Source organism: Halomonas sp. 3A7M (genome assembly GCF_014897875.1).
Lineage (GTDB): Bacteria > Pseudomonadota > Gammaproteobacteria > Pseudomonadales > Halomonadaceae > Vreelandella.
Map to the genome: position 1 here is coordinate 115343 of NZ_JABUZD010000169.1, position 57136 is coordinate 172478.

At 52.9% G+C, this 57136-nt stretch carries 52 protein-coding genes and 6 tRNA genes (2 of these 58 cut by a window edge); 36 read left to right on the plus strand and 22 right to left on the minus strand.

Annotated features, from left to right (window positions below):
* The 5 genes from INT19_RS17110 to INT19_RS17130 form a co-directional block, all read left to right on the plus strand.
* Positions 1–481 carry the 3' portion of a hemerythrin domain-containing protein gene (locus INT19_RS17110; RefSeq protein ID WP_089038720.1) on the plus strand. The gene continues 65 nt to the left of window position 1, outside the view, so 481 of the gene's 546 nt are visible here — the last part of the coding sequence; its start codon lies off the left edge, out of view; the stop codon is at positions 479–481.
* A gap of 113 nt (positions 482–594) precedes the next feature.
* Positions 595–1392, plus strand: a complete 798-nt coding sequence (murI, locus tag INT19_RS17115) for a glutamate racemase (protein WP_193061622.1) — start codon at positions 595–597, stop codon at positions 1390–1392.
* A gap of 57 nt (positions 1393–1449) precedes the next feature.
* Positions 1450–2562, plus strand: coding sequence for a tRNA (uridine(54)-C5)-methyltransferase TrmA (gene trmA / locus INT19_RS17120; RefSeq protein ID WP_193061623.1), 1113 nt, complete (start codon positions 1450–1452; stop codon positions 2560–2562).
* Between the two features lie 197 nt (positions 2563–2759).
* Complete coding sequence (locus INT19_RS17125; protein ID WP_193061624.1) at positions 2760–7583, plus strand: NAD-glutamate dehydrogenase; 4824 nt, start codon at positions 2760–2762, stop codon at positions 7581–7583.
* Positions 7584–7855: 272 nt separating this feature from the next.
* Entirely contained in the window at positions 7856–8869 is a 1014-nt protein-coding gene (locus INT19_RS17130; RefSeq protein ID WP_193061625.1) for a quinone-dependent dihydroorotate dehydrogenase, read from the plus strand.
* A gap of 70 nt (positions 8870–8939) precedes the next feature.
* On the opposite strand, the gene rmf is transcribed toward INT19_RS17130, so the two are convergent.
* Positions 8940–9149 (minus strand): ribosome modulation factor, encoded by a 210-nt coding sequence (gene rmf, locus INT19_RS17135; RefSeq protein ID WP_009722578.1) that lies wholly within the window; start codon positions 9147–9149, stop codon positions 8940–8942.
* Between the two features lie 341 nt (positions 9150–9490).
* On the opposite strand from rmf, the gene rlmKL reads away from it, so the two are divergent.
* The gene (rlmKL, locus tag INT19_RS17140) at positions 9491–11713 is read left to right on the plus strand and encodes a bifunctional 23S rRNA (guanine(2069)-N(7))-methyltransferase RlmK/23S rRNA (guanine(2445)-N(2))-methyltransferase RlmL (protein WP_193061626.1); all 2223 of its coding nucleotides are present in this window, start codon (positions 9491–9493) and stop codon (positions 11711–11713) included.
* 19 nt (positions 11714–11732) lie between these two features.
* On the plus strand, positions 11733–12068 hold the full coding sequence (locus INT19_RS17145) for a glutaredoxin family protein (protein ID WP_089038714.1): 336 nt from the start codon (positions 11733–11735) through the stop codon (positions 12066–12068).
* Between the two features lie 62 nt (positions 12069–12130).
* Here INT19_RS17145 and INT19_RS17150 read toward each other — a convergent pair whose 3' ends face one another.
* Entirely contained in the window at positions 12131–12412 is a 282-nt protein-coding gene (locus INT19_RS17150) for a hypothetical protein (protein ID WP_038486583.1), read from the minus strand.
* Positions 12413–12496: 84 nt separating this feature from the next.
* Between INT19_RS17150 and pdxB the strand changes: the two genes are divergently transcribed.
* Positions 12497–13672 carry a 4-phosphoerythronate dehydrogenase PdxB gene (gene pdxB / locus INT19_RS17155; RefSeq protein ID WP_193061627.1) on the plus strand — a complete coding sequence of 392 codons (1176 nt, stop codon included), beginning with the start codon at positions 12497–12499 and terminating at the stop codon, positions 13670–13672.
* A gap of 95 nt (positions 13673–13767) precedes the next feature.
* Here pdxB and htpX read toward each other — a convergent pair whose 3' ends face one another.
* The 4 genes from htpX to msrB form a co-directional block, all read right to left on the minus strand.
* Positions 13768–14673, minus strand: a complete 906-nt coding sequence (gene htpX / locus INT19_RS17160) for a protease HtpX (RefSeq protein WP_089038712.1) — start codon at positions 14671–14673, stop codon at positions 13768–13770.
* 107 nt (positions 14674–14780) lie between these two features.
* The gene (locus tag INT19_RS17165) at positions 14781–16028 is read right to left on the minus strand and encodes a pyridoxal phosphate-dependent aminotransferase (RefSeq protein ID WP_089038711.1); all 1248 of its coding nucleotides are present in this window, start codon (positions 16026–16028) and stop codon (positions 14781–14783) included.
* Positions 16029–16083: 55 nt separating this feature from the next.
* Positions 16084–17037 (minus strand): ribosome biogenesis GTPase YlqF, encoded by a 954-nt coding sequence (ylqF, locus tag INT19_RS17170; protein ID WP_193061628.1) that lies wholly within the window; start codon positions 17035–17037, stop codon positions 16084–16086.
* 120 nt (positions 17038–17157) lie between these two features.
* On the minus strand, positions 17158–17556 hold the full coding sequence (msrB, locus tag INT19_RS17175; protein WP_038482587.1) for a peptide-methionine (R)-S-oxide reductase MsrB: 399 nt from the start codon (positions 17554–17556) through the stop codon (positions 17158–17160).
* Between the two features lie 356 nt (positions 17557–17912).
* On the opposite strand from msrB, the gene INT19_RS17180 reads away from it, so the two are divergent.
* The 10 genes from INT19_RS17180 to INT19_RS19685 all read left to right on the plus strand — a co-directional run bounded on the left by INT19_RS17180 (position 17913) and on the right by INT19_RS19685 (position 23581).
* A tRNA-Glu gene (locus INT19_RS17180) sits at positions 17913–17988 on the plus strand.
* A 55-nt stretch (positions 17989–18043) separates the two neighbouring features.
* Positions 18044–18118: transfer RNA gene (locus INT19_RS17185), tRNA-Gly, on the plus strand.
* Between the two features lie 264 nt (positions 18119–18382).
* The gene (locus INT19_RS17190) at positions 18383–19345 is read left to right on the plus strand and encodes an ABC transporter ATP-binding protein (RefSeq protein ID WP_193061629.1); all 963 of its coding nucleotides are present in this window, start codon (positions 18383–18385) and stop codon (positions 19343–19345) included.
* Positions 19342–20115, plus strand: a complete 774-nt coding sequence (locus INT19_RS17195) for an ABC transporter permease (protein ID WP_193061630.1) — start codon at positions 19342–19344, stop codon at positions 20113–20115. Before INT19_RS17190 ends, INT19_RS17195 begins: the two co-directional genes overlap by 4 nt.
* Before the next feature lie 54 nt (positions 20116–20169).
* Positions 20170–21003, plus strand: a complete 834-nt coding sequence (gene queF, locus INT19_RS17200; RefSeq protein WP_193061631.1) for an NADPH-dependent 7-cyano-7-deazaguanine reductase QueF — start codon at positions 20170–20172, stop codon at positions 21001–21003.
* Positions 21004–21050: 47 nt separating this feature from the next.
* Positions 21051–21611: a nitroreductase family protein gene (locus INT19_RS17205; RefSeq protein ID WP_193061632.1), complete on the plus strand. Its 561-nt coding sequence runs from the start codon at positions 21051–21053 to the stop codon at positions 21609–21611.
* A 5-nt stretch (positions 21612–21616) separates the two neighbouring features.
* On the plus strand, positions 21617–22135 hold the full coding sequence (locus INT19_RS17210) for a YiiD C-terminal domain-containing protein (protein WP_193061633.1): 519 nt from the start codon (positions 21617–21619) through the stop codon (positions 22133–22135).
* A gap of 93 nt (positions 22136–22228) precedes the next feature.
* Positions 22229–22316, plus strand: a tRNA-Ser gene (locus INT19_RS17215).
* Positions 22317–22659: 343 nt separating this feature from the next.
* Positions 22660–23424 carry an SDR family oxidoreductase gene (locus INT19_RS17220; RefSeq protein ID WP_193061634.1) on the plus strand — a complete coding sequence of 255 codons (765 nt, stop codon included), beginning with the start codon at positions 22660–22662 and terminating at the stop codon, positions 23422–23424.
* 85 nt (positions 23425–23509) lie between these two features.
* On the plus strand, positions 23510–23581 hold the full coding sequence (locus tag INT19_RS19685; RefSeq protein WP_319022201.1) for a hypothetical protein: 72 nt from the start codon (positions 23510–23512) through the stop codon (positions 23579–23581).
* A 546-nt stretch (positions 23582–24127) separates the two neighbouring features.
* Here the strand turns inward: INT19_RS19685 and INT19_RS17230 are convergent.
* Positions 24128–24913, minus strand: coding sequence for a CLCA_X family protein (locus INT19_RS17230; protein WP_193061635.1), 786 nt, complete (start codon positions 24911–24913; stop codon positions 24128–24130).
* A gap of 158 nt (positions 24914–25071) precedes the next feature.
* On the opposite strand from INT19_RS17230, the gene INT19_RS17235 reads away from it, so the two are divergent.
* Together INT19_RS17235 and INT19_RS17240 are read left to right on the plus strand one after the other, a co-directional pair.
* The gene (locus INT19_RS17235; protein ID WP_089038701.1) at positions 25072–25809 is read left to right on the plus strand and encodes a MauE/DoxX family redox-associated membrane protein; all 738 of its coding nucleotides are present in this window, start codon (positions 25072–25074) and stop codon (positions 25807–25809) included.
* 108 nt (positions 25810–25917) lie between these two features.
* Entirely contained in the window at positions 25918–26607 is a 690-nt protein-coding gene (locus INT19_RS17240; RefSeq protein WP_193061636.1) for a type 1 glutamine amidotransferase domain-containing protein, read from the plus strand.
* Positions 26608–26722: 115 nt separating this feature from the next.
* On the opposite strand, the gene INT19_RS17245 is transcribed toward INT19_RS17240, so the two are convergent.
* A complete protein-coding gene (locus INT19_RS17245; protein ID WP_089038697.1) occupies positions 26723–27523 on the minus strand; it encodes a MipA/OmpV family protein in 801 nt (266 codons plus the stop codon).
* Between the two features lie 948 nt (positions 27524–28471).
* The gene (locus INT19_RS17250; RefSeq protein WP_193061637.1) at positions 28472–29755 is read right to left on the minus strand and encodes a M20/M25/M40 family metallo-hydrolase; all 1284 of its coding nucleotides are present in this window, start codon (positions 29753–29755) and stop codon (positions 28472–28474) included.
* Between the two features lie 157 nt (positions 29756–29912).
* Between INT19_RS17250 and INT19_RS17255 the strand changes: the two genes are divergently transcribed.
* Complete coding sequence (locus tag INT19_RS17255; RefSeq protein ID WP_193061638.1) at positions 29913–31376, plus strand: sodium-dependent transporter; 1464 nt, start codon at positions 29913–29915, stop codon at positions 31374–31376.
* On the opposite strand, the gene INT19_RS17260 is transcribed toward INT19_RS17255, so the two are convergent.
* A complete protein-coding gene (locus INT19_RS17260; protein WP_193061639.1) occupies positions 31338–32684 on the minus strand; it encodes a Y-family DNA polymerase in 1347 nt (448 codons plus the stop codon). The two genes, INT19_RS17255 and INT19_RS17260, sit on opposite strands and share 39 nt — an antisense overlap.
* Complete coding sequence (locus tag INT19_RS17265; protein ID WP_226924692.1) at positions 32681–33169, minus strand: LexA family protein; 489 nt, start codon at positions 33167–33169, stop codon at positions 32681–32683. The genes INT19_RS17260 and INT19_RS17265 overlap by 4 nt, the downstream gene beginning before the upstream one ends.
* Positions 33170–33574: 405 nt before the next feature.
* Here INT19_RS17265 and INT19_RS17270 point away from each other — a divergent pair, with 405 nt between their 5' ends.
* Both INT19_RS17270 and INT19_RS17275 read left to right on the plus strand, forming a co-directional pair.
* The gene (locus INT19_RS17270; protein ID WP_193061640.1) at positions 33575–34453 is read left to right on the plus strand and encodes an alpha/beta fold hydrolase; all 879 of its coding nucleotides are present in this window, start codon (positions 33575–33577) and stop codon (positions 34451–34453) included.
* 34 nt (positions 34454–34487) lie between these two features.
* Positions 34488–35531, plus strand: coding sequence for a patatin-like phospholipase family protein (locus INT19_RS17275; protein ID WP_193061641.1), 1044 nt, complete (start codon positions 34488–34490; stop codon positions 35529–35531).
* A gap of 9 nt (positions 35532–35540) precedes the next feature.
* Here the strand turns inward: INT19_RS17275 and INT19_RS17280 are convergent, their stop codons facing one another.
* Complete coding sequence (locus INT19_RS17280; RefSeq protein WP_089038690.1) at positions 35541–36107, minus strand: Smr/MutS family protein; 567 nt, start codon at positions 36105–36107, stop codon at positions 35541–35543.
* Between the two features lie 170 nt (positions 36108–36277).
* Between INT19_RS17280 and prmB the strand changes: the two genes are divergently transcribed.
* The 5 genes from prmB (at position 36278) to phaC (ending at position 41326) form a co-directional block, all read left to right on the plus strand.
* A complete protein-coding gene (gene prmB, locus INT19_RS17285; protein ID WP_089038689.1) occupies positions 36278–37237 on the plus strand; it encodes a 50S ribosomal protein L3 N(5)-glutamine methyltransferase in 960 nt (319 codons plus the stop codon).
* 13 nt (positions 37238–37250) lie between these two features.
* Positions 37251–38342, plus strand: a complete 1092-nt coding sequence (aroC, locus tag INT19_RS17290) for a chorismate synthase (protein ID WP_038482654.1) — start codon at positions 37251–37253, stop codon at positions 38340–38342.
* Between the two features lie 60 nt (positions 38343–38402).
* Positions 38403–38813 (plus strand): hypothetical protein, encoded by a 411-nt coding sequence (locus tag INT19_RS17295; RefSeq protein WP_193061642.1) that lies wholly within the window; start codon positions 38403–38405, stop codon positions 38811–38813.
* A 155-nt stretch (positions 38814–38968) separates the two neighbouring features.
* Positions 38969–39379, plus strand: a complete 411-nt coding sequence (locus tag INT19_RS17300; RefSeq protein WP_038482660.1) for a phasin family protein — start codon at positions 38969–38971, stop codon at positions 39377–39379.
* A 93-nt stretch (positions 39380–39472) separates the two neighbouring features.
* Positions 39473–41326, plus strand: coding sequence for a class I poly(R)-hydroxyalkanoic acid synthase (phaC, locus tag INT19_RS17305; protein ID WP_193061643.1), 1854 nt, complete (start codon positions 39473–39475; stop codon positions 41324–41326).
* Positions 41327–41495: 169 nt separating this feature from the next.
* Here the strand turns inward: phaC and INT19_RS17310 are convergent, their stop codons facing one another.
* From INT19_RS17310 to INT19_RS19815, 4 genes are read right to left on the minus strand one after another with little or no spacing between them, the layout of a single operon-like run.
* Positions 41496–42686: an ABC transporter permease gene (locus tag INT19_RS17310; protein WP_193061644.1), complete on the minus strand. Its 1191-nt coding sequence runs from the start codon at positions 42684–42686 to the stop codon at positions 41496–41498.
* Complete coding sequence (locus INT19_RS17315) at positions 42686–43831, minus strand: ABC transporter permease (protein WP_193061645.1); 1146 nt, start codon at positions 43829–43831, stop codon at positions 42686–42688. The genes INT19_RS17310 and INT19_RS17315 overlap by 1 nt, the downstream gene beginning before the upstream one ends.
* Positions 43818–44831, minus strand: a complete 1014-nt coding sequence (locus INT19_RS17320; RefSeq protein ID WP_193061646.1) for an HlyD family secretion protein — start codon at positions 44829–44831, stop codon at positions 43818–43820. Before INT19_RS17320 ends, INT19_RS17315 begins: the two co-directional genes overlap by 14 nt.
* Positions 44828–46261 carry a TolC family protein gene (locus INT19_RS19815; protein WP_193061647.1) on the minus strand — a complete coding sequence of 478 codons (1434 nt, stop codon included), beginning with the start codon at positions 46259–46261 and terminating at the stop codon, positions 44828–44830. Before INT19_RS19815 ends, INT19_RS17320 begins: the two co-directional genes overlap by 4 nt.
* 424 nt (positions 46262–46685) lie before the next feature.
* On the opposite strand from INT19_RS19815, the gene INT19_RS19700 reads away from it, so the two are divergent.
* Together INT19_RS19700 and INT19_RS17330 are read left to right on the plus strand one after the other, a co-directional pair.
* Positions 46686–47147, plus strand: a complete 462-nt coding sequence (locus tag INT19_RS19700) for an amidohydrolase family protein (RefSeq protein WP_264299270.1) — start codon at positions 46686–46688, stop codon at positions 47145–47147.
* On the plus strand, positions 47107–48051 hold the full coding sequence (locus INT19_RS17330) for a metal-dependent hydrolase family protein (RefSeq protein WP_264299273.1): 945 nt from the start codon (positions 47107–47109) through the stop codon (positions 48049–48051). The genes INT19_RS19700 and INT19_RS17330 overlap by 41 nt, the downstream gene beginning before the upstream one ends.
* 331 nt (positions 48052–48382) lie before the next feature.
* Here INT19_RS17330 and lnt read toward each other — a convergent pair whose 3' ends face one another.
* From lnt to miaB, 5 genes are all read right to left on the minus strand, one after another.
* Positions 48383–49840, minus strand: a complete 1458-nt coding sequence (gene lnt / locus INT19_RS17335; protein ID WP_193061648.1) for an apolipoprotein N-acyltransferase — start codon at positions 49838–49840, stop codon at positions 48383–48385.
* Positions 49841–49877: 37 nt separating this feature from the next.
* Positions 49878–50771 carry an HlyC/CorC family transporter gene (locus tag INT19_RS17340; protein ID WP_193061649.1) on the minus strand — a complete coding sequence of 298 codons (894 nt, stop codon included), beginning with the start codon at positions 50769–50771 and terminating at the stop codon, positions 49878–49880.
* A 352-nt stretch (positions 50772–51123) separates the two neighbouring features.
* Entirely contained in the window at positions 51124–51585 is a 462-nt protein-coding gene (ybeY, locus tag INT19_RS17345) for an rRNA maturation RNase YbeY (protein WP_193061650.1), read from the minus strand.
* On the minus strand, positions 51582–52661 hold the full coding sequence (locus INT19_RS17350; RefSeq protein WP_193061651.1) for a PhoH family protein: 1080 nt from the start codon (positions 52659–52661) through the stop codon (positions 51582–51584). The genes ybeY and INT19_RS17350 overlap by 4 nt, the downstream gene beginning before the upstream one ends.
* An 86-nt stretch (positions 52662–52747) precedes the next feature.
* Positions 52748–54091, minus strand: coding sequence for a tRNA (N6-isopentenyl adenosine(37)-C2)-methylthiotransferase MiaB (miaB, locus tag INT19_RS17355; protein ID WP_038482686.1), 1344 nt, complete (start codon positions 54089–54091; stop codon positions 52748–52750).
* 198 nt (positions 54092–54289) lie between these two features.
* Between miaB and INT19_RS17360 the strand changes: the two genes are divergently transcribed.
* The 4 genes from INT19_RS17360 to INT19_RS17375 all read left to right on the plus strand — a co-directional run bounded on the left by INT19_RS17360 (position 54290) and on the right by INT19_RS17375 (position 55200).
* Positions 54290–54365, plus strand: a tRNA-Asn gene (locus INT19_RS17360).
* 39 nt (positions 54366–54404) lie between these two features.
* A tRNA-Asn gene (locus INT19_RS17365) sits at positions 54405–54480 on the plus strand.
* 69 nt (positions 54481–54549) lie between these two features.
* A tRNA-Asn gene (locus INT19_RS17370) sits at positions 54550–54625 on the plus strand.
* A gap of 212 nt (positions 54626–54837) precedes the next feature.
* The gene (locus INT19_RS17375; RefSeq protein ID WP_193061652.1) at positions 54838–55200 is read left to right on the plus strand and encodes a metalloregulator ArsR/SmtB family transcription factor; all 363 of its coding nucleotides are present in this window, start codon (positions 54838–54840) and stop codon (positions 55198–55200) included.
* On the opposite strand, the gene INT19_RS17380 is transcribed toward INT19_RS17375, so the two are convergent.
* A complete protein-coding gene (locus tag INT19_RS17380) occupies positions 55146–56135 on the minus strand; it encodes a LysR family transcriptional regulator (RefSeq protein ID WP_226924694.1) in 990 nt (329 codons plus the stop codon). The two genes, INT19_RS17375 and INT19_RS17380, sit on opposite strands and share 55 nt — an antisense overlap.
* Positions 56136–56262: 127 nt before the next feature.
* On the opposite strand from INT19_RS17380, the gene INT19_RS17385 reads away from it, so the two are divergent.
* Both INT19_RS17385 and INT19_RS17390 read left to right on the plus strand, forming a co-directional pair.
* Positions 56263–57036 (plus strand): SDR family oxidoreductase, encoded by a 774-nt coding sequence (locus INT19_RS17385; RefSeq protein ID WP_193061653.1) that lies wholly within the window; start codon positions 56263–56265, stop codon positions 57034–57036.
* A gap of 63 nt (positions 57037–57099) precedes the next feature.
* Positions 57100–57136, plus strand: the start of a protein-coding gene (locus INT19_RS17390; RefSeq protein WP_125746690.1) for a hypothetical protein. It continues 215 nt past the right edge of the window; the window shows 37 of its 252 coding nt (coding positions 1–37); it begins with the start codon at positions 57100–57102; the stop codon falls past the right edge of the window.

Sequence of the window (57136 nt, forward strand, 5' to 3'; positions counted from 1 at the left end):
ACAAAAAACACTCGCGAGCGGTGAACGGCCCGACTTCCAGTTGATGCGTGAGGTGGTGGACTACATTTTGTCTTATATGGATGGTTTTGCTTCTCCGCTGGAAAAAATCTGCGTGGAACGTCTGCAGAAGCAGGCCCCTGAGCACCTTCCATTGATGGAGCAGATGGCCAGTGACTATCGTAAATTAAAGCCACGTCTGTCTCGTTTATCCAATGATATCGACATGATTCTAATGGATAACGTGCTGCCCATGGATATTTTTGCAGAGGCGTTGAAAGCGTACCTTGATGCCCACCGTGCCTATCTCCGTCATGAGAGAGAGGGCCTGTTCCCATTGATAGATGAGCATTTCAGCGAAGAGGATATGGAGGAGCTTCGTCAAGCGCTACCTGAAGGGGCTGAACAAGAACTAGAGCGCCTACAGCAAGCGTACCCCGAACTTTACGCTGAATTGCGTGGTGCCGAAGTGCCACCAATGTAGCGCGTAAGCTGATCACTCAAGGTGTAACGGGGCGTGTTAGACTAACGCCCCGTTTTTTATTGGCGGCTTGAGGAGGGTGGCATGTACAACGCGTATTGGATGGTTAAGCAGTGATGTCAGGGCCTGTACTACTGTTTGATTCAGGTGTGGGTGGCCTTTCTGTTGCCCATGCGCTTCGCCAGCATTACCCGCATCTGGCAATGTGTTATGCCTGTGATAATGCGTGGCTACCCTATGGTCTACGTGATGATGTGACGCTCTCCCAGCGTATTGTCTCGGTATGCAAAGCGGCCGTAGATGCCTGTCAGGCGAGTGTCTTGGTCGTTGCCTGTAATACCGCTAGCACTCTAGCGTTAGAGGGATTGCGTGCAGCGTTAGATATTCCGGTTGTTGGAACGGTGCCTGCTATCAAGCCTGCTGCGTTGAGTAGTCAGACACGTCACATTGGCTTGCTCGCCACAGCGGCGACCGTCAATAGGCCGTATACGCAGACGTTAATTAATAGTTTCGCGATTGACTGTGTGATCACCAGGGTGGCAGCAGGTGAGCTTGTTACAGAGGCAGAAGCGTGGCTATCCGGCATACCGATTAACCAGCAGCGCATAAACCTAGCGCTAACACCTTTATGGCAGGCTACCCAGACCAACCCAGCACTCGATACCGTTGTGCTGGGCTGTACCCATTTTCCACTGTTGAAAACTGAGCTAATCCGGCTATCGCCGGTACCTTTGGTGTGGGTAGATTCTGGCGATGCAATTGCCCGCCGGGTAGGGCAAGTGGCACCGACCATAGCCAATAGCGCCCAAGATGGGCGTTGCTTCACGACAGCATCAGCGTCGCAACTTACTAACGGGTTGGCACGCTTTGGTTTTCACGCGCCACAACGATTAACGATTCCTAACGCGGCGTAGTCCCTCTGTTAGGCTGTTTGTTTTTATTGATGTTATTTACTTAAATGAGGAACTACCTTGGCGATCCCCACTGTAGAACCAGAACGCTACGCCGAACAGCTCGCTGAAAAGCAAGCCTACGTGGAGAAAACCTTTGCAGCGTTCACCACGCCCACGCTTGAAGTCTACCCCTCACCGCCGAGTCACTATCGGCAACGCTGCGAATTTCGTATTTGGCATGAAGATGATGACCTCTTCTACGCCATGTTTGAGGTCGATTCGGATAATCCCAAAAACAAGCGTGTCGTGCGTTTGGATCAGTTCCCCGTCGCCAGTGAGCATATCAATGCGCTGATGCCGCGTCTGCGAGAAGCGTTCCTTGCCAGCGATGAACTTCGTCGGCGCTTATTTCAAGTTGAGTTTTTAACCACGTTGTCTGGTGAAGCCTTGGTGACGCTGATCTACCACCGCCCGTTAGGCGAGGCCTGGGAAGCCGAAGCGCGCGCACTGGAAGAGGCGCTTGGCATCATGATTATTGGCCGTTCGCGCAAGCAGCGCTTGGTGCTAACCCGAGATCATGTGTGGGAGCGCTTAACAGTTGATGGTCGTGAGCTGGTTTATCAGCAGGTCGAAAACAGCTTTACTCAGCCAAATGCGCATATCTGCCAGACCATGCTTAGCTGGGCCAGGGAGGCCACCGCTGGACGGCAGGATGAAGACTTGGTGGAGCTTTACTGTGGTAACGGTAACTTTACCATTGCGTTAGCGGATAACTTCCGCCGCGTTTTAGCGACGGAAATTTCGCGCACCTCGGTTGCCAGCGCTAACGTCAATCTGGACGCTAACGGTGTAACCAATGCTCAGGTCGTAAGAATGTCCGCTGAAGAGTTCGCCTTGGCGCTAAAGGGCGAGAAAACAGGTCGCCGAGTGACGGAGATGGCGTTGGATGCGTATGAGTTTTCCACCGTGCTAGTCGATCCACCAAGAGCGGGTCTGGACGCCGAAAGTTGTCATCAAATCAGCGAATACGCTCAAATCGTCTATATTTCATGCAATCCGGCAACGCTAGCTGAAAACTTAACCATACTGACTCAAACACACCATATTGAACGGTTCGCGCTTTTTGATCAGTTTCCGTTTACCGAGCATTGTGAATGCGGTGTATTACTCACACGAAAGAGCGCTGGGTAATTGAGAAATTGCCGATAATGCTTAAGAGCTCTTGTCAATAGTGCTTATGATGCATAAGCGGCATACACCATGAATAACCTGTCAGATGGTTAGGGGGATAAGCAACGGTAGCGTAAGCTAGTGGATAGTGTGGCCTAAAGGCCTATTGTCCTTCGTTTTTTGGCCTAAATTGTGGCCCCAGGCAGTCGAGGTGATGGATGCATTACGTTGCGATTGAAGAGAGTCGGCGGGATCTTTTGAAGCAGCTACAAGAGCGATTGGATGCGCGACTGGAGCCGGAGCGAGCGGCAGATGTCGAAGCCTTTGCTCGCCACTTCTACGCCACGGTACCCGTTGAAGACTTGGTTGACCGGCGTTTAGACGACTTGTATGGGGCCACACTGTCGATTTGGCAGTTTTTACAGCATCACGATCCCAAAAATCCCAAGGTGCGCATCTTCAATCCCGACTTTGAAGAGCATGGCTGGCAGTCAACCCACACCTTCGTTGCCGTTTTGCACGAAGATATGCCATTTTTGGTTGACTCGGTACGGATAGAGCTTAATCGTCGCGGACTGACGGTTCACGCTATTCAGAACGCTGTGCTTGCCGTGGCGCGTGATAGTCAGCATCAGCTCAAAGCACTTGCCTCGCCAAGAGATGAAGATGCGCCTGAGGCGCGTGAGTCGCTGATGGTCATTGAAGTGGATCGCCACTCGGATCCTGAATCGCTGACCAAAATTGAGAATAAGTTACATGAAGTGCTACGTGATGTTAGAACCGCCGTCAGCGATTTTGACGAGATGTGCGGTCAAATCACGTCGGCTATTCAAGAGTTAGAGAAAAACTGCCCCCCGCAAATTGATCCTGACGATCATGAAGAGGCCATCGCGTTTTTAGAGTGGCTGCTCAAAGACAACTTTACCTTCCTGGGTTACGACGAGTACCTGCTGGAAGGCAAAGAGCTGCAGCGCGACCCCAATAGTGTTCTGGGGGTTTTCCGCCTTGATCAGCCGCGTTACCGCGAGCGTATCCGCACTGAAGAGGGGGTTGATGAAAATGGCGACTACGTGCTGGTACCCCAGCTACTGTCGTTTGCTAAAAGCGCGCATCACTCCCGGGTGCATCGCCCCACATACCCAGACTATATTACCGTTGATCGCTACGACGACGATGGCAATGTGATCGGCGAGCGGCGCTTCTTTGGCTTGTTCACATCTACGGTTTATAATGAATCGCCACGCAATATTCCGCTGCTGCGTCGCAAGTTGAAAGCGGTGATGGATATTGCCGGGTTTAACCCCCAGGGGCATAACGGCAAACAGCTGTTGCAAGTGTTGGAAGTGTATCCGCGTGATGACTTATTCCAGATCAGCACCGAATCCCTGGCCAGTACCGCACTCGGTATTCTTAATATCCGCGAACGCCGCCAAGTGCGCTTGTTTATTCGCGCGGACGTCAGCGGTAAGTTCTACTCTTGCTTAGTCTTTGTTCCAAGAGATGTGTTCTCTACCGACCTGCGCCAGCGCATACAAACGATGCTATGCGATGAGCTAGACGCTCATTTTGGCGACTTTAACACCTATTTGTCAGAGTCGGTTTTAGCCCGTATTCAGCTTATTCTGCGCTTTAATGGTGAAGGACCAAGTCAATACGATCTTAAGCGCTTAGAAAGCAAAGTGGCACGTTTGGCACGTAGCTGGCGTGATGAGCTTCAAGAAGCAATGATCGAAGGGTTTGGTGAAGAGCGTGCCAATCACGAAATGGATCACTTCCATGATGCATTCTCGGCCAGCTACCGAGAAGATTTCAACGCGCGCACAGCGGTGTTTGATGTTCAGCATCTACTGACCCTGGATAGCGGTGACGATCTCTCTTTGTCACTTTATCGCCCCTTGGAAGAGCAAGCGGGTGGCATGAACTTAAAGCTTTTCCATCGTGAAACGCAGATCCCGCTGTCTGATGTGCTACCGATGATGGAAAACTTGGGATTGCGCGTTATCGGCGAGCGTCCTTATGACATTAATGCCCCGCAGCAGCGTTACTGGATTCATGACTTCGAACTGGAACATAGTCGCGAAGGCGTCAATTTAAGTGAAATGCGTGACACCTTCAGCGAAGCGTTTAAGCGTATATGGGCCGGTGAGGCGGATAACGACGCTTTTAACCGTCTGATAATTGGTGCTGGCCTTGATTGGCGTGAAGTCGCCATGCTGCGCGGTTATGCCCGTTACCTTAAGCAGATTCGCTTTGGTATGTCGCAGGACTACATCGCGGCTACTCTAGCTAATTACCCGGTAATCACCCAGGCGCTCGTTGAGCTATTCCGCTTGCGCTTTGATCCCAAGCATCAGCCAAGCAGCTTAGATGACTGTATTGCTCGTTTAAATGAGAACCTGGAAAGTGTCGCCAGCCTTAATGATGACCAGTTGCTGCGTCGCTTTATGGAGCTTATTCAAGCAACTCTGCGCACTAACTACTACCAAAAAGCGGATGATGGCCGTTTTAAAGACTATATCTCCTATAAACTGGAGCCCTCGAAAGTCACGGGCATGCCCAAGCCCCGTCCGGCGTTTGAGATTTTTGTCTGTTCACCCCGCGTAGAAGGTGTTCACCTGCGTGGCGGTAAAGTCGCTCGTGGTGGCTTGCGCTGGTCAGATCGCCACGAAGATTTCCGTACGGAAGTGTTGGGTCTGGTAAAAGCCCAGCAGGTAAAAAATGCGGTTATCGTGCCCGTGGGAGCTAAAGGCGGTTTCGTATGCAAACGCATGCCAGAAAATGCTGGTCGTGAAACCCAGCAGAAAGAAGGTATCGCCTGCTACAAAATTTTTATTCGCGCACTGCTGGATGTCACTGACAACCTAGTGGGTGGTGAGGTTGTGCCACCGCAAAATGTGGTTCGCCATGATGGCGACGACACCTACCTTGTCGTTGCAGCCGATAAAGGGACCGCAACTTTCTCGGATATCGCAAATGAGATATCCATAGAGTATGGCCATTGGCTCGGGGATGCCTTTGCTTCTGGCGGTGCTAACGGTTACGACCATAAGAAAATGGCGATTACCGCGCGTGGTGCCTGGGAATCCGTCAAGCGTCACTTCAAAAACCTTGACGTGAATACCCAACAAGATTTGTTCACGGTAGTGGGCGTTGGCGATATGGCCGGCGACGTGTTCGGCAACGGCATGCTGCTGTCGGATAAAATCCAGCTGGTAGGCGCATTTAACCACCTGCATATTTTTGTCGATCCAAACCCCGACGCGGAAGCTGCTTTCGCCGAGCGCAAGCGCATGTTCAACCTGCCGCGCTCCAGTTGGGAAGACTACAATGCTGAACTGATCTCACAGGGGGGAGGTGTCTTTAGCCGCAGCGCGAAATCGATCCCGATTAGCCCGGAAATGCAGCAGGTGTTTGGTATCGAAGAAACGCGCCTTTCACCCAATGATCTGATCCGCGCCATGCTGAAGGCCAAGATTGATCTGTTGTGGAACGGTGGTATCGGCACCTATGTGAAGAGCTCCGATGAAACCGACGCCGACGTGGGCGACAAAGCCAACGACGCGCTGCGTATTAACGGCGCTGAGTTGAATTGCCGCGTTGTTGGTGAGGGCGGAAACTTGGGCTTGACCCAGCGTGGCCGGATGGAAGCGGCCGCTAAAGGTGTGCGCGTTTATACAGACTTTATCGATAATGCGGGTGGGGTTAACTGCTCTGACCATGAGGTCAATATCAAGATATTGATTGATGAAGTGGTTAAGCGTGGTGACATGACCGACAAGCAGCGTAACCAGCTGCTATCCGATATGACCGAGGAAGTTGCTAACCTAGTCATTCTCGATAACTATCGTCAAACCCAAGCGCTGGATCTGTCCGGAATTCTGTCTCTCCAAGGCATGGGGCCATACCGTCGCTTTATCAGTGAACTTGAGTCAGCTGGTCAAATTGATCGTGAATTAGAGTTCTTGCCTGCCGATGATGTGCTTAAAGAGCGTGCCACTCATGACCAGGGCATGCGGTTACCTGAGCTGTCGGTGCTGATTTCTTACGCTAAGAGCACCCTGAAAGGCGATTTGATCAACTCTGATGTGCCGGATGATCCCTACATTCATCGTCATTTAGAGCGCTTGTTCCCTGACGTGTTGACGGAACGCTACCAGACCGAGATGTATGACCACCGTCTGAAGCGTGAAATTGTTGCCACCCAAGTGGCCAACGATCTAGTTGACCACATGGGCATCGTCTTCGTTCGTCGTCTAATGGACTCTACCGGCGCGGGTCGAGCTGATATTGCTCGTGCTTACGTGGTCGCTCGAGACGCGTTTAACCTGACGGCACTGTGGGAACAGATTGAGGCGCTGGACAACCAAGTGCCGAACCGTGTGCAGTACTCAATGATGCTCGACCTGATGCGCATGATTCGCCGCGCGACGCGCTGGTTCCTGCGTCAGCATTTGGGATTGTCGACCCAAGATACAATTGAGTACTTCGGACCTCGCCTTGCTCAACTGCAAGAAGGGATTGGTGAACTGCTCAGCGGGGAAGAGAAGGCTACATGGCGTAAGCGTTGCGACGAGCTGCTAGAAGCAGGTGTGCCAGAAGCGCTAGCCTCTACGGTGGCTGCATCGCCTAGTCTCTATGCAGGTTTGGGCATTATTCACGCAGCGCGGGTCACCAATGAGAAGCCTCAGCGTGTGGCCGAAGTGTTCTACGAAATTGGCAGCCGTCTAGAGCTACCCTGGATTATACAGCAGGTGACCCAGCTGGAAGTGCGTGATGCGTGGCAAGCACAAGCGCGAGAAACCTTCCGCGACGATATTGATCGCCAGCAACTGGCACTAACGACCAGTGTTCTGAAGCTGGAAGCGGGTAGTCGTGACACCCAAGAGCGTGTGGCTCAGTGGCTTGAGCAGCACGCCGAGCTACACCGCCGCTGGTGCCATCTGATTGACGAAGTGCGCGGTGGCAGTGAAGGTGGCTTTGCACTGTTTGCCGTCGCCGTACGTGAACTGGTCGACCTTGCTGAAAGTGATAGCGAAGCGTAAGTCGCAAGCTAGCTATCGACTTGCTCGATAAGTAACACTACCTAACCGCGTCCTGAGTCAGGGCGCGGTTTTTTTATGACCGTTCTTGAGACTGTTCTTGTGACCGCTCTTGTGAGCGCTTTTTCACGGCATCGCCTTTCTCGCCGCTCAGCGCTGCGAAGATAACTTGATTTACGCTATACTCTGCGCGCCGCGCGCTATGTCGTTTATTTGCCCACATGTAGCGTGTCCGTTCGTCTGCTTCATGCCCACTGCTCTGGAGAGCCTCGCTGATGTATAACTTCGCCCGTTCGCTGTTGTTTCGACTCGACCCAGAAACGTCTCATGGGTTGGCGCTGGGTGCGTTAGATACTCTGCATCGGGTGGGTGGTGTGCAGCGGGTATATGGTGAGCCTGTGAGCGACCCTGTCGAACTGATGGGGCTGCGTTTTAGTAATCGGGTAGGGCTTGCCGCTGGGCTGGATAAAAATGCCGATCACTTGGATGCGCTGGGCGCGCTGGGCTTTGGGTTTGTAGAAGTAGGCACCGTGACGCCCAAAGCGCAGCCAGGCAACCCGAAGCCACGTCTGTTTCGGCTTGCAGGCCACGAGGCGATCATTAACCGCTTTGGATTTAATAACAAAGGGGTTGAGCACCTTGTCGCCCAGGTGAAAAAGCGTCACTACAGAGGCGTTGTGGGCATCAATATTGGTAAAAACTTAACCACTTCTGTGGAAAACGCGCTCGATGATTACCTGCTTTGTTTAGAGGCGGTGCACAGCGTGGCTGATTATATTGCGGTCAATATTTCCTCGCCTAACACGCCTGGGCTGCGGACATTACAGTTCGGCGAGCAGCTGGATGCACTGCTTGGGCCTATTCGTTCGCGTAGCCAAGCACTGGACAGCACGTTAGGCCGCAAGGTGCCGCTACTGGTTAAAATCGCCCCAGATATGAGTGAAGAAGAGGTCGCCCTGGTGGCTGGCAGTATTGCTCGTAATGCGCTGGATGGTGTTATTGCGACAAATACTACGATAGCTCGCGATGCCGTTAAGAGTGACCCTCAATCAGAAGAAGCGGGTGGGCTTTCTGGAAAACCCGTTTTTGAAGCATCGAATAGGGTGATTCGCCTGTTACGCGCGCAACTGCCAACGCTACCTATTATAGGTGTGGGCGGGGTTGATAGCGGTGAAGCCGCTGCGGCTAAAATTGCCGCTGGCGCAGACTTGGTGCAGCTCTATTCAGGGTTGATCTACCAAGGGCCTGGGTTAGTGAAAGCGTGCGCCGAGGCATTGAAACAGCCATAATTGAGCAATAAAAAAGCCCGCTTGTCAGCGGGCTCCGTACTCCAAATGTCATGTTTGAAAAGGTAAAAAACTAGGTCATCACCATGGGATTTTTATGGATACCGGAGACGCCTGTCATCCCGTCCCACTGATCACCGCGACCTTCACGCCAACCACTCATCCAATATTCGCGTAAATTGACATCTTGACTGGGGCAGTCATCTCGGGAGCGACCCGTAATGCCCGCTTTATAGCCGTGAACATAAGCCCGTTGGAAGCGATCACGTTTTTGTCGTTTCATTGGCTAACCTCTTTTCACGAAAGCCTTTGATAAGAAAAGCACGCTGGGCAAAAATGCTATATTTGCATCAGTGCTATTTCGATAGATAACTTTGGCAAGCCGCCACTCAACGCTAGTGCCTAGCACTCACGTGCTGAACGGGCAAAGCGGCAGACTCGACAAATTAGGGTCTTGAAAGCAAGTTGCTAATAGAACCCTGACAAACAACGCATGCGTTTTTCAGTAGCTACACTCTTATTGTTAGCTCATTATGGGGTCACTTGTCGACCATCAAATTGTCATAAGACGTAAACTCATTTGCCATATATAGGAATATCGCGCTCTTACGCGCGGCGATAAACATGACCGAGTCGAGCCAAACTGCCCCTCTAAACCTCCTTGCTACCTGCCCAAAAGGCATTGAAGGCCTTTTAGCTGATGAGCTTTCAGCGCTAGGAGCCGAGCCAGGTAAAACGACCGTGGCGGGCGTTTATTTTTCCGCCAATCTAGCAACCGCCTATCGCATATGCCTATGGTCACGGCTAGCTAACCGCATTATTTTGCTGTTGGCTCGGGAGCCGATGATTGATACCGCTGAGCAAGTGCGTGACGTGGTTGCCCGGCTTCCCTGGACACAGCATTTAACGCCAGGCAAAACGCTGGCGGTAGATTTTCATGGTCGCAGCGACCACATTCGCCATACCCGGTTTGGTGCCCAGACGGTGAAAGATGGCGTTGTTGATTCTCTGCAGCTAGCAGGTCAGGAGCGTCCCAATGTTGATACCAAAACACCTGATCTGCGCATCTACGCCCATCTACACCGCGCTAACTTAAGTCTGGGAATTGATCTTTCAGGCGAAAGTTTGCACCGCCGTGGCTACCGCCGTGATGTTGGACATGCACCGCTGAAAGAGAACTTGGCAGCCGCATTGCTAGTGCGTGCTGGCTGGCCTGAACGAGCAAAAGCCGGTGAGCCGCTGTTAGATCCGCTATGCGGTGCAGGCACGTTGCTGATTGAAGCGGCGCTAATGGCTGCCGACCAAGCGCCCAATCTCAATCGGGAGCGCTTTGGCTTTCAGGGCTGGGCAGGCCACGACGAACCGCTGTGGAAAGAGTTAAAGCGCGAAGCTGAGGCACGGGCGTCGGTAGGCCGTAAACGCTGTAAAACGGCGCTGGTGGGCTTTGATCAGAGTCCGGCGGCATTGACAGCAGCGAAAGCTAACGCCATGCGTGCGGGCATTCCTGCGCTAATTACCTTGCATGGGCAGAGCCTAAGTCAGCTAACCAGGCCAGAGACTATTACTGCCGAACGTGGGCTATTGATAACTAACCCGCCTTATGGCGAGCGCTTAGGCGAATTACCTGAATTGGTGCGTTTGTATGCCCAGCTGGGAGAAAGGGCGAAAGCGCTGTTTCCTGGTTGGACACTGGCGCTGTTTACCGGTAACCCCGATTTGGGGCATCGCCTTGGGCTACGTGCTCACAAGCAGTATGCGCTGAAGAACGGTGCGCTGGATGCGAAGTTGCTGCTGATGGAAATTGCCACTCACACGGCCAGCACGCCAGACAGTGACAGCGTTTCTTCTGTCTCAGAAAATGCTGGAGAGGCGCAGCAAATAAGCACCAGTGCCAAGCCTGCTGTGTCCGAAAATGCCCAAATGTTTGCCAATCGACTGGCGAAAAACCAAAAACGTCTGAAAAAGTGGCTCAAGAAAAGCGCTGAGACTTGCTATCGCGTTTACGATGCTGATATGCCGGAGTATGCGCTGGCAGTCGATCGTTACGGTGACCGAGTGCACGTTCAAGAGTACGCCGCACCCAGCTCAATCAACCCCGCTCAGGCTCAAAAGCGCTTGTTTGATGCCTTGGAAGTGCTGCCAGATGCCCTCGGCGTCGACCCAGGCAAGGTGTATATAAAGCGTCGTGAGCGGCAAACGGGTAGTGCCCAGTACCAGAAGCGGGATGCCAGCGGTGAACGCTTTGAAGTGCAGGAAGGTGACGCTCGGTTGTGGGTTAACCTGCGTGACTACTTGGATACCGGCTTGTTTTTGGATCATCGGCCAGTGCGCCGCCTGCTTAACGAGATGGCTAGCGGGAAGCGCTTCTTAAACCTGTTTTGCTACACTGCCACGGCAACCGTGCAAGCAGCCTTGGGCGGTGCAAGTGACAGTGTCAGCGTCGATATGTCGAATACCTACCTTGAGTGGGCGAGAGACAACTTTGCGCTGAACAAGCTGGACCCAAGGCTACATCGTGTGGTGCGGGATGACTGTTTCCGCTGGCTTGAAACCGCAAACGCCGAGTTTGACCTGATCTTTATGGATCCGCCGACATTTTCTAACTCCAAGAAAATGCGCGATACCCTTGATGTTCAGCGTGACCATCCGCGGCTAGTGGAACTGGCCATGGCGCGTCTTGCGCCCGGCGGTACCCTGGTGTTCTCGAACAATCAGCGACGCTTCAAGCTAGACGAGGCGCTCAGCGAGCGCTACGCAGTAGAAGATATTACATCGCGTACGTTTGATCCGGATTTTCAACGCCGAACCAACCTGCATCATGTGTTTTTGCTACGGCATAAAGCGTAAGGGCACAAAGAGATCGGATATGATTCAGCTATCGATTTATACAACGTTAGGCTGCCACTTGTGCGCTCAATTAGAGGCGCTAGTGGTAACGTTGGCGAACCAAGAGGTATCGCTGCATCACATTGAAATCAGCGACGACGATACGTTAGCGGCGCGTTATGGTGTGCGCATTCCGGTTTTGATGGATGCTAATGGGGAAGAGCTGGATCGAGGCTTTGATCTTGATAAGCTGAGCGCTTGGTTACAAGCGCGCGGCTGGTTGGATGAGGCTGCGCTTACAGCACTTACCACACCGCCCGAAAATGCGCCGCCAATTGGCGCGCATCAGCGCAATGGACGGCGCTATTTGGGTTGAAACCGCTCTTGAAAAAGCCTTTAGGGTTTGAATTATTGTCGCTAACATGGAGTTCGATGCACCTAAAGTGCATCAAGTAGCGACAACTGCCGCATGGCTTCCTGTCCTTCGGGCGTATGATCGGCTGCTTCCAGTACCTTGCGAAACCCTCGCGAGGCCTGGATGGTGGCCTCATCTTCCATCCACATTTGTGCTTGCTCCAGGGTGTCTGCCAACTGATGCTTTAGCCCGCCAAACTGGGTGCCGATTTGCCCCCAGGCGCGGCTGAAAATCCAGTCGCCAAACATATCCTGGTGAATATGCACCAACACATAGTCATGGTCGGTTTCCCAGCGTACGATCACACCCATCTCCTTAACTGCTTCTTGATCATGCCTGCACAGCAAGCCGTTGCGGGCGTATTGTAAAGCCCGGATACGAAAACGCCTATGAAACTTGTTATCGACGCGAATATCCCCGCTGCAGACCTCTGTTTTGAGTCGTTTGGCACGCTGCATCGCTTGCCCGGGCGTGAGATTCGTCCTGCCGATGTGGCTGATGCCGACGCACTGATAGTGCGCTCGATTACTCAGGTCAACCACGCGCTATTGGCACAAAGCCCTATCCGTTTTGTGGGTACCTGCACCATTGGCACTGACCATATTGATCGCGCGTTATTAAGCGATCGCGGCATTGGCTTTGCTAGTGCGCCTGGCTGTAATGCCGACGCCGTGGTGGACTACGTGCTTAGCAGCTTGCTGCTGATGAGTGAGCGACAAGGTTGGTCGTTGCTGACGCGTAGGGTGGGTATTGTGGGGGCTGGCAACGTTGGCAGTCGTTTGCAGCAGCGTTTGCAAGCACTGGGTGTGGAAACCATGTTGTGTGATCCGCCTCGCGCAGAAAAAGAACACCCTGGAAAAGGGCCCGCAGCAGTAGAGGAGGCGGGCCTGTTTTGCTCGCTGGATAGCGTCATCGAACACTGCGACGTAGTGTGCCTGCATACTCCGCTGGTGAAAGAGGGCCCCCATGCCACGTATCAACTGCTTAATGCTGAGCGTATTAATGACCTAACCCCTGGAACTGTGTTGCTAAACGCCGGGCGGGGCGACTGTATTGACGGTCTGGCGCTACGTAGTCGTTTAGCGGGTAAAGGCGATATCACGGCGATTCTCGATGTTTGGGAAGATGAGCCGGAGATCGATGCCGGGTTGCGTGATTTGGTAGCGCTGGCGACACCACATATTGCCGGGCATAGCCTTGATGGTAAGTTGCGTGGTACGTGGATGATTCAGCAGGCGTTGGCTCAGCATATCGAGCGACCAAGTGGCGTTACGTTTAGCGAACTCTGCCCACGACCTGCGCTGTCGGCATTAACGCTGCAGCAAGCGATGCCGACAGAAGAAGCACTCCGGCTATGCACGCGCGCGGTTTACGATGTGCGCCGCGACCACGATGCGTTGCAGCGGCACGTGTTTCACCAGGGAATCAAAAAGGGCTTTGATTACTGCCGATCAAACTACCCACTGCGTCGAGAGTTTGCCACGCTGCGCGTGTTGTTAGAGAACGACGCAACGGTGTTGGAAGCGCCATTGCTGGCGGCTGGTTTTCAAGTGCGCTGCGTATAGTTGTGTGGTGACGGTGTGTTGGTTGTGAGGTGGTTTAGACAGCACAAGGCCCGCATTTGCGGGCCTTGTGTGTTATGCAGCTAGCGAATATGCGTTTACTGACGGTAAGCCGCTTCTTTTAAGGCGCGAATGCGATCGTCCAGCGGCGGGTGGCTGGCGAACAGCTGCTCTAGCAAAGAGCGGGTTTGGCCTTTAGTAATAGCCATCGCACGCAGGGTATCAGGCATCTGGTCAGGCATTTCAGTTTCCGCTTTCAGACGTGCCAGCGCGTTCACCATCGCGCCAGTGCCCGCTAGGCGTGCGCCTGCCTCATCAGCACGGTATTCACGATAGCGTGAGAACCAGGCAACGATTGCGGAGGCGACAAGACCAAAGACGATTTCTGCCACGATCACCACGGCAAAATAACCGATAAAGCCAAGGCCACCTTCGCCGTCGCTACGACTTCTTAAGAAGTTGTCGACTAACTGAGCCACGACCCGAGCAAAGAACATAACAAAGGTATTCACGACGCCTTGAATCAGCGCCAGCGTGACCATATCGCCGTTGGCCACGTGGCCGATTTCGTGGGCCAGCACCGCGCGCACTTCTTCAGGGCGCATACGGTTTAATAGGCCCGCTGAAACGGCGACTAATGCATCGTTCTTATTCCAGCCGGTGGCAAACGCGTTGGACTGCTGAGCAGGAAAAATGCCCACTTCTGGCGTTTTAATACCCGCTTCGCGGGAAAGTTCAGCCACCGTATCCAACAGCCACTGCTCTGTTGAATTAGAGGGTGCTTCGATAATTACGGTGCCAGTCGAACGCTTTGCCATCCACTTGGAAATAAACAGCGATATCAGCGAGCCGACCATGCCGAAGATAAAGCAGAAAATCAGTAGGCTAGTAAAGTTGATGCCCTGACTGCTTAGGTAGCTTTCCACCCCAAACAGTCGCAGCGTTAAGCTGGCAACCAGCAACACCGCTAAGTTGGTGGCTAAAAACAGCACAATTCGCATCATGATGCGGGTTCTCCCTCAAAGGTCATTAAAAAGCGTTAGTGGAATGACAGTTTAGATACGTGCTGTTAACGTCAGTTTCAAGTCACCGTTTTTATTGACCGCCGTTTTTATTGGCGATAGCGAGACAAGAAATTAGCAAAGCGATCAAGCGCATCACCCAGCTGATCGGCCCATGGCAGAGTAACAATGCGCACGTGATCCGGTTCTGGCCAGTTGAACGCAGTGCCTTGCACCAGCAGAATTTTTTCCTGGAGCAGTAAGTCCAGCACCAGCTGTTGATCATCCTGAATGTTAAACACCTTGGGATCTAAGCGGGGAAAGGCATACAGCGCACCTTTAGGCGTCACACAAGAGACCCCTGGGATGGCGTTAAGTTTTTCTATCGTGATATCTCGCTGAGCCAATAGTCGGCCGCCTGGCAGAATCAAATCATTGATTGACTGGTAGCCACCTAGTGCGGTTTGGATAGCGTGCTGGGCTGGTACGTTAGCGCACAGGCGCATTGAGGCCAGCATGGTTAAGCCCTGAATAAAATCACTGGCACGCTGTTTGGCTAACGTGCCGGAAATGGTCATCCAGCCGGAACGAAAGCCCGCGCAGCGGTAGCTTTTCGAGAGCCCATTCATGGTAATGACCAGTTGGTCATCATCCGCCAATGCACCCGTGGCAGTGTGCTCTACGCCGTCATAAAGAATCTTGTCGTAGATCTCATCGGAGAACACCACCAAATTGTGCTCTTGGGCAATATCCAGCACTTCCCGTACCACTTCGGGCGGGTAAACCGCGCCGGTAGGGTTGTTCGGGTTGATAATGACAATGGCTCGGGTGCGGCTGGTAACTTTGGCGCGAATGTCTGCTATGTCCGGTGCCCAATCGGCTTGTTCATCGCATAAGTAGTGCACGCCGTGACCGCCAGATAAATTCGCTGCGGCGGTCCATAGCGGGTAGTCAGGGGCGGGGATCAGTACTTCATCACCGTCGTTTAACAGCGCCTGCATCGACATCACGATCAGCTCAGAAACGCCGTTGCCGATGTAGATATCTTCAATGCCAACCCCAGGAATCCGTTTACGTTGGCACTCTTGCATAATTGCCTTACGCGCCGAGTAAAGGCCTTTAGAATCACAGTAGCCCTGGGCAGTGGGCAGGTTGCGCATCACGTCTTGAAGAATCTCTTCCGGAGCCTCAAAGCCAAATGGCGCCGGGTTGCCAATGTTAAGCTTTAAAACTCGCTGGCCTTCTTCTTCCAGGCGCTTGGCATGGTCGAGCACTGGGCCGCGAATGTCGTAACAGACGTTATGTAGTTTGTGCGATTTTTTCAGCGTGTGTGATTCTGTAGGCTGCGGGGTGTCCATGGGGTTTATTATCCAAAATGTCCTGTGGCCGAGGGTGCTGTTGATGATCAGCTCATTATGCGTCGGATTGTAGGTGGCTGTCTTCGTCGTTTTGTATCGGTGGCGGTGGAATATCACCTGGGGTTTCTAAAGTAAGCCTACCGAGCTTGCCATCGCGTAGCTCGTGAAGCAGTACTTCGGCACCGCGGTGTATGTCGACCTCGCCACCGGGGCGTAAGCCGCCGCGCTTACTCGCAATTTCTTTCAAAATGGCGTGGCCGTCAAAACCGGCAAGGGCTAAGAAGTCCGGCTTTTGCGGGCCATCAGCATCCACCTCTTGTGCTACGGGCGCTTCATAAGTTGGCAGCGCCTTTAACTTATAGCGGGCGGTCAACTCTGCAGGATAGCGCTTGGCAAGCTCGGCGCTGGTGATGATGGCTACATCGGTATACTCAATCGCGGTATCACGAATTGCACCGCTAGCAGCCAAACGATAGGCGCTAGCCTGGTCTTCGATTTTTGGCCATAGCACCCCCGGGGTGTCGATCAGCGCGACGCGGCCGTCGATACGCACCTTTTGTTGGCGCTTGGTGACCGCGGGCTCATTGCCAGTTTTAGCAATTTTTCGACCCGCGAGTCCGTTGATCAGCGTCGATTTTCCGACGTTGGGAATGCCCATTACCATCACGCGGACATCTCTATCAGCGCGTACCGCGCCTGCCAGCTCGTGGCATAGCTTAGGGATTTTTTTAAGCTCGCGAATATTGGTAGTGGTAATTGCCAGGGCGCGGGTATCTTCTTGGGCATCGAAAAAAGCCACCCACTCCGCAGTACGCTCAGGGTCGGCAAGATCCGCCCGCGACAAAATCTTCAATACCGGCTTATGGTGAGTCAGCTCGGCCAGCATCGGGTTGGCGCTGGAGTAGGGCAGGCGCGCATCAAGTACTTCAATTACGACATCAATTTCGGGCAGCGCGTCCTTAATCTGGCGGCGGGCCTTGTTCATATGTCCGGGGAACCAGCCGAGCATGAGTTTCTCCTAATTAGCGCAAAGCAAATACAAGCACGAAAAACGGGCACAAAAAAAGCGGGCTGCCATTCTAGCAGATGGCGCCCGCCTTTCTGACGTTGAACGAGGATTTAGTGACGATTACTCGTCAGGATGAAACTCTAGTGACACCGAATTGATGCAGTAGCGCAACCCCGTCGTGTCTGGCGGACCATCAGGAAATACGTGACCCAGATGGGCATCGCAGTGGGAGCAAACGACTTCAGTGCGCCGCATGCCGTGGGAGGTGTCGCTATGCTCTTCAATGCAGCGTGTTCCCAGTGGGCGATCAAAGCTTGGCCAGCCGCAACCCGCATCAAACTTATGTTCGTTTTCAAACAGCGGCGCATGGCAGCACACACAGTGGTAAATACCTTGAGCATCACTGACCTGATAATCTCCGGTGAAGGGGCGTTCAGTGCCTTTCTCACGTGCCACATGGTACTGCTCCGGGGTGAGTTGCTTGCGCCATTCATCAGGGGATTTTTCTATTTTCGCCATGGGGATCTCCTCTCCCTCTGGTTACCGTTAAACAGAGGCTTACTAAGCAGGCTAGCGTATCACTACGCAGAGTGACAGTAGATAGCCTGTCCAGGTTCAGCATGTGTGAAAGGTAAGAAAACCGCCAGTGTGGCGTTTACACGCAAGCGACATTACCGTGACGGTATAGTAAGTGTATGAGAAATAAGTAGGTGCGCTTATATAGTAGGTGCGCTTATATAAAGTGCTGGGGGTGATCAAAGCGCCCCATTTTGAAGGCGCGACTCATGGCAGGATAAAACGTTTCGATTTCAGAGTGCTTGACAGCACATTAAGGGCTGAGTAATATACGCGCCACCTCGACGAGGCAATGAAACGTCCCATTCGTCTAGTGGTCTAGGACACCGCCCTTTCACGGCGGTAACAGGGGTTCGAACCCCCTATGGGACGCCACTTACTCTTATAGAGTTAGTGGTATAGAGTAAGAGGTCGTCAAGGTATCGGATGTGCGGGAATAGCTCAGTGGTAGAGCATCGCCTTGCCAAGGCGAGGGTCGAGAGTTCGAATCTCTTTTCCCGCTCCATACAACGGTTTTACATCGGTGCCAAGGGTCGAGAGCTGGAGCGCCAGCCCGGTCGAATCTCTTTTCCCGCTCCAAACAAACACTCCCTTTCTCCTCCTTTATTGCTTGTTTTCCCTGTGTTTTTTGAACACTGTATCGCACATCAATTGGCGATATTTTCGCGTGGCCGTCTTTCGAGCGACTTGAAAAAACATACGGATGCCCCGATATCCTCTCGTCTAACTTGTTTTTCTTGTGCTCCCCATTTGCTGACAGGACATATTCATGGCCGAACCGGCATTGTCTATCCGTGGCCTCACAAAAGTGTATGGCAACGGCTTTCAAGCGTTAAAAGGTATTGATTTAGATGTCCAGCAGGGCGATTTTTTTGCTTTGTTAGGACCCAACGGCGCGGGTAAGTCGACCACCCTGGGGGTGGTCTGCTCGCTGGTGCAGAAATCCGCCGGTAGGGTGTCGATTTTTGGCATCGACATCGACAAAGACTTCGCGAAAGCCAAATACCAGCTTGGCGTGGTGCCCCAGGAATTCAATTTTAATCAGTTTGAAAAGGTCATTGATATCATTTTGGCCCAGGCGGGGTATTACGGAATGACCCGTAATGAGGCGTTGCCCCGTGCTAAGCAACTGCTCACTGACCTTGGGTTATGGGACAAACGCAACGGCAGTGCGCGTATGCTTTCGGGCGGTATGAAGCGTCGTTTGATGATTGCCCGTGCGCTGATGCATCGCCCAAAGCTACTGATTCTTGATGAGCCAACAGCGGGTGTCGACATCGAGCTGCGCCGCAGTATGTGGGAATACATGCGGCGTATTAATCGCGATGAGGGCACTACCATTATTCTCACAACACACTACCTCGAAGAAGCCGAGAGCCTGTGCCGCAATATCGCCATTATCAATCAAGGCGAAATCGTGCGTAACACCAGTGTGCGTGAACTGTTGACTGAGCTGAACACTGAAACCTTCCTGCTCGACTTGTCCGCCCCAGTTGAGCAAGCGCCCGTCGTTGAAGGGTTTGAAATTCAGCAGATCGAGCCTTCCCAGCTAGCGTTGGTGATTCATCGTGGTCAGCAGCTTAACGATGTGTTCAGTGCCTTAAGCGAACAGGGGCTAAACGTGGTTTCCATGCGCAACCGCGCCAACCGCTTAGAGGAGATGTTTGTTTCCATGGTGGAAAGTAGCCAGCAAGCGATTGATCAACGCAAGCAGCAGGAGGCGCGAGCATGAATGCAACGCAGACCCTCATTGCGCTGTGGACCTTAGTGCTTAAAGAGATCAAACGCTTTACGCGGATTTGGCCGCAAACCTTGCTGCCGCCATCAATCACCATGGCGATGTACTTCATCATCTTCGGTAACTTGATTGGTTCGCGCATTGGCGATATGGATGGCTTCAGCTACATGGACTTCATTGTGCCAGGGCTGATTATGATGTCGGTGATCACCAACAGCTACTCCAACGTGGCCTCTAGCTTTTTTTCCAATAAGTTTCAGCGCTCTGTTGAAGAGATGATGGTCTCTCCCATGCCTAACTGGGTGATCTTATCCGGCTTTATTTTGGGTGGTATGGCCCGCGGCTTGGGGGTGGGGTTAATTGTTACGTTGGTGTCGCTGTTCTTTACCCGTTTAACTGTCGAGCATCCACTGCTCACGGTACTGGTCGTTGTGCTGACCTCGGCGCTGTTTTCCATCGGCGGTTTTATTAACGCGCTGTTGGCTAATAAATTCGATGATATCTCCATCGTGCCGACGTTTATTTTGACCCCGCTGACGTATTTAGGCGGTGTGTTTTACTCGATTTCGATGCTGCCCGATTTCTGGCAGGGCGTCTCCATGCTCAACCCAATACTGTATATGGTGAACGTTTTCCGCTACGGCTTTTTAGGCGTTTCTGACATTCCGGTCGTCTGGGCGCTGGCCGCTATCTTTGCCTTTATCGTTGTGCTGTTTATGGTGGCACTCACCATGCTAGAGCGCGGCAAAGGTATTCGCAGTTAAACGTGTGATAACGCCCAGTAGAAAGCACGCTACTAATCAAGAGAGCAACCCGTCATGGCACACCGCCCCGATACCTTAGAACACGCGCCTTTAGGGCGCGATTCCGCCTACCCAGAGCATTATGACGCTGGGCTGTTGTATCCGATTCCCCGTGCTGCTAACCGTGCCCCATTGGGCATTGAAGACAGTAAGCTACCGTTTGTGGGGGAAGATGAGTGGCACGCGTTTGAAGTTTCCTGGTTGAATAACCGTGGTAAGCCCATCGTGGCGGTTGCCCGTTTCCGCCTGCCTGCGGATTCACCGAATCTGATCGAGTCCAAATCCTGGAAGCTCTATCTCAATAGCCTAAACCAAACGCGCTTTGAAAGCCGAGAAGCGGTGCAACACGTGCTTGTTCGCGACCTGGCCGCGGCGGCGGGTGCTGCCGTTAGCGTAGAGCTATTAGCGGTAGACGACGCTGAGCTTGCCCCCCAGCGCTTGCCGGGCGAATGCTTGGATGACCTGGATATCGACATCAGCGATTACACGCCCAGTGCAGCGCATTTAGCAGTCAGCGAAGAGATCGTTGAAGAGACGCTGCATTCCCATCTACTTAAATCTAACTGCCCTGTGACTGGCCAACCCGATTGGGGTAGCGTATTAATTCGCTATAAAGGCCCTAAAATCGACCGTGAAGGGCTGCTACGCTATCTAATCGGTTATCGTCAGCACCAGGACTTTCACGAGCACTGTGTCGAGCATATTTTTACTGACCTGATGCAGCTGGCTAAGCCTGATGAGCTACTGGTGTTGGCCCGCTATGTTCGCCGCGGCGGGCTTGATATCAGCCCATGGCGAGCAACCCCAGGATTAACGCCGCCCAGCCCATTGCGCCTAGCAAGGCAGTAACAACGGCGCTAACCTAGCGCTCAACGATCAATAAAAGGGGAGTCATCATGGACGCACTCACGCTGCTTCACGAACGTAGCTCTATGGGGAAACTTACCGAGCCTGCGCCCAGTGCCGACCAGCTCAGCGCCATCTATCAAGCTGCGCTGCGCGCCCCAGACCATAAAGAGCTGCGCCCCTGGCGGTTTATCGAATTTATCGGTGAAGGGCGCGAGCGCCTGGGTGAGCTGTTTGCAGAAGCAGAGTTTCAAGAAGACCCCAGTGCCAGCGATGACACGCTAAATTCCGCACGTAAAAAACCGCTGCGTGCACCGATGATCATTGCCGTGATTGCCAAGGTCACCCCGGATATTCCTGGTGTGCCGAAAATGGAGCAGGTGATTTCCGCGGGATGCGCCGCCCACGGCATTCTGCTGGCCGCCCACGCGCTAGGCTTAGGTGGCATGTGGCGCAGCGGTAAGTACGCCTTTGACCCCGTGGTGCGTAAAGGTCTATCGCTAGACGAAAATGACGAAGTGGTCGCGTTTATCTATCTGGGTAGCCTGGCAGGTCGCCATAAACCGCTACCTCAGCACAATGTGGAAGACTTTGTAGAGCGTTGGGATTAACGGTCATGAGCCAGCCACGTCAACCAGGAGTGCCTTACCCCCGTTTGCCACTCCCTGAAACCCAGGAAGACCTTGCCGCCTTTCAGCGGTGGCTAGGGGAAGCAATTCCCATGGTGGGCACGCTGGGAATTCAAGGCATGACCCAAAGCACCGCCCGAGAGGGCGGGGCGTTGATGTGGCAGCTAGCGCTTAGCCTCAACCTAAACGACAAAGGTACAGGCTTCGGTGGTGCGTTAACGGCGCAAACCACGCTGCAGGGCTGGTGTTGGGTAACGCTATGGCTGCGTGCCCAAGGGCGGGCGCAAGATGTGGTAGTGGCCGAAGCCAGCCAGCGCTTTCTTGCGCCAGTCACTAGCGACTACCGCATCATTTGCACTCCCAGCGACTCCCAAGGCCCTGAGCAGCTAGCGGAAAAGCTTAACGCGCGGGGCAGGGGCAGCATTGCGCTCACTCAGCAGCTCTACTGTGGCGACACGCTCTGCCTGGAAGCCAGCGGGCGTTACGCTGTGCTGCCTGTTGCTTAAATCTTTAAAAGGCTTGCTATTTTAGGTCTTAGACCATAGAATATGCGCCGTTCTGTTGGGAAAGGCAACGCCTTAACAACCGAGCAAAAAAGTGGAGAGGTGTCCGAGTGGTCGAAGGAGCACGCCTGGAAAGTGTGTAAGTCGAAAGGCTTCGAGGGTTCGAATCCCTCCCTCTCCGCCACAGAATATAGAAAAAGCCCGCTGAGCAATCAGCGGGCTTTTTCGTGCCTGCCATTTAAGTTATCCACATGCAGTTTGCGCTACGCTAGTCCTGTTTTTGCCCATGAAAGGTGACAAAGTTTCTAATAAGTATAAATAAAACAATGGTTTATGAGTGGTGTGTTTGTTTTTATACGCAATTTTCAAAGGCTGACGATAATGTTAACGCGCATGCACACTAATAAACTGTTATAGCGCCTTGAAGTACAGCAAGATTCGGGTCGGCAGTAGTCGTTTGGTCTCCTAATATGGCATCTGTTCGGGCATATGCCCTTTTATAGTAAGCAGATCCTAGAGGAATAACGATGACTATACTTTCCAATAAAGTAGCTATTGTTACCGGTGCCAGCACCGGAATTGGTTACGCAGCCGCGAAGCTTTTTGCGAAAGAAGGAGCTGCCGTCGTGGTGGCCGCAAGGCGACAAAAAGAGCTTGATGACCTTGCGGACGCAATCAACGCGGAAGGCGGGCAGGTACTTGCCGTAGCGGGCGACGTTGGTGAGGAAGCTTTTGCCAAGGCGTTGGTAGATAAGGCGGTAAGTCACTTTGGCGGATTGGATATCGCTTTCAACAATGCGGCTATCCTGGGGGCTATGGGCCCTGTCCCGGAGATGTCGCATACGGACTGGAATCAGGTTATTGCGACCAACTTAACCAGCGCATTTTTGGGCGCAAAGTACCAACTGCCCGCCATGGCTGCCCGAAAAGGAGGTTCATTAATTTTCACCTCTACCTTCGTTGGTTACACCGCAGGTATGCCTGGCATGGCTGCCTACGCAGCCAGTAAGGCGGGCCTTATTGGGTTGACTCAAGTGCTGGCGTCAGAGCATGGGCCACAGAATATCCGGGTCAATGCCCTTCTGCCCGGTGGTACTGATACACCAGCGGGACGTGAATTTGCCAATACGCCGGAAGCATTGGCGTTTGTGCATAACCTGCATGCTCTCAAGCGTATGGCGACACCAGATGAGATTGCTCAATCCGCATTGTACTTAGCATCTGATGCCTCCAGTTTCACAACGGGTTCTGCGATGCTGGTAGATGGCGGTGTATCCATAAATCGTGTCTGAGAGGCTGCGCCATGTCAGGCTATGACCGAATCATTTGACTGATCGGGCAATTGATCAGCTCAGGCTTGAAGAGATAGCCGCCCACGTGAATTTGAGTTCGTATCACTTTCAAAGACTGTTTTGTCGGTGGGCGGGTGCTACTCCGAAGCGCTTTTGACAGGTCCTGACATTGGAGCGGGGCAAAGTGTTGCTGGAGAATTCTCGTTCCTTGCTCGAGGTATCACATGAGCTTGGGTTAAGCGGCAGTTCAAGGTTACATGACCACTTGAGCAGTCACCCCAGGCGAGTATAAAAGTCGAGGTAAGCCGATTCATATCGAGTGCGGTGTACACGCTACTCCGCTGGGACCTATGTTTGTTGTGGTAACCCGGTATGGCGTTTGCCGGGCAGGCACCCTGGCCTATAGCGCGCCACTGATCTAAACCCCGAGAGGTGCCGCGTCGGAATTGATGGCTGCAAGATGTCCTCGCTCACCAACCGCAGCCTCTCAATCACCCCGCACTCGGCGATGAGGTGGCCAGGGTGAGGCTGGTATCACTTCCCTCTAAAAGGGAAATATGCCGCTGAAGCCTATCCCTGCGACGGCGACGATTACAACAACGATAACGACAATGGTGGTGGTAGATGGCATTTTTCTCTTCCTTTGAGAAATGAGTGTCATTGAAGCGTAGCCGTCATTGGCGTGTTTCGCACAACTCACGTTTTATGAACGGCTCTCTTTGCTGAGTGCTTTCCCCAAACTGGCAAAATAGGCGCTGAACAGCGCGTTGATGCGTTCGCGCTGTTCGCCTTGTGGGTATAGGCCGCGTTCTGCCTCGGGAGAGGTTTTGGTACCTTTCACCAGGAAGTGGTTTTTGATGCTGGCATCTTGCACGAAGGCTTCAAAGGCTCGGGCGCATAGCTCTTCTGGTTTGCTGTAATAGAGCTGGCCGTGTGCTTTGTCCATGGCGGCGGAGTGGTTGAAAAGCGCGCTGGGCTGTTGGCCGTCGGGGTGAAGCAGAATGGCGTGGAAGCAGGCGAGTAGGCGCTGGTTGAGCGGGTGGTTAATCGGGACTGCATCTGCTAGCCATGCCGCCGAAGCGAAGGTGCTAGTCGGCACGTTGTTAAAACACTTCTGGGCAATGTAGTGATCGAAGGCGTGAAACCATTCGTGGGCAATGCTGCCAGGCCCTGCATTCTTGGCGAGCGAAAAGCTGCGCTGGCTGGGGGCGTAATGGGCAGAAACGCCGGGCCTACCACCGCAGCCGTACTGTAGGGCTAACGAGCCACGCAGCGAAATCAGTGCTTCATTGCCGTGCAGTATCAGCATTAAATCGCACAGCGCATCGTGGAAAAGCTCGGCGGCGCGGTCGCGCTCGGCGGTGGTCACCCAGCGGCCTATTTCAATTGAGCGAAAATCGAACTGGCGACGGATCAGCGCAAAGCTGCTGGCACGCTCTGGGCGGTGCATTGGCCCTTGGCGATAAAACTCTCGCGCTTCAATGCTCACGGCGTGCTCGCTAACCTAAAAAAGAAGTTCACCGCGTTATCTTATCGAAGGTAACGAGTCAGCGCCAAAGTCTGTTCGGCAAGACTGGTTAAGGTGTCTACCCTTATACCTAGGCAGCGAATGATAGGCTGCACTTTGTTGCACAACAGGGAGGGCGTATGGCAACGGCACATGTTTATCGCATGAAAACGGATGCGCACCAGTGCCCCTTTGGTTTGAAAACCGTTTCATTGCTGCAGCGTAAGGGCTACGAGGTACATGACCACCCGTTAACATCCCGCGACGAAACCGATGCATTTAAAGCGAAAGAGCAGGTCGATACGACGCCGCAAACCTATATTGATGATAAGCGCATCGGTGGCTATGAAGAGGTGCGCGAGTATTTGGGCTTAAACGTGCCGGGTGCTCAAGAAACATCCTATCGGCCAGTGATCGCTATTTTTGCCACGGCGCTGTTGATTGGTTTGGCGATTAGCTGGCTGGCCCATGGGGCGCTATTGACGGCGCGATTACCTGAATATGCAGTGGCTAGCGCCATGGTGTTGCTTGGGTTGCAGAAGCTACAAGACGTGGAAAGTTTCAGCACCATGTTTCTGAATTACGATTTGCTGGCTAAGCGCTATGTGCCCTATGGATATGTTTACCCTTATGCGGAAACCTTGGCGGGTGTCTTGATGCTGGCGGGGGCATTGATATGGCTGGCAGCACCGCTGGCACTGTTCATTGGTACGGTGGGTGCTGTGTCGGTGATTAAAGCGGTGTATATCGATAAGCGAGAACTGAAATGTGCCTGTGCGGGCGGTAATAGCAATGTGCCGCTGGGCTTTATTTCGTTGACGGAAAACCTTGTCATGATCGCCATGGGGCTTTGGATGCCGCTGAAGAGTCTGCTGTAACGCAAGTGAGTAGAAAAGGTTATGCGCCTTGCAACCCAGAAAACACGCCCCAAGGTAGAGTAAGTAACGCAAGACGCTATCGCACGCTTCACACTTAGGAGTCATTAGATGAGCAAGCGTATTTTGGTGGTGCTGACATCACATGATCAGTTAGGAGACACCGGCGAAAAAACTGGCTTTTGGTTAGAAGAGCTAGCAGCGCCGTACTATGTCTTTAAAGATGCAGGTGCAGACGTAACGCTGGCCTCGCCAAACGGAGGGCAGCCGCCACTTGACCCGAAAAGTGATGCAGACGATAGCCAAACCGATGAAACTCGGCGCTTTAAGCAAGATGATGAAGCGAATGCGGCGCTAGCGGCAACGCATCGCCTAAGCGATATGTACGCGGGCGATTTCGATGCAGTGTTTTATCCCGGTGGTCATGGCCCGCTGTGGGACCTAGTGAACGATCAAGATTCTATCAAGCTGATCGAAAATTTTATTGCCCAGGGCAAACCAGTGGCGTCGGTATGCCATGCGCCTATCGTGTTGATTAATGCAAAAAATAGTCTTGGTGAACCACTGGTAAAAGGGCGCCAAGTCACAGGCTTTACTAATGGTGAAGAAGATGCGGTTGGCCTGACGGATATCGTCCCGCATTTGGTAGAAGATGCGTTGCAACAGTGCGGTGGCATCTACAGCAAAGCAGACGACTTTACGCCGTATGTGCGTGAAGACGGCCAGCTAATTACTGGCCAAAATCCGCCTTCTTCTGCGGCTACCGCCGAAGCACTAATGGCATGGCTGGCGGCCCGTTAAGCAGTACGTTTTTTAGCGTTAGAAAGCATGACGGCGGGCAGTGTGCCCGCCGTTTTTTATCTATTCAGCTACGCGTGGGAAACGCAAAAACCCCCGACTCTAAAAACGACCGATTTTAAAAACGATAGCTTAGCGATACTCCGGTGAGGGCTTGCCAATCGCTACCTAGCTCATCAACTATTGGGCTGTCGGCCGCGCTGCCAGTCAGGTGAGTTGCGCCGACGAAACCGGTAGCAGTCCATTCAGGCGTTAGGAAATAGCTAAGGCTAGCATTCACCCCCATTCGCCAGTAACCGCTATCTGGGTTATAAGCAGCCACGCCGCTACGTACGCTGTCTTGCATTGATACGCCAAACAGCGACTCGGTCCACTTCTCGTTTGAATAGGTAACGCTGGGCGATAGCGTGAAGAATGTCCGTTCGCTAACCGGCATACGCATAACAGCATTGGCTGAAAATTTCGCGCCTTCAACGTCGCCGCTTACCGGCGTGCTGCCTGCAACGCTATAGCGCCAGAACCCTTGCTGATAGCTAATCCGCAAGCCTAACGTGGCTCCGTCATCGACTTTTTCAAACCGGCTGATATCGCCCTTATTGTCTCGCCCAAAGGTGTAGCCAATGAACGGAGAGGCGGTCCAGTTTCCGCTACGGATAGCGTGCCACTCAATACCGTCGCGCACATTGATTGAGAGCTGGTCGCCGTACGTCAGGTTAAGGACAGGCCACGCTTGTGTTTCATAGTCGTCGCTGCCCAGGTAGTCAGGTGAGTAGGTTACGCCTGCGCCTATACTGCCTTCCCAGCTGTCCCCCAATGCGGGGGCAGCGAATGCGATGCTAATGAAAGCCGCTGCTAGCCAGGGGGTGAAGTACTTATAGTTAGAAGTGCTTTGGGTCGCGCGAGAAACGAGAGTCGTCACGGGGTGTCCTTTAAATTGTTCAAACCTGCGTGATTGTATGTTTTTGTTTCAAACTACTGCAAGCGCCCTAGAGACCTGCGTGGTCCATGAATTGGAACTATTTTCTGTTTCATAGCTTAGGTTAGATAACTCAACGGCTATAGGGCGCACTGTGCACACATAGCGCAGGGATAGCGCTACAAGGAAGTGCAAGCAGGGAGTGCTTGTGGTGCACAAGGACGCATGAACAGGAGGTTCGTGAAGAAAAATCAAGGAGGACCTGATAAAACCCCGGCCAGTGCGATGGTCGGGGTTTTTTTATGGGCAAACGGCACTGCTGACTAACAAGCGTGATGATAAAACAGTGCGCTGAGTTTGCTCATTGGTGTGGATACCGCCGTTTGGCAATTCATGCAGCGTAGTGTAGCGCTGTCTTTGCCGGTGCCCTCAAGGCGAAATCGTTTTAGGTACGACGTTTTCGAGGATTCCGCGTTGCCGCAATGACGGCAAATAATATCCACACCGTAGACTGTCGGGCTAATCATGATATGTCTCACGCTGACCTCCTAACGTAAGGGAGTTAATGGGTTCAGTCGTGGTAACGTTCCGTGTAGAGGTGCATCCGTGACGATGCTTAAAAAGTATAAACAGCAAACGGCTAGTTCGCCATTTATATAAGCAGCTATCTGTTTATAAACGGGTAGTATAAAAATTTAAAAAAACTTATGTTTTGATATCCCAGGTTAATGTTTTTGACATATATGAGGTTCAAGGTAGGTAAACACAGGGAAAGGTGTTAGGGACGACCAAGCAGGAAGGCTTGTTAAACCAAGGATGCACGAACAGGACGTTCGTGAAGAAGGATTACGGAGGAAATACTACTACCCCGGCCAGGAATGGCCGGGGTTTTTTTACGCTAGTACTTGGCTACACTCGTTCTTCGCTAACTCTTCACTAACTTTCTTTTCACTACTTCTTTGCTTTTTTGGGCTTTGAGGCTTTTTTGTCTTCATCAGTATCAGGCTTGTCGCTACCCTGATGGCTAAGTGGGCTGGCCTGGTCAAGCCGTGGATGGTTGTCCAGGAATTCCCGCTGCAGGTCGGGTAGGGCATCCAGTGCTTTTAAGGTGTGGGTCAGCGCGTGAACTGCCGCGAGTACATCCTGGGTGTTGCCGGTTTCGGAAATAGTGTGCATGTTGCGAATCGGGAAGCCTATTGAGGTAGCTGCGCTATCAATAGAGGCCAGCACGCCTGCCATGCCGTCAGTGCCCGTATCCACGCCAACGATGTCCCGCTGTAGGGGAATATCCTGCTCTTTGGCGGCACTGGCGATAATGCGGTTGAGCTGTTCGCTGGCAATGGAGCCTACGGATATCGTGAAGCCTTTGCCCATTTCCAGCGGCTGCATGCGCTTGTCGCCAATACCAGGAGCAGCTACGTAGTCGTGGTTAACGTCTACGCCAATCAGTGCGTCTGGCTTTAGTTCGCCAGCCAATACGCGGCTGCCGAAACGGCCAATTTCTTCGTAGCTGGCAATGGCAAACAGCACGCGTACGTTTTCGGTGCCGCCGGCTTCTGCGATTAACTTCGCTACTTCTGCGGTAACAAAGCAGCCCAAGCCATTATCCAGGTAAGCGCCGTAGAAGGTGTTCGGGCTAAAACCAGGGCGAATGGGGCGGTCGAAAATAATGGAGTCACCCGGGCGAACGCCTAAATTCAGCACTTGCTGCTTTTTATTTTCGCCATGGATTTGCAGGTCCAGGTAGATCTGCTCTTTTTTGATACCTTTGCTGCCATCGCGTTGTGCAGGATCAGAAAAGTGAATCGCGCCCAGGGCTTCTACTGTACCGCCTTGGATGCAGCGATAGCTGCCGGGGGCGTCAGGATCTTCGCTGAATAGCTTCACTTCATGGCCGATAAGTACGCTAGGCAAGAAGGAGTCAGTGTTGATCCAGATCTTGCCGTCTTCGCCAATCGAGCGAACCTGCATGCGGATTTTGTCTGCATGGCCGATGATCATCACTTTGAACATGTCATCGCGGCCAGGGTGGGTGTCCAGCACTACGCCAGCATTGCCTTTAAACTGATGCAGATGCCAGCCGCTGGGCGCGAAGCTTTCAAAGTAGGGCTTCAGTACGCCGTAGGTCATGGCGCCTTCCAGGCCTACCGGGCTGGGGGCAGCAAGAATGTCGCGCATGATGTTGAACTGCGCGTCGGGCATGGGTTGCGTCCAGGGTTTGGCGCTGTCGCTCATGTTAAGCACTCTCCGTTGGGTGGTGTTCATCGCTCACTAGTCTGCCAGATTCTTGCTTCAGATGCGCATGGCTGGTTCGCCTAGAGAGACAAGAATTTTGGGCTTTGGTTATAAAATCCTCTAGGATAGGCGCTTTTTTCTGACAAGGTGGAAGGTCATGGCGTCTTCTGGGCAACCTCGCACTCAGTGGCTGGGCCGCTGGGGCTTTATGCTGGCAGCCACCGGTTCGGCGGTGGGGCTGGGCAATATTTGGAAATTCCCCTATATCACAGGGGAGTATGGTGGTGGGGCCTTTGTGCTGGTGTATCTGGCGTGCATTTTAGCCGTTGGCGTTCCAGTGATGATGACCGAAATTGCCTTTGGTCGGCGTGGGCGCGGCAGCCCGATTGATGCGATACGGCGCGTTGTCAATGAGTCTGGCCGCTCTTCTGCCTGGTCGCTGATTGGTTGGATGGCGATGCTTTGCGGCTTTATGATTCTGTCGTTTTATGTCGTGGTCGCAGGTTGGTCGTTCTCCTATTTATGGAAAATGCTCACCGGTGGCCTTGCAGGCAGTAGCGTTGATGACATGGCGGCGGTCTTTGGAGCCAATAATGCCAACCCGTTCATTCTGGGCGGTTGGAGCACCCTGGTGGCAGTGCTGACCATGGTGATTGTGGGCAAAGGCGTTCAGGAAGGTATTGAGAAAAATGTCAGTTGGATGATGCCCGGGCTGGTGCTCATGCTCATTCTGCTGATTATTTTTGGAGTGTTTTCCGGTGGGTTTGGCGAGGCAGTGAGTTTCTTGTTCTCGTTCAACGCGGGCAGCCTCTCCAGTGAAGGCATGCTGGCGGCGTTGGGTCACGCCTTTTTCACCTTGTCGTTGGCATCCGGTGCGATTCTGACCTACGGTAGCTACTTGCCCAAAGGAGCTTCGATTGGGCGTACCACGGTAAGCGTGGCCATTGCTGATACCGTCGTTGCACTAATGGCGGGGTTGGCGATCTTCCCGGTCATTTTTGCTAACGGTATGAATCCTGGTGAAGGGCCGGGGCTTATCTTTATGAGCTTGCCGCTGGCCTTCCAGGCGATGCCAATGGGCACGCTATTTGGCATTCTGTTTTTCTTGATGCTCTCGATGGCGGCGCTGACCTCGTCTATTTCGATGGTGGAAGCCACGGTGTCGTGGTTATGCGATAACAAAGGCATGACCCGTAAGTCTGCCTCTTGGGCGACGGGCATCGTGCTATGGCTGATCAGCACACTGGCGATGCTGTCGTTTAACCTGGGTGCTGACTGGACCCTGGCGGGCAAAACCTTCTTTGATTGGCTGGACTATTTAACCTCGCGCTGGATGATGCCGCTGGGTGGACTGGGCTCTGTGGTACTGGCGGGCTTTGTGCTCAAGAGTGAAACATTCCGTGACGAGCTGGGACTTGCACCACTACCTTATACGCTGTGGTTAATCATGGTGCGCTACGTTAGTCCGTTGGGTATTTTGGTTATCTTTGCTGATGCCTTGGGGCTTTACCAAGTTTCGTTCGCGGTGCATTGGCCGTGGCTGCTAGCGGTTTTGGTGGTCATGGTCGCAGTGGGGGAGACCCTAAGCCCGCGGTTGCGCCAAGCGCTGCGCTCGCGCTAGCCGCTGTTGTTCACGCTTCACCCTGGCAGCTGCAATGGCGCCAGGGTGAGTGCCTGCCTCCATGAGTTCGTCCCAGCAGGTGGTATAACGGTTAGAGCGGTGTGCACAGCGCAACTGCCACGGTGCTTCCGCCTCTGTCATTCCAAAGCGAATCGTGCCTTGCCCCATGCGCTGATTAATGGCGTCAACGGCGTTCATCAAGTGCGGGTGCGCTTTATGTGAAGGCTGCAACAGCGAAAGCTGATACTGCTGTGCATCGACTAAGTCCAATAGCATGACACCGGCTTTCATAAACTGAAAACCCGGCCGATACATCTGTTCCAACCCTTCGCGCACGGCTTCTAAAATGATGCGGGTATCGTCGCTTGGCGATGCCAGGGGAATCATCGCGCTAGGTGAAAGCTGAGGCTGGTCTTTACGATGGCGGTTGGTGTTTAGAAATAGCAATACGGCGCGGGTAAGGCTTTTCTGCTGGCGCAGTTTTTCGGCACTGCGCTGAGCATGGCGGCGCAGCGCTGCGTGCAATTCCGCTTTTACGCCGGTTGCTTGGCCAAAAGAGCGTGACGTCATAATACGCTGACGCGGCTCTTCTAATGCGTTCATTTCCAAGCATGAGGTGCCACGTAGCTCTAGCGCTGTACGCGCAAGCACCACTGAAAATCGTTTGCGAAGTTGCTTTGGGTCGCACTCCCGCAACTGCCACGCCGTGCGAATACCACTCACCGCAAGCCGTTCTGCTAGGCGTCTGCCGACGCCCCATACGTCATTCACCGGCAGCTGTTTAAGCAGCGCCGTAGTGGTCGGGCTGTTGGCAGTGAGTAGGCAGACGCCTTGGTAGTGAGGCTGCTGTTTGGCAACGTGGTTAGCGAGCTTGGCTAGCGTATGGGTAGGTGCCAGCCCTACGCATACAGGTAGCCCTAAATAGCGGCGAACACGGCGGCGGACAACTTCCCCGAGCGCTTGGCATTGAGTGTCGCTGAAGCCATCCAGGTAGATAAACATTTCATCAATAGAGTAAGGCGCGACGTCTGGACAGGCATCCCGCAGTAGCTGGGCGAGTCGTGCGGACATGTCGCCATACAGCTCGTAGTTTGATGACAGTAAGTGAATCTCTCCCCGTCGGCGCAAACCTTCCAGTTGGAAAGCGGGAGTGCCCATGGGGATTTCCAAGGCTTTCATTTCGGCCGAGCGGGCGATCACACAGCCATCGTTATTCGACATCACGCCCACGGGTTTGCCTTCAAGCGCGGGCTTAAAAACACGCTCGCAGGAAACATAAAAATTATTGGCATCAACAAGGCCAATCATGGCAAATACTCATGCACCACGGCGCGCACCACCCCCCATAGCTGGCAGTTTGCCTCTTCTAACGGCAGCGGTGGATAGTGGGGATGTGCCGAGCAGAGGTGTGGTGTGCCTTGATAGAGCGCATAACGCTTTATCAGTACTTCCTCTTCAAACATGGCGACCAGGATATGCCCTAAGCGGGGCGGTATGCTGCGATCTACCACCAGCAAATCACCTTCGAATATCCCCCAGCCTTCCATGCTGTCGCCCGCGGCGGTGAGGTAAAACGTGTGGTTGGGATGTTTAATCAGTCGCTCATTGAGATCTAACGTGCGTGGTTCGTAATCTTGAGCAGGTGAAGGGAAGCCGCTAAACCCAGCGCGGCCGTATAACGTTGGAAATGGCAACGGCTGAGAGGTTAACGGCAGGGCTGTCGCGACCATCGTTGTTGGAAATGTGCTCGTTGTAAACGTGGCTGTTTTTAAAGCGGCGGGTTGGGACGGCATCGTCGACATCCTCATGAATAAGTAGTGTGTTTATATACAGTATTTATAAGCAGTATTTATTCATGAAGGAGAAATTGCAAGCGATGCTCAACGCTGGGAGTCTGGGGGCTACTGGCTCAGCGGGTGCTATTGGCTTAGCGAGCAAGCCACAGGCCAACCACCAACGCACTGATCACGGTAATCAAGAACACAAGGTTGCGAGCACGGGTGTCACGACGTGGTTTCATAGTCATTTTCCTGTTGGTCATCATCGTTAAGAGCATTTCGCAGTAGTTGCAGCACGCAAGCGTTATCTGCATAAAAGCGGCAGATGCGCTGCGCTTAGCATGGTAACGTTTACGCCTTAGAGCGTCATCTGACGTATATGACATTGCTTGGTTATCCGGCTTTTAAGAGATCCTGCTTATGAATGAATCGACCCACGTCGGTACCGCTGCGCAGCCGCTTTCCCTGGCGAATGGTCGGCTGGCGGCGCTTAGCTGGGGGCGTAGCACTGCGCCTACTTGGGTGGCACTGCATGGTTGGCTAGACAACGCGGCGAGCTTCAGTCGGCTGGCGCCGCTATTGGTGAAAGCACTGGATATTCGCATTGTGGCGATCGACTTCCGCGGTCACGGGCATTCGGCTCATGCGCCTGCAGGAAGCGACTATGCACTATGGGACTATACCCAGGACGTGCTGGATACCATGGAGTCATTAGAGATCGAAAAGGCGACGCTACTTGCTCACTCGATGGGGGCAGCCGTGGCTTGCCTAGTCTCGGCAGCGCTGCCTGAGCGGGTAGATAAGCTAATTCTGTTAGATGGCTTAGGAGCGCTAAACACACCTGCCGAAGAGACTGCCAGCCAACTACGCAAAGGGCTAGTGGCCTATCGGCGGCCGCTTTCCCGTCCTCCTCGTTATCCCGATGTTGAGAGTGCAGTTGCCGCGCGGGTAGCCGGAGGTGTCACGCCGCTGGACAGCATCACCGCCACGCCACTTGTCGAGCGTAACACCCAGGCCACTGCCGATGGGCATGTGCAAATGCGCACGGATAGCCGTTTACTAAAGCCTTCTTTGGTGCGCTTTACGCCCCAGCAGGTGTTGGCGCTACTGGCGGAGATTCAAGCCCCGGTGCTATTGATAGAGGGGGAGCGAGGTATTTTAGGCGAACGGGATTGGGCAGCAAAAGCGCGCCAAGCAGTACCACAGTTAACGCGCCATGTACTCGCGGGTGGCCATCATCTGCACCTTGAGCCACAATCGGTTCATCGCGTGGCCAGCACAATCAGTCAGCAAGCGTAGCGGGTACCTGATTGCTCGCGTTAGGAAGATGACGATGAAGAAAAAAGTAGCGCATGTTGTTAAAGCACCTGTGGCAAGCAGCGGCTTGAATGGCGGTAATAAGGTTGCGCTGGTATTAGGGAGTGGAGGGGCAAGGGGCTATGCCCATATCGGTGTTATCGAAGCATTAGAAGCGCGCGGCTTCGAGATAATTTCGATTGCCGGTTGCTCTATGGGCGCGCTAATTGCTGGTATCTATGCCGCTGGAAAGCTGCCTGAATACCGGGAGTGGGTGTGTAACCTGGATTATTTAGATGTGCTCAAGCTGGTCGATGTGACCTGGAGTCCGATGGGCGCCATGCGAGCGAATAAGGTCATGAGCAAACTTGAAGAGCTGGTCGGTGATAGATTGATTGAAGACCTGCCTATTCCGGTGACGACCGTCGCGACGGATCTGATTCGTCAACGTGAAGTGTGGTTTCAAAATGGCCCCTTACTCCAGGCAATCCGTGCCTCTATTGCCGTGCCGGGTGTCATTACCCCAGTACATGTGGGTGGCCAGGTACTCGTTGATGGCGGCTTGCTGAACCCACTGCCGATAATGCCAATATTAGCCACCCATGAAGCGGATTTTGTGGTGGCGGTTAACGTGACGGCGCACAGCCCACAACCGATCACCTTAGAGGAGTTGTTACCCAGCGAAGATGCAAGCGACAGCCGCACCGCGTTAGAGCGCGACCGTGATGCTAATATTGGCGGTTGGATGGACGATGTGCGTGCCACCACGCGCCGTCTGTGGGATGGGCTGGGGGGCAGCAATGGTGAAGAGAGCGACGTTGATGAAACCGTTGACCTGCGTGGTCGGCGTGAATGGGGCAAGCTCGATATGATTCTAGAGTCGTTTGATATCACCCAAGCGGCGCTGGCGAAGTATAAAATCGCAGGCTATCCGCCGGATGTATTGATCGAAATTCCCAAAACTGTTTGCAGCACTTACGAGTTTCACCGCGCCAACGAATTAATTCGGCTGGGTCGGCATCTTGCTGATGAAGCGTTAGAGCGCCGCATGCCTAGCATTGCTTCGGATGCGACCGAGTGACATAGCCGCCTACTGCCCGCGCTTGCGCAGCAGAATATACACCGCGCCTGTTCCGCCATCGATATCGGTGGCGGAACAGAACGCCAAGACGCCGGGCCACTCTCTTAACCACGCATTGGTATGGCTTTTAAGCACCGGAAAGTCAGAGGTGGTGCCCCAGGCCTTACCATGCACGACTAGAACACAGCGCATGCCTTGTGCAGCGGCGTCGCGCAAAAAACTTTCAAGCTCAATCCTCGCTTCTTCTAGGGTATAACCGTGTAAATCCAACCCCGCTTGCCACGCGGTTTGGCCACGTTTTAACTGGCTTAAGGTGCGCCAGGGCAGGTCGGGCACGCTGAATTCCAGATACTCTGAGGGGCGTACCGCCTCTACTCGACCGTCGGTCGTGCGACCGCTGGTTTGCAGCGTGTTGCTCTCTACCGCCGCTTGTCGACGTGCTTGCTGGGCAGCTTCGTCGTTGCGCTTAGGCTTGCCGGGATCAGCTTGGTTACTGGCAATACGGCGCACGCCTGCTGCCTGCAGCGCTTGGCGAAAGACACTGATATCGTCGTCGTTGGGCAGGTGTCGCGTCATGGTCGGCTCAAATAGAGAAATGAAGTGTTAACAAATAAGCATAATTGAGAAGCGCACAGTATAGCGAGCTTGTCGTTGCTGTGAACCGTTCACCGTGAACCACGCGCTGTGAACCAGACGGCGTCAAAGGTACAATCCTTCCATGAACTTTTTACACGCCAGGAGCCGCTGTGACTACGCATCTCAATGATGAGACCTCCCACTCAATGCTTTCGTTGCCGGAATCGGCATTGGTGAGCGAGCTTTTTACACTGCGCGATTACTTACGCTGGGTGTCCAGCGAGTTTTATCTGGCGGGGCTGCACTATGGGCATGGCACGGAATCGCCCTGGGACGAAGCCGTTGCGCTTTGCTTAGGCGCACTGCATCTGCCATGGAACGTCGACCCAGCTGTGCTGGATGCCCGCTTGTTGCCAATAGAGCGCGAGCGCATTATCCGGTTAGCGCGAGAGCGGGTGACGACTCGCCGCCCGCTGCCTTACTTACTGGGCGAAGCTTTTTTTGCAGGATTCCCGTTCAGCGTTGACGAACGCGTGTTAATTCCGCGCTCGCCCATTGCCGAGCTGATTGAAGACGGCTTTGCTGCATGGTTCCCGGAAGAGCCGCCTGCCCGAGTATTGGACTTATGTACCGGTTCTGGCTGTATCGGTATTGCCACTGCATTGGTGTTGCCTACCTGCGAGGTGGCGTTGGCGGATATTAGCCAGGATGCCTTAGCAGTTGCTCGTCAAAACATTACGCGTCACGACGTTGGTGATCGCGTGCGGGCTGTCGAATCCGATGTGTTTGACGGCCTGGAAGGCCAGCGTTTTGACCTGATCGTATCTAACCCACCTTATGTTGATGCGCGTGATCTGGCCACTATGCCTGCCGAGTTCCGCCATGAGCCTGCTCTGGCGTTAGGCGCTGGTAACGACGGGCTGGATATCGTGCGACGCATTCTGCGTGAAGCACACCAGCACTTAACCGACGAGGGCTGGCTGATTGTTGAAGTTGGCAATTCCGACCGCCATGTGGAGGCTGCTTTCCCTGAAGTGCCCTTTATCTGGCTTGAATTCGAGCGTGGCGGCCAGGGTGTTTTTGCCTTGAGCGCCGCTGAACTCGACGCCCATGCGGCGTCTTTTGCGTGAGGAACTAACGCCCATGTCTGGCAATACCTTTGGCAAGCTATTTACCGTTACCACGTTTGGTGAGAGCCACGGCCCTGCTTTAGGCGCTATTGTTGACGGTTGCCCGCCTGGCATACCGATCAGTGAAGCAGACTTGCAGCTTGATCTAGATCGCCGCCGTCCAGGTAGCTCTCGACACACCACTCAGCGTAAAGAGCCGGATCAGGTGCGGATTCTTTCTGGCGTGTTTGAAGGCAAAACCACGGGGACGTCGATTGGTTTATTGATCGAGAACACCGACCAGCGCTCCAAAGACTACTCTAAAATCAAAGACCAATTCCGTCCTGCCCACGCTGACTACACTTACCATCATAAGTATGGCCACCGCGATTACCGGGGCGGCGGTCGTTCTAGCGCGCGAGAAACAGCCATGCGTGTTGCTGCTGGCGCTATTGCCAAGCAGGTACTGGCCGCGCAAGGAATTCAGATTCGCGGTTATATGAGCCAGTTGGGGCCAATTAAAATCGAATTCAAAACCTGGGACGCGGTAGGCGAAAATGCCTTTTTCTGCCCTGACCCGGACAAAGTGGCCGAACTTGAAGCCTATATGGATCAGCTGCGTCGGGATCAAGATTCCGTAGGCGCTGAAATTACCGTGATTGCTGATGGTGTGCCGGTCGGGTTAGGCGAGCCGGTCTTCGACCGTTTAGATGCTGATCTGGCGCATGGTTTGATGAGCATCAATGCGGTAAAAGGGATAGAAATCGGGGCTGGATTTGGTTGCATTGCCCAGCGTGGCAGCGAGCACCGTGACGAGATGACGCCCGAAGGGTTTCTTTCTAATCACGCGGGCGGGGTGTTGGGCGGAATCTCCAGTGGCCAACCGATCGTCGCTCGATTAGCGTTGAAGCCAACGTCAAGTATTACCACGCCTGGGCGATCAATTGATATACATGGTCAGCCAGTTGAGGTAATAACGAAAGGCCGCCATGACCCTTGTGTCGGTATCCGTGCGACGCCTATCGCTGAGGCGATGATGGCAATCACACTGCTAGATCATTGGCTACGTCATCGTGGACAAAATGGAGATGTTAGCGTTGACACGCCACGTTTAGAACAACAATAACAGCACGGTGCGCTTGGCGTAACGCTGCTACACTCTAGGAAGATGGTTAAGGAGTCGCCTATGAAGATCAACGTTGAATTTGACCTGACACCGGATGAGTTTCGCCAATCACTAGGGCTGCCGGATGTTGAGGCGTTTCAGCAAAGCCTGCTGGAAAATATTCAGCGGCAAATGGAGTCAGGGGAAGATGGCTATGACCCTATGAATCTAATGCGTCCTTTCCTGCAGCAGCCGATGATGCAACAAGGTCTCTCCCAAGGGTTAGCTAACTTTGGCACGTATCAACAGATGATGTTGGACATGTTACGCAAAGCGGGTTCCTCCAGCAGCGGTGCCGAACAGGATGACGGCACAGATCAAGGCGAGTCTCAAGAGGCTGCTAAGTCAGCAGCGTCAGGTGGAAGTGCATCAAGTGCGAGAAGCTCCAAAGCGAAAGCGACGGCTTCTTCGCGTTCTCGCACTAAAGGGTAGAACTGTCATGTGAAATGTGTAGCGTTGTTGAGCGAGCTGCTAAGAATGTTGCAAAGCAGCATTGCAGCGTTTACTCTTTTTGCAGTGCAGCAATTTTGCCATGTGATGAGCCACTCCAGGCTCATGCCAAGGAACGAGAGACAGGAGCAGACACTATGCAAGATAAAATGATGGACGCCTTTAGTACCCAAACCCGCCAAATGTTTGAGCCAATGCGTAAGATGAACTCGCTGATGCTCAACAACATGGAAAAAATGACCCAGTATCAGCTGGAAGCAATGAAACGCTACAGCCAGATGGGCACCGAGCGCATTCGTAGCGCGACGGAAATTGACGATGCAGAGAGCCTGCGTGATTTTGGCACCAAACAAGCCGAAATGATGAACGAGCTTTCTCAGCAAATGCAGGAAGATGCCCGTGTCATGGGTGAGATGAGCTTGCAATTCAAATCCGAAATGGAAAAGCTGTTCAGCGAAGCTGGGCAGAAAATGAGCGAGCAAGCCACCTCTGCCACGAAAAGTGAACAGCCTGCGAAAGCGACTAGCCAGTCTTCACGTAAAAGCTAAACGCAACTATGTTCGCGGCGCCTTCAAGGCGCCGCGTTCTTTTGGATGATGTGCCTGGGCAGAAAATGCCAAGCAGGTGAGGGGAGAGTGAGTATGCTGTCAGGGTGGAAAATGCCGTCTCAAGGTGTTTCTCAAGAAGAGCTTGAAGCATGGAAAGTGCAGCTAAGCGATGTCGGTGAACAGTACAAAGGACTGCTTGAGGATTTACTGTCACGGATAGCCCCCAGCGAAGCTGCTGACTCCGTCTACAGTGATATGCGCGAAAGCTTTGAAGCCGCCGCACAATCGCTTATGAGTAACCCTAACCTGTTGTGGCAAACCCAATCGCGCCTTATGCAAGATCAGTGGCTGCTTTGGCAACAGGGTGTGCGCGCTATGTCTGGTGAGCAGGTGACGCCATTGATCACACCTGCTAAAGGCGATCGCCGCTTTAAAGATGAAGCCTGGACGCAAGAGCCTTACTACTTGGCGATTATGCAGCAGTATCTGCTGTTTTCGCAGATGGTAGAAGAACTCATAGAAGACCTGGATGGCCTAGACCCGACGCAAAAGCGCAATCTGGCGTTTTATGCTCGGCAGTTGGTAAACGCCATGTCGCCGACTAACTTCGTATCGACTAATCCGGAAGTGATGCGCTGTACGTTGGAAACTCGCGGGCAGAACTTGGTGGATGGTTTGACGCGTCTGCGAGAAGACCTGGCGAACTCAGCCGAAGGTATCAATGTACGCATGACCGATCGAAGTGCCTTTGGTATTGGCGATAACATTGCGGTTACCCCGGGTGCCGTGGTGTATGAAAATGAGCTGATTCAGCTGATTCAATACACCCCCACTACGGAAAAAACCTTTAAAACGCCACTGTTGATCGTGCCCCCATGGATCAATAAGTATTACATTCTCGACCTGCGAGAAGACAATTCGCTGGTCAAGTGGATGGTGAATCAAGGGCATACGGTATTTCTGATTTCCTGGCGTAACCCAGGCCCAGAGCAGCGTGACATCACCTGGGCTGATTACATGCAAATGGGCCCCATTAGCGCGATGGAGGCCATTGAGCAAGCCTGTGGCGAGAAGTCAGTCAACCTGTTGAGCTACTGTGTGGGCGGCACACTAACCGCCTCTACAGTCGCTTATCTGACAAGCACGCGGCGTGGTCGCAAGGTGAAGTCCGTTACCTACATGGCGACGCTGCAAGATTTCCGCGATCCCGGTGATATTGGCGTATTCCTTAACGAGCGCGTGGTTGAGGGAATCGAAAACACGCTAGCAGTGAAGGGGTATTTGGATGGCCGTTCAATGGCCTATACCTTTAATTTATTGCGTGAGAATGATCTCTTCTGGTCGTTCTACATCAATAATTATCTGAAAGGCGAAACGCCCGCAGCGTTTGACCTGTTGTATTGGAATACCGATGGCACAAACCTGGCAGCAGGTACGCATGCGTGGTATCTGCGCCATATGTACTTGGAAAATCGCTTGGTCGAGCCGGGTGGCATTGAGTTAGACGAGGTGAAGATTGACCTTCGTAAAATATCGGCCCCCTGCTATTTCGTATCGACGAAAGAAGATCACATCGCGAAGTGGAACAGTACGTATTATGGCGCGCTGTTGCCCAAAGGGCCGGTGACGTTTGTGTTGGGTGGTTCTGGCCATATCGCGGGCATTGTGAACCCTCCTCATAAGAATAAATACGGCTATTGGACCAACGATGCGCTGCCCGAAACGCATGATGCATGGCAAGAAGGCTCGACCTTTAATGAAGGCTCCTGGTGGCCGCATTGGCAGGCCTGGGTGACGGAGAACGGCTATGCAGATCCTGATCCGGAAAAAATGGTGCCCGCGCGTCAGCCTGGAGAAGGTGGGCTAAGTGTTATTGAAAGCGCGCCTGGTCGCTATGTGAAAATGACGATTCCTGAGGTGCTGGGCGAACTCCCTGCCGCAGAATAATTTGCCACCATTGCATGATGGGCTGATGAAAAACCGTTACGTTTATCTTTACACTAACGGTAACGTTTAGAGTGGTAGAAAATGGCGGTGTGTCTCGTGAGGGTTGACCGATTGAGACATCACCGCCATTTGCGTCTCTACTATTAATACTCCTTCTGTTAGTAGCCCTTTATTCGTCCCTTTCAGCAATGTCATTGCAATGAGCTTGTCGTGGGCTTGGCTGGCGTTGCTGCCAAGCGAGCCACCAAAGCCATCCGCCATACAGAACGCATAATCCAACCAGTACGCTAATTTCTCGCCCGATACTGAGCAGTGGAGCCCCCATTTGGTTAATCGCCAAAAAACCTTGTATGCCAGGTTTTACCGGAATCAGCAGGCTTAGAGTATCTAGCCACTTGGGCAAGCTCTCTGCAGGCCAAGCAAACCCAGCGGTGAAGACGATCGGTAGGGACGAGAGGAGCACCAGGACAGTGGGAAGCTCCGGTCGCGGAAGCAAGTAGCCCAGCCAAATGGCGAACAGCGTGGCACTCATGAAAAATAGCACGCTGAAGACCAGTAATTCGCTAGGTGCAGCAACATGGGGGACACCATAAAGCTGAAAGAAAAAGCCAAAATAGAGCATGGCAAATAACAGGTAGATAAGCATAAAGGTGACAAGTCGAAGCGGCAGTGCTAATGCAAGCGATGGCGCAGTTTGCCCCAGGCGCCTGCGTGCACGATCTTTGATGGTTACGCTGCCCGCGGCAATTAGCAGCGTCTGGTGCAGAATTAATACGAAGACAGCGGGCACAATGTAATTGATGTAGCCAGACGTGGGGTTGAACGCGGGCTTAGTAGTGATTCGCATAGGCATGATCTGACCGGGAATCTGAGCAGGGTTTTCCCCTTTCATTAAGCTACCAACAATTTGGGTTTGTACACTGAGCGTCGTCGCTGCCGTCAGCAAGCCCTCGACAACATTGCCGTAAATTAGAAAGTAACTGGCGTCTCCTGCGAAAGACAGGCTGGTAGGGCGGCCTAAATAAACATCCCGCTCGAAGCCAGACGGAATAATCAGGAGTCCATGAACATCATCATTGGCCAGTAAGGCTTCTGCTTCCGCCATGCTGGAAGGCTGGGCGGCGACTCGAATTTGAGGAGACGCATCTGCCATGCGGATAAGTTGCCGCGCTAGATGAGTGTGGTCATGATTCACCACCGCCACTGCTTGCTCTCCCGGCACACTCTTATGATAGGGAAGAGGGTAAAGAACGGCATAAAACAGTAAGCCGCCAATAATAACGAGCAGCACGGCCCGATCAGCAAATATATTCGCAATCTCTACCTGCCACGCTTGCCAACACCGTTGCCAGGCACTCATTAGGACACCTGCTCGGCAGGGTTGATGTTTAATTGTCTTGGCAAGGCATGAATGGCTAAGGGGAGTGGCAGCAGAAACAGCAGCAATATCAATAAGGGCGGTAGCAGAGTAGCCAGCGGTGCTCCGTGGTCAGCCACTGCTACCTGGAGTTCAATATAGTGTGTGGATGGCATTAAGTTACCCCAGACCCGTGCCAGCATATTCATGTCGCCTCTTGGAAAGGTAATTCCCATAAAGGCAAAGGCTGGCGCTAGATAGGCGGCGCAAAGGCTTAGTGCGCGTACTTTGTTGGCAACCGCGGAGAGAATCAGCGTAGCCATACTTTGCACGGCCAGTACCATCAGTGCCATTCCGGCCACTAACCAAGCAAGGCTGTCCTCTGGTGACCAGCCGAGAAAGTAACTATACAGGCCCAGCATTAACACTCCCTGAAGCCAAAGCAGCAACGAAATAGGCGTCAGTAGTTGCCAAAGTGCGATACTTCTAGCGGAGAAAGTGGCTGGTAAAGGAGCTTTTTCGAGCCGCCAGCAAAGTGTAAGCAGCGTGGCGACAACAATCACAATTTGCCAAAGTGCGGGTGTGATCGTGGTGACTAAAAAGCGGGCATAGCTCATCCCAGAGTTATAAAGGGAGGTAATTTGTGGCCGCACGGGAGCCGCTGCGGCTACGGCTTGTGGTAACGCATAACCTTGACCAAGCCGCAATGCGACACCTGCTTCGGCGGCGAAGGTCATACCTGATTGAGTTAACGCGGAGGAAATGAATTTTCCGGCCAACAGGTATTGGCTATTGTAGAAAGCGACGACTTCAGGGCTGAGCGAGAGACGTAAGTCGCGGCCAAAGTCACGTGGAATGATCAATAGTGCTAAGACGTCACCACGCTGTAGCGCTTCGGCCCCTTCGCTTGCCGAAGGGTAGGGGTTAAGCATATCTAACGCTGGGCTGGCATCTAAATAACGCTGTAGCGAACGGGATTCAGCGGTATGGTCTAAATCGACTACGCCCACGGGCAGCGATTGTGGGGTGCCCATTTCAAATACGGCAATAAATAACAGCGTCATTAATGGGGGGAGCCATCCTGCCAGGGCTAGCAGCCAAGGCTGGCTGCGCAGCGCCTGCCAGCCATTCAGCCTAGTCGGTTCCATGTTGGCTACCTGACCGCGCATCCTCAGAAGGTAAATCAAGCAATACACTCATGCCTGCCCTTAGGCCAGGTACTGGCTCGACCGGGTGCATTTCCACTTCAAACGTGCGCATATCAAAGCCGCGCCCGGGCACCGTGGCACGCCAAGTAGCAAAGTCGCCCAACGCTGCGATGTGGCTGACTCGAAAGCGTGCCTGTTGGCCAAGAGAGGGAATCTCTAGATCGAACTCGGTTCCTTGCGAAAAATGCTGTAGCAGGTCTTCACGCACATTAAAGAGTGCCCATGCCTCATCTAAATCAGTAATCATGACCACTGGGAAACCCTGGGGCACCAGTTCACCCGTATTTAGTAGGACATTGCTGATGATGCCTTGATGGTGGGCAAACGCCATTGAGTCTTCAAGCAGCTCGTTGATCTCGTCGCGCAAGCTGGTGGTCATCTCTTCGCCAGCGCGGCTAGCGGTGCGAGCTTCTTCGCGAGGGCCAGCCTCTGCTAATCTAAGTACTTCCGCTGCGGTTACCCGCGTCTGTTCCGCTACCCGTAGCAGTGTAAAGGCCTCGTCTAGTCGTTGGCGTGCCACAACGCCTTGCTCTGCTAGTACGCGAGTACGTTCATAGGTTGTGCGTGCCATGGTTTCTGCTGCTTGGGCTTTCTGAAACTCACTGCGTGCAGCAGCAATTTTTTCTTCCCGAGTACCGCCTTCCACTGCTTGTGCCAGCGAACGGCTGATTGTATCGAGAGCATCGACCTGAGTGAGTTTTGCCTCAAGCTCAGGACTATCAATACGGAATACCCGATCACCGACATTGACGCTATCTCCACGTCGTACGTCAATCTCTGCAAGCCGACCAGGGACTTTCGAAGACACCATATATTGTCGAGCTTCTATCTGACCCTGTAAGCGAAGAGGGGGTGTGCTATAGGTGTGCCAAAAAACAACGGAGACTGCGATGGCGATCCCTGCCAATATGGCCAGGATAAGAAATCTGCGCGTGGTCACGGAATTGGATCCCCCTCGCTAAGGTAAGCAAAAAGTGATTCTTGTTGACCTGTAATACTGAGTAACTGGGTAAGTGACATGACGAACCGGAAGGCGGCAGCATCTCGGCGCGTGTGGGTCGTGGATAGAAAGGTTTGGGCATCAATCACATCGAGTGCTCGACCAACCCCTTCTGAGAAAGCCAGTGTTTGCAGGCGCAGGCTCTCTTCTGCCAACGCCACTGTACTTGCGAGGTCGTTATACTCTTCAAGCGCTTGATTCGCTTCACGGTAGTGTTGGTCGAGCAGCAATTCCAGCTTGCGGGAAGCGGCCTGCTGGCGATAGCGTAATTCCGAAACAGTGCTCACCGCTGCCTGTACTTTGCCACTCCGTCCGCTTCGGTCTACCAGTGGCATGCTGACTCCAACGCCAACTAGCCAGTCGGGCGTGAGATCGCTTGCTAAAGAGTCGTCTTCATAAAGGTTGTAGCTGCCAAACATGAAAACATTGGGGTGATAAAGTCCACGGCTTGCCTCAACCACGCTTTCAGCCTGTGCCTGGGTATTAGCTAATAGCCTGAGAGCAGGGTGGTCGGCTAGCCCTGGTTGAAAATGCCCAATCGGCGGCAGCGACGCTAGCGTAAACAGCGGAGACGTAGGCGTTGGGCCCGGTGAGTGACCTCCTAAGCTAGATTCAGAAGGTGCATAGTGCACCAACGACGCTAATGCTTGCTGGGCGCTATCACGCTGTTCGCGAATAGCACGGGTAGTGATGCGTGAACGGTCATAGGCTGCTTCGGCGGCTAAGCGTTCTACCCGGGCAATTTGATACTGCTCTTCAAGTGCACGAGCAGAGCGGTAATGCTCAGCAAGGGTGTCTTCAGCTTGCTGTTGAGTCGTCAGCGCACGCTCTGCCATGACTAGTCCGTAATAAGCGGTTACTAAATCCATGAAGCGGACGCGGTAGACCTCTTCAAGTAGTAGGGAGGCTTCCCGCTCTTCCAGTGTTAATAGTTCCCGCGCAGAGCTGATTTTGCCCCCCGTATAGAGCGGCCAAAACATCGCTAACGAGCTTCTGGCAACATTGCGGTTAGTAACCGGTGTACGAAATGCATTGGGACCACCAATAAGGTCAACTAACAGTTGGCCAGGCAAAGAGTCAGCGACGCTGCTAAGCGGATTAAGCGCAAGTGCGTCTACTTCAATTGGGTCATCGAGGTGGGTATAAGAGCCTAACAGGTCTATTTGCGGCAGCAGTAAATTATCGCGAGTGGAAAGCAGTGCAGCGGCGCGTTGTTGGGCGGCTTGGCCTGCGGCAACGTCATCGTCTTGGCTGCGCAGTTGTTGCCAAGCGTCTTCTAGTGCGAGTGGTTGTGCTTGAGCAGATTGGCTGGGTGACGCTGTGGCTATCACAAGTAGTGATGCCCATAAAAAAATGCCCGAGCTTTTCACAACTCATCACCTCATTGGTTGTTTATTAAAAATGTTAAACCACAATGTAGGTGTTAAGTGCAATAAATGAAAAAAGTTTATCGGCAATTCGTTGGTTTTTCGTTGACCGTCACTTAAAGCTTTAGTGAGCTATGTTAGCTCGCTAGCATTCATCGCAAGTTTTCGATAAAGCGACTGTTATGAAATTGCCTGTTGGGAAATTTGAGATATATTAAATAGCATTAAGCGATGAAATGCTGACTTAGTCTTCTGGATTTAAGTCTTGAAAAGTTGCTTGTACTTCTTACCGCTAAGCGAGGCTCTAGCCATGCCCCCGACTGCCCGTTCTTTATTTTCGCCAGTGTTAACAGATGCCCACGCTCATCATAGCCATGGGGCATGCTGTTGTGGGTCGCCGATATTGCAACGCTTTCATGAACGGGTGATGGCAGAGATAACCCGTCGCCAAATGATTGGGGGAACAGCGGCGGTGATGGCACTTTTCGCAGGTTTACATGTGCCGTTTGCCGTTGGGCAGCAGCCAAAGGCCCATGATGGACCACTGCTGTTAACCAATTTTAAGCTGTTTGATGGCAACGGTGGCCCGCTGCGTGATGGCGTATCAATCAGGGTAGAGAATGGCCGTATCGACGCTATTCTGGACGGTAGTGGAGAGGTGGACGGTATTGATGTCGTTGATTGCGGCGGTCGTGTATTGATGCCCGGTTTGATTGATGCCCATTGGCACACCACCTTAGCGGCCATCTCCCAGATGGAAGCCATGACTGCTGATATTGGCTATGTGCATTTGGTGGCAGCCAGAGAAGCAGAACGAACCTTAATGCGTGGCGTTACCTCGGTTAGGGATGTGGGGGGGGCCATCGTTTGCGTTAAAGCGTGCTATTGATGAAGGTATTGTGAATGGCCCTAGGATATTTCCCGCAGGGGCGATGATTTCTCAAACATCGGGCCACGGTGATTTTAGAATGCGCCATGACGTACCTCGTGGCAGCACAACACCGCTAAGTGAAGCAGAGCGTCAGGGTGTTGCAATGATTGCGGATGGTGAGGCTGAAGTGCTCAAGCGCACACGTGAGCAGCTAATGCTAGGTGCCTCGCAGATCAAATTGATGGCTGGCGGCGGGGTCGCGTCGCTTTATGACCCTTTAGACAGTACCCAGTTTACGGAACGAGAGCTACGCGCAGCGGTTGAGGCTGCCGATGATTGGGGCACCTATGTGATGGTGCATGTGTATACGTCACGTGGTATCCAGCGCGCTCTGCGGGCCGGCGTTAAGTCGATTGAGCATGGTCAATTGGCCGATGAAGAATCGGTAAGAATGATGGCTGGAGAGGGCGCATGGTGGAGCCTTCAGCCTTTCCTGCAAGATGAAGATGCTAATGTTTATCCTGATGCTGCGCGCCGAGAGTCTCAGCGCCAAGTGTCTGAAGGTACCGCTCGTGCTTATGAAATGGCACAGCGGTTTAATGTGAAAACTGCCTGGGGTACCGACATTCTCTTTAGCCCTAAAAACACCCCGAATCAACTGCGGCATTTGGCAAAATTAACGCGCTTTTATGATCCGTTAACAGTGTTGGCAATGGCAACAGGGCATAACGGTGATTTATTGTCACTCTCAGGTCCACGCAACCCCTATCCTGGTGTACTTGGGCGTATTGAACCGGGTGCACTAGCTGATCTGTTGGTCGTCGATGGCGATCCAAGTCGCGATCTTGATTTTCTAACAGATCCAGAGTGTAACTTGCGCATGATTATGAAGGGCGGTCAGGTTTATAAGGATGAGTTATAAAATATAAATTTGAGCAGCTGTTAAGGATATTTTGTTAAAGCGGTGGTTTGATTATTGATAATGACGTTTTATTTTTTATTAAGTCTCATGGGGCGTGTTTTTTGGGGGAGTTGTTTAACTAAAAGTCGAAAAGGAGTCGAGGGAAAGAGAGGCTGGCCGCTGCGCTGGCTTTTTTCTGATAGGTTGGTAAAGCTTAAAGTGCCATATTTTATATTCAAGCAAACTGACCGGTAATCCCCCCACCTCCCATTCGTAAACCAGTGTTTTCTTTTGGGAGGTGGGAATGGACACACTTGCTAAGCGACACGCAGCGTTAGCTGGATTTTTTTAATTAGCGTTTACGCATCAAGCTCGGTAACAGTAGCAGGCCAGCGAATAGCCATGCAGGCCAACTACCCGTGCGGGTAAACGGTGTTGCCCCTTCCATGGCGTAAAATTCGCCAATAAGGTAGGTGGTTTCAAATTGCGCAGCGCTATCTACCAGCTCGCCACGGGGATTAATAATCGCGGTAATGCCGTTGCTGGTAGCGCGCACGACATAACGACCATTCTCTAGCGCGCGCAGGCGGGCCATTTGCAAGTGTTGGTGGGGGCCAATGGAAGCGCCAAACCAAGTGTCATTGGATACCGTCACAATCACGTCGCTGTCTGCTGCGCGTTGTGCAACCAACTGTGGGTAGATAATCTCATAACAAATAGCGTTGCCAATTGTCACACCGGCAGCCTGCATGGGCGTTTGTTCGGAGGCGCCTTTAGAAAAACTCGACATCGGTAGATCAAAGAAATCGATAGCACCCCGTAACACGCTTTCAAGCGGCAGGTATTCACCAAACGGCACTAGATGCTCTTTTTGATAGCTGCCTTCTACGTTGCCAACACCAATCACACTATTGAAATAACGGTTGTCTTCGTCGAGTTGAACAATGCCGGTTAATAGCGCAGTGCTGGGTGGTAAGTTGGCTTGTACGCGCTCTAACACCGGGCGAGCTTGGTTATCGATCATTGGCAGGGCGGTTTCGGGCCACAGAATGAGATCGGCATCATCCGCGACACGGCGGGTTAAATCGCTATAGGTATTTGCCGCTACGCGCTGGCCTTCGGGGGTCCACTTTAATAGCTGGGGCAGATTACCCTGGAGAAGCGCAACGCGCGTGGGCTCGCTTGCTGGTGTTGTCCAAAGTGAGGGCAGTGCCAACGGAACGAGCCAAATAGCGGCTAATGGCAGCGCCGCCCACCATTGGCGTCGCAGCAGTTCAGCGCCTAAGGTGCCTGTGAGCACTACCAGCAGGGAAAGCAAGTAAACGCCGCCTACTGGCGCCCAGTTGGCCAGCGGTGAATCCACATGGCTGGAGCCAACCAGCAGCCACGGAAAGCCGGTAAACAGATAAGTGCGTAGTACTTCCCCCAGTACCCATGCCCCTGCAAAGCTAGCCAGTGCCCAGCGCGGGCTGCAAAAACGTCGATAAAGCCAAAACGTGCCTGCAAAAAAGAGGGCTAATACGGACACAAACAGAGCGGTCAGAAATACCGCCAGGGGAACGCCGGTATAGCCGTAATCGTGAATGGATACGTATACCCAAGACGTGCCACTGGCGAAGAGCGCTACGCCGTATAGCCAGCCTTTTAGTGCTGCTTGAGCAGGACTTAATGTATGCAGGCCAACGTAAAGCAGGCCGATGGCGATGGGCCCTAGCCACCATAATTCAAACGGTGAAGCGGTAAGCGTCGTGAAACCACCGGCCACGAGGGCAGCCAGCAGCTGAAGTGCAAAGGTGGGCGTCAACCCCATGGTGATATCCTATCGGCAGGTTGAAGTGGGCGGTTGACTAGCCGTCGCTGTCGTCGCCATCGGTAGCATTTTCACTGGCGTCATCGCGATAAGCTTCCAGCAACCGAATACGCCGATTATCGGCATTAAGAATGACGAATCGCCAGCCGCCCAGGCTAGTATGTTCGCCACGGCCTGGTAAGTGGCCAAACTGTTGCATCACAAGGCCGCCGACAGTATCGAATTCGTCATCAGAAAATTCGCTGCCAAAGCGTTCGTTGAAGTCTTCAATCGGTGTGAGAGCACGAATGGCGAAGTGGCCATTGTCCAGCGTGCGGATATCGTCCTCTTCATCGGTATCATGCTCATCTTCGATATCCCCAACGATCTGCTCCAGAATATCTTCGATAGTAATAATACCAGCCGTGCCGCCGTACTCATCTACCACAATGGCCATGTGGTTATGGGTGTCACGGAATTCCTTCAGCAAGCTGTTTAGGCGTTTGGACTCGGGAATAAACATTGCCGGGCGCAGCACGTCTTCCAGCTTAAAGGCATCACGGCTTTCTTGCGTTTGAGAGAGCAGGGGGAGCAAATCTTTAACCAGTAAAATGCCTTTTACATCGTCAAGATTCTCGCCAATGACCGGATAGCGGGAGTGCCCTGTTTCTTGAATCAATGGCAAGTAGCCATCGCTGGTTTGATCAAGGGCAATTGCCGACACCTGAGAGCGTGGAATCAATATTTCACGCACTTGCTGATCGCTGATCTCAAGAGCGCCTTCAATAATCATAATAGCGTCTTGATCTAGTTTCAGTTTCCCTGCGGTGTGGCGTAAAAACGTCATTAGCTCATCGCGCGAACTAGGTTCGTCATTGTCTCCGGAAAGGGCGCCAAAGAGTTTCTCGAGCCAGGATTTTTGATTTGAGTTGCTCGATCGGTCTTCGCTCATTGCGTTTAATCTCTCTATTACGTGCAAATAGTGACTTGCAAATAGTTGTGTGCAAACAGTACGTCAAAGCACTACTTAAAAACAGCTATGAAACCTCTGATTAACTACGCTTGGCCATACTGCGTTAAAAATCGCCTCGGGCGCGAGCCCGGTCAAAATGCTCATTTACAACCCGTAAACTCGAACGCGAGTCCGATCCTTTTTTCGTTAATTTTTGCCTTGTCTGGCCTGCGCTCATCACATTAATCAGAGGTTCCCTATGTGAAGATGGCTACGGGTAAACAGTCTGTCGTTTTATCACTGAGTCGGGGGATACACCACCCTAAAAGTAATTATCGATCAGGTTAACAGCTTACTCGTGATACGGGTCAGGAATATTGAGAGTGGCAAGCAGCTCGCGCTCTAATTGTTCCATTTCTTCCGCTTCTTGCTCTTCAATGTGGTCATAGCCCATTAAGTGCAGCGTGCCATGCACCACCATGTGCGCGTAATGATGCTCAAGAGGCTTCTGCTGTTCACGGGCCTCATGGGCAACGACGGCATGGCAAATAATCAGGTCGCCAAGTAACGGTAAACAGACGCCGGGAGGATTCTCAAAAGGAAACGAGAGCACGTTGGTTGATTTATCGTTACCCCGATAATCTCGATTGAGTGCTTGGCTTTCTGCTTCATCCACAAAGCGAATCGTCAGCTCTAAGCGCTCATCATCGGGGTGGTGTGAGAAGACACAGCCCACCCAGTGGGTGAGCTGCTCGAGGGTTGGAAGCAACGGCTCATTGATGGCCGCCTGGCGGTCAATCACGATGTTACTCATCGAGGTGCCTCTCCTGCGCGTTCAAGTGCTTGCATGCGGGCTTCGCGCTCCTGTTGGCGAGCTTCACGGCGAGCGCGCTCTTGCACTTCCTGCTGCGACTCAAATTCGTCATAGGCTTCGATGATCCGCTGAACCAACGGGTGACGCACAACGTCTTTCGCAGCAAAGTGGGTCACGCCGATGCCAGGGGTTTCCTTCAGAACATCCAGCACCTGTGAAAGACCAGAACGCTGTCCGCGAGGCAGGTCTACCTGGGTAATATCGCCGGTAATCACCGCCGTTGAGCCAAAGCCAATCCGTGTCAGGAACATCTTCATCTGTTCCGGCGTGGTGTTTTGGCTTTCGTCCAAAATGATGTAGGAGTTATTCAGCGTACGCCCACGCATATAGGCCAGCGGGGCAATCTCGATCACTTGACGCTCAATGAGCTTAGCGACCTGTTCGAAGCCGATCATCTCGTACAGTGCATCGTAGAGCGGGCGGAGGTAAGGATCGATTTTCTGGGCAAGGTCGCCAGGTAGAAAGCCAAGCTTTTCGCCTGCTTCTACCGCTGGGCGAACTAACAGAATGCGCCGCACTTCCTGCTGATTTAGTGCTTCTACCGCCGCGGCAACCGCCAAGTATGTTTTTCCCGTACCGGCAGGTCCAATACCGAAATTGATATCGTGCTCGCGAATGCTTTGTACGTAGCGCTGCTGATTAAGGCCGCGAGGCTTAATCATGGTGCGCGGTGTACGCATAATCACGTCATCGCTGTTGATGTCGCTATCATCCTCTTCTTCTAGCGCTTCTAAGCCAGATTCCTGAAGGAAGAGGTGAACTGTGTCTGCTGCAAGTTCTTCTGCCGCAGTTTCACGGTAAAGGTGCTCAAGCACGTTAGCAGCGGCTTTGATCCGGTTAGCGGCGCCGGCCAGCTGAAACACGTTGCCACGGTTGCGCAACGTCACGTCCAGGCGGCTCTCAATCAGCTTTAGATGCTCGTCCTGTTGGCCGCAGAGGCTAGCGAGACGCTGCGGATCATTGGGTTCAAGGCTTAGGGTGATAATGCGATTGGCCTGAGGTGATGGCTGGCTCAAGAGTAAGAAACCCATTAGTTGATGTATGTGAGACTCAGCTTACTGCCCCAGCGATGCCGGGGCAATTACCTAGGATAAGTGAGCAGTTAATAACGCTCTGGAGAGGCGAGATCGCCGCGCAACGAGTTGGGCAGCGCTTCGGTAATCTCCACGTCTACAAAGTAGCCGATCAGTTCTGTTGGGTTGGCTGCCCGGAAGTTAACCACGCGGTTATTTTCGGTGCGCCCTGAGAGCTGTCCCGGGTCTCGCGGTGAGAAACCGGATACCAGCACCCGCTGGGTAGTGCCTACCATGCGTCGGCTGATCTGCGCTGCCTGCTGCAGAATTCGCTCCTGCAAAATGGCGAGACGCTGTTTTTTGACACTTTCCGGCGTTTCGTCCGGCAGGCCGGAGGCGGGTGTGCCCGGGCGTGCCGAGTAAACAAAGCTGAACGAGTGATCAAAGCCGATGCGATGAATCAGGTCCATCGTTGCTTCGAAATCCTCTTCGGTTTCGCCAGGGAAGCCGATGATAAAGTCAGAAGAGAAGCTAATATCCGGGCGGTTGGCGCGAATACGCTCCATCTTCTCGATGTACTCTTCTGCGGTATGGCCACGCTTCATCGCACTTAAAATACGGTCAGAACCTGACTGTACCGGTAAATGTAGGTGGCTCACCAGTTCCGGAATGTCGGCAAACGCATCTACCAAGCTATCCGTAAATTCCACCGGGTGAGAGGTCGTAAAACGCACGCGATCAATGCCATCTACTGCAGCAACGCAGGCGATTAGCTCGGCAAGGTCGATCTCATCGCCCTCGTCATTTTCACCGCGATAAGCGTTCACGTTCTGGCCAAGCAGGTTAATTTCTCGCACCCCTTGATCGGCTAAGTGAATGACTTCATCAATAACCGATTCAAAGGGGCGGGAGACTTCTTCACCGCGGGTATAAGGCACAACACAGAATGTGCAGTATTTCGAGCAGCCTTCCATGACAGAAACAAAGGCGGTTGCGCCATCAGATTTTGGCTGCGGCAGGTGATCAAACTTTTCGATTTCTGGAAAAGTGACATCGACCGCGGCAATCTGGTTGTTATTGCGCGCATCCAGCATTTTTGGCACGCGGTGAAGCGTCTGTGGGCCAAAAATCATATCGACAAAAGGCGCGCGCTTACGCAGCGCTTCACCTTCTTGGCTTGCCACACAGCCGCCAACACCAATCACGAGGTCTGGATTGGCGTCTTTTAGCTTTTTCCAGCGACCCAGTTGATGAAACACCTTGTCCTGCGCTTTTTCGCGAATAGAGCAGGTGTTCAACAAGATAACGTCAGCTTCTTTTTCGTTATCGGTCAATTCCAGCTGGTGAGATTCGCCGAGCAGATCTGCCATACGCGAGGAGTCGTACTCGTTCATTTGGCAGCCGTGCGTTTTGATAAAGAGCTTCTTCGCCATCGGTACCTGTCATCTATGAGTCGTCGGGGGACGAGGGATGAATGAAAACATGAATGCAATCGTAATGGGCAGTGTAACGTACAGCCATTGAATGGCGGCATTATACGGACACAAGAAACCCGGGGCTAGCCGTTAACCTATAATCGATACTTGACCCGAGCGTTTCTATCAGTATACTACGCACCGTGTTTGAGCAGTTCCTCGATAGCTCAGTTGGTAGAGCAAATGACTGTTAATCATTGGGTCGCAGGTTCGAGTCCTGCTCGAGGAGCCAAATTGCTGTTCTGCTTTAATTACCGCCTACGGTAAATGTTCCCCGATAGCTCAGTTGGTAGAGCAAATGACTGTTAATCATTGGGTCGCAGGTTCGAGTCCTGCTCGAGGAGCCAACATACTGAAGTAAGTTATATAAATGCTTTCAGTGGCTTCGCTCAAAACACAGCAGCAAAATGTAATGTTCCTCGATAGCTCAGTTGGTAGAGCAAATGACTGTTAATCATTGGGTCGCAGGTTCGAGTCCTGCTCGGGGAGCCATTCTGTTTTTTCTTGCCTTTCAGTCTCACCTTTCTAGTAAGCATTCTCTCGCAGTCGCTAGCCTAAAGCGACCATTTCGCATCCCTACGACCTGTTTATAATAATACTCAATGCCCTTGCTCAATATTCTAAGGCATTCTGGGTAGATTTTTGTATCTACCGGTTAGGGGCGTATAAACTGTTTTGGCTACTCATTTTTTTGGAAGGTGTCCGTGGGAAATGCTGCCAGCCTGAATGCACTGCAGGTGTTCAAGTGCCTAAGTGACGAGACACGGTTAATGCTGGTGCTCTTGATCGCCAACGAGCAATCGCTGTGCGTGTGTGAACTGACCTATGCGCTAGAGGAGTCGCAGCCTAAAGTGTCGCGTCACTTGGCCCAGTTGCGTCAGTGTGGATTGCTAATCGATCAGCGAGAGGGGCAGTGGGTTTATTATCGTTTGTCGCCTCAGCTACCTGGATGGGCGCAAGATATTATTCGTGCAGGCGCTGAAGGCAGTCCGGTGCGGTTGAGCACACTTACTCAGCGATTAGTTAAGATGGGTGATCGGCCGACGCGGCGGGCAGCGCTATGCTGACTTGTCAATGCTCTCTCTTTGTGTAGGGCTTTGCGAAATAACGCCGTGCCTCTCAAGTATGCTTTCCAGCCAGAGTAAAAAACGCGCACTTTGGGGGATAGGTTGCGTCGTTTGGTGAACAAAAATGAGAGTGGAATTGATGGTGGCGGTGTGTCCGGCAGTATCTCCTTGAGTTCACCTCTTTCAAGAAGATGGCGTACATCATAGGCGGGCACTTGAATTAAGCCCAGCCCAGACAGGGCAGCCGCGACATAGGCCTCGGCTCCGTCGACGGTAATGGCGCTGCGCATTTTGACTTCTATCAAGTGCTCGCCCTGTTGGAATTCCAGCGTCGCGGTTGAGGCCGGAAGCCGGGGGGAGTAGTTGATCAGTAAATGAGAGCTCAGGTCATCAAGCTTCTTTGGTAGCCCGTGGCGAGCCAAATAAGCGGGGCTGGCACAGGTCACGAAATCCACTTCGCCAAGAGGGCGGCAAACAAGGTCTGAATCTAGCAGTACCCCGAGCCGCAACACGCAGTCGACGCCGTCAGCGACCAGATCTACCATCCTATCGCTTGCGCTTATGTCAATCGTTAGGTAAGGGTGCTGGGCGATAAAGTCTGATAATGCAGGGAAGACGAGCCTGCGAGCGATACGGCTAGGAATGTCGACGCGAAGTCGACCGCTTAGACACAGGTTGCCAGGTAGGAACATCTGCTCGGAGGTAGCTACGGCATCGACGATGTTCTGTGCCGTTTCCAGAAACCGCCTACCATCCTGGGTTGGAACGACCTTGCGAGTGCTACGGAACAAAAGCTGCGTTTGCAGCCGGTCTTCCAATACTTGGATTTCCGTTGAGACAGTAGAGCGAGGTATAGCCAGTGCCTCAGCTGCCCGAGTGAAATTTCCACTCTCCATCACTTGGATGAAGATTTGCATTTGCCTGATGCGATCCATTGCTATTGTTCGTATATTCCGACAGGTCTTGTCGATATTCGCATGTTTATCATGATCACACAACGCGTCATCTTATCCGTAAGCCGTTCTGCTGAACGGTGATGATACTTAACGTGAGGGATGAGCGATGTCTAATAATAGCATTGAAGGTAAAGTAGTTCTGATCGCTGGTGGTGCGAAGAACTTAGGTGGCTTGCTCGCGCAAGAATTTGCAAAAGCGGGGGCCAAGGCTGTGGCGATTCACTACAACAGTGATTCTGCTAAGCAGGCTGCTGAGCAAACTGTGGCATCGATTCGGGCGGCAGGAGCCGAAGCGGTCGCATTTCAGGCTGATCTGACGAGTGCGGCAGCCATGGAAAAACTCTTTCAGGATACCGTTGCCGCAGTGGGTAGGCCCGATATCGCCATCAATACCGTTGGTATGGTGGTTAAGCGGCCAATGGCAGAAGTGACCGAAGAGGCTTTTGATCAGTCGTGCGCAGTCAATGTTAAGGCGGCGTTCTTTTTCCTGAAGGAGGCAGGTAACTACGTTAACGATCATGGTAAGATCTGTACCCTTGTGACATCACTCCTAGGGGCTTACACGCCATTTTATGCGGCTTATGAAGGGTTAAAAGCGCCCGTCGAGCACTTTACTCGGGCGGCATCAAAAGAGCTTGGGGAGCGGGGTATTTCTGTTACTGCGATTGGGCCAGGGCCGATGGATACGCCTTTCTTTTACCCTGCGGAAGGAGAGGATGCGGTTGCTTACCATAAGACAGCGGCAGCACTTTCGCCTTTCTCAAAAACCGGTCTGACTGATATTGAAGACATCGCACCTTGGATTCTTTTCATGGTATCTGATGGCTGGTGGATGACGGGTCAGACAATTCTTGTCAATGGTGGCTATACCACCAAATAAATTTATTTGGGGGCTGACGAACATCGCCGCTGGCTACCTTTTTAGATTCAAAGGAAACGTTTCATGCATACGGTTATGATCATCCTCGCTGGATTGGTAT

What these genes read in the sequence shown, in the direction of transcription:
- INT19_RS17295 (WP_193061642.1), top strand. Translation starts at nt 38,403, where the DNA reads ATGAAGATCAACGTTGAATTTGACCTGACACCGGATGAGTTTCGCCAA.
- msrB (WP_038482587.1), bottom strand. Translation starts at nt 17,556, where the DNA reads ATGGCGAAAATAGAAAAATCCCCTGATGAATGGCGCAAGCAACTCACC.
- INT19_RS17235 (WP_089038701.1), top strand. Translation starts at nt 25,072, where the DNA reads ATGGCAACGGCACATGTTTATCGCATGAAAACGGATGCGCACCAGTGC.
- INT19_RS17130 (WP_193061625.1), top strand. Translation starts at nt 7,856, where the DNA reads ATGTATAACTTCGCCCGTTCGCTGTTGTTTCGACTCGACCCAGAAACG.
- INT19_RS17330 (WP_264299273.1), top strand. Translation starts at nt 47,107, where the DNA reads ATGTGGGGGGGGCCATCGTTTGCGTTAAAGCGTGCTATTGATGAAGGT.
- INT19_RS17190 (WP_193061629.1), top strand. Translation starts at nt 18,383, where the DNA reads ATGGCCGAACCGGCATTGTCTATCCGTGGCCTCACAAAAGTGTATGGC.
- pdxB (WP_193061627.1), top strand. Translation starts at nt 12,497, where the DNA reads ATGAAACTTGTTATCGACGCGAATATCCCCGCTGCAGACCTCTGTTTT.
- INT19_RS17250 (WP_193061637.1), bottom strand. Translation starts at nt 29,755, where the DNA reads ATGAGCGACAGCGCCAAACCCTGGACGCAACCCATGCCCGACGCGCAG.
- INT19_RS17340 (WP_193061649.1), bottom strand. Translation starts at nt 50,771, where the DNA reads ATGAGCGAAGACCGATCGAGCAACTCAAATCAAAAATCCTGGCTCGAG.
- rlmKL (WP_193061626.1), top strand. Translation starts at nt 9,491, where the DNA reads ATGACCGAGTCGAGCCAAACTGCCCCTCTAAACCTCCTTGCTACCTGC.
- lnt (WP_193061648.1), bottom strand. Translation starts at nt 49,840, where the DNA reads ATGGGGTTGACGCCCACCTTTGCACTTCAGCTGCTGGCTGCCCTCGTG.
- INT19_RS17265 (WP_226924692.1), bottom strand. Translation starts at nt 33,169, where the DNA reads ATGCCGTCCCAACCCGCCGCTTTAAAAACAGCCACGTTTACAACGAGC.
- INT19_RS17280 (WP_089038690.1), bottom strand. Translation starts at nt 36,107, where the DNA reads ATGACGCGACACCTGCCCAACGACGACGATATCAGTGTCTTTCGCCAA.
- INT19_RS17195 (WP_193061630.1), top strand. Translation starts at nt 19,342, where the DNA reads ATGAATGCAACGCAGACCCTCATTGCGCTGTGGACCTTAGTGCTTAAA.
- murI (WP_193061622.1), top strand. Translation starts at nt 595, where the DNA reads ATGTCAGGGCCTGTACTACTGTTTGATTCAGGTGTGGGTGGCCTTTCT.
- INT19_RS17165 (WP_089038711.1), bottom strand. Translation starts at nt 16,028, where the DNA reads ATGGACACCCCGCAGCCTACAGAATCACACACGCTGAAAAAATCGCAC.
- INT19_RS17260 (WP_193061639.1), bottom strand. Translation starts at nt 32,684, where the DNA reads ATGATTGGCCTTGTTGATGCCAATAATTTTTATGTTTCCTGCGAGCGT.
- INT19_RS17385 (WP_193061653.1), top strand. Translation starts at nt 56,263, where the DNA reads ATGTCTAATAATAGCATTGAAGGTAAAGTAGTTCTGATCGCTGGTGGT.
- INT19_RS19700 (WP_264299270.1), top strand. Translation starts at nt 46,686, where the DNA reads ATGGCAGAGATAACCCGTCGCCAAATGATTGGGGGAACAGCGGCGGTG.
- INT19_RS17210 (WP_193061633.1), top strand. Translation starts at nt 21,617, where the DNA reads ATGAGCCAGCCACGTCAACCAGGAGTGCCTTACCCCCGTTTGCCACTC.
- INT19_RS17255 (WP_193061638.1), top strand. Translation starts at nt 29,913, where the DNA reads ATGGCGTCTTCTGGGCAACCTCGCACTCAGTGGCTGGGCCGCTGGGGC.
- INT19_RS17315 (WP_193061645.1), bottom strand. Translation starts at nt 43,831, where the DNA reads ATGGAACCGACTAGGCTGAATGGCTGGCAGGCGCTGCGCAGCCAGCCT.
- INT19_RS17300 (WP_038482660.1), top strand. Translation starts at nt 38,969, where the DNA reads ATGCAAGATAAAATGATGGACGCCTTTAGTACCCAAACCCGCCAAATG.
- INT19_RS17275 (WP_193061641.1), top strand. Translation starts at nt 34,488, where the DNA reads ATGAAGAAAAAAGTAGCGCATGTTGTTAAAGCACCTGTGGCAAGCAGC.
- htpX (WP_089038712.1), bottom strand. Translation starts at nt 14,673, where the DNA reads ATGATGCGAATTGTGCTGTTTTTAGCCACCAACTTAGCGGTGTTGCTG.
- INT19_RS17310 (WP_193061644.1), bottom strand. Translation starts at nt 42,686, where the DNA reads ATGAGTGCCTGGCAACGGTGTTGGCAAGCGTGGCAGGTAGAGATTGCG.
- ylqF (WP_193061628.1), bottom strand. Translation starts at nt 17,037, where the DNA reads ATGCTCGGCTGGTTCCCCGGACATATGAACAAGGCCCGCCGCCAGATT.
- INT19_RS17205 (WP_193061632.1), top strand. Translation starts at nt 21,051, where the DNA reads ATGGACGCACTCACGCTGCTTCACGAACGTAGCTCTATGGGGAAACTT.
- ybeY (WP_193061650.1), bottom strand. Translation starts at nt 51,585, where the DNA reads ATGAGTAACATCGTGATTGACCGCCAGGCGGCCATCAATGAGCCGTTG.
- aroC (WP_038482654.1), top strand. Translation starts at nt 37,251, where the DNA reads ATGTCTGGCAATACCTTTGGCAAGCTATTTACCGTTACCACGTTTGGT.
- INT19_RS17220 (WP_193061634.1), top strand. Translation starts at nt 22,660, where the DNA reads ATGACTATACTTTCCAATAAAGTAGCTATTGTTACCGGTGCCAGCACC.
- INT19_RS17125 (WP_193061624.1), top strand. Translation starts at nt 2,760, where the DNA reads ATGCATTACGTTGCGATTGAAGAGAGTCGGCGGGATCTTTTGAAGCAG.
- miaB (WP_038482686.1), bottom strand. Translation starts at nt 54,091, where the DNA reads ATGGCGAAGAAGCTCTTTATCAAAACGCACGGCTGCCAAATGAACGAG.
- INT19_RS17380 (WP_226924694.1), bottom strand. Translation starts at nt 56,135, where the DNA reads ATGGATCGCATCAGGCAAATGCAAATCTTCATCCAAGTGATGGAGAGT.
- phaC (WP_193061643.1), top strand. Translation starts at nt 39,473, where the DNA reads ATGCTGTCAGGGTGGAAAATGCCGTCTCAAGGTGTTTCTCAAGAAGAG.
- INT19_RS17270 (WP_193061640.1), top strand. Translation starts at nt 33,575, where the DNA reads ATGAATGAATCGACCCACGTCGGTACCGCTGCGCAGCCGCTTTCCCTG.
- rmf (WP_009722578.1), bottom strand. Translation starts at nt 9,149, where the DNA reads ATGAAACGACAAAAACGTGATCGCTTCCAACGGGCTTATGTTCACGGC.
- INT19_RS17240 (WP_193061636.1), top strand. Translation starts at nt 25,918, where the DNA reads ATGAGCAAGCGTATTTTGGTGGTGCTGACATCACATGATCAGTTAGGA.
- INT19_RS17145 (WP_089038714.1), top strand. Translation starts at nt 11,733, where the DNA reads ATGATTCAGCTATCGATTTATACAACGTTAGGCTGCCACTTGTGCGCT.
- queF (WP_193061631.1), top strand. Translation starts at nt 20,170, where the DNA reads ATGGCACACCGCCCCGATACCTTAGAACACGCGCCTTTAGGGCGCGAT.